This is a genomic window from Rhizobacter sp., assembly GCF_032229685.1.
In the GTDB taxonomy this organism is placed as follows: domain Bacteria; phylum Pseudomonadota; class Gammaproteobacteria; order Burkholderiales; family Burkholderiaceae_C; genus LMDS01.
Map to the genome: position 1 here is coordinate 56,808 of NZ_JAVTWP010000048.1, position 56,342 is coordinate 113,149.

Here is a 56,342-nt window from a genome sequence, read left to right on the forward strand (position 1 = left end):
CATGGGCGGCCTTTCGAAGTCAGCGGAGCACTATGAGAGAAATCGAGGGCGCCGTCAGAACGATCATCGCGATGCCGTCGATGAACATGCCGAGCACCAGCAGGATTAGGTTCGCCACCCGGCTTCGCGAAGAATGGCTTCGACCTCGTCCTGCGCCGTGCGGTTGCCGGCCACGACGACGAGCGCCCGCAGCTGGGCTGCCGCCAGTGCGCCGGCGCTGCGCACGATGGTCTTGCGCTCGCCGCCGTCGGTCCCGCCACAGCAGGATCATGTCGGGCGCGATACGCAGCAACTCGTCGGTGTCGCGCCGCGACAGCTCGTAGGCGAATGCTCGCAGCACCTTGGCGCCGGCGCCGAGCGCGGCGCGGCGTGCTGCTTCGGCCGTCAGGTCGGGCACCAGGCCGATCGCCACCATGCGCAGGCCGCCGGCAGCGCTGGACGACGCCAAGCGCCGCGAGATGTCGGCGCGCCGCACGCCGCACGCCGCTTCGAGCCGCGTCAGCGCGCGGTCCAGGCCGAGCATCACGCCCTCGCTCACCGTGGTCGGCGACTGGGCCACGCCCACCAGCGTCTCGGCCTCGCAATCGATCGCGACCACCTTGGTGTAGGTGCTGCCGAAGTCGACGGCCAGGGTGATGGGCATGGTGCGCGCTCTGGGAGGTGCCGACGCCGGGCCGATCAATCGAGCTTGACGCCCGCCTTGCGCACCACCACGCCGTAGCGTTCATGGTCAGTCTTCATCGTCTGCCCGAACTCGGCCGGCGTGCTGCCAACCACCTCGAAACCGATTTCGAGCAGGCGGGCGGCCATCGCGGGCTCGCGCACGATGGAGACGATCTCGCGGTTGAGCTTGTCGACGATCGCCTTGGGGGTGCCGGCCGGAGCCAGAAAACCGACCCAGACCGAGAAGTCGAGGTTCGGGACGCCTAGTTCGGCAAAGGTCGGCATGTCAGGCAGCGCCGCCGAGCGCTGCGCCGCGGCCAGCGCGATCGGCCGCAGGGCGCCCGAGCGCACGTGCGGTCGCGCCAGCGGCACGTCGGCGATCGACACCGGCACCTGGCCGGCCACGACATCGGCGAGCGCCGGCGCGCTGCCGCGGTAGGGAACATGGACCATGTCGATGCCGGTGGCGGCCTTGATCGACTCGCCGCCCAGGTGCCCGGCACCGCCGTTGCCCGAAGTAGCAAAGCTCAGCGCGCCCGGCTTGCTGCGCGCCAGCGCAAGGAACTCCGGAAGATTCTTGGCCGGCACCGAGGGATGCACGAACAGGCCCATCGCGATCGAGGCGGCGTGCACGACCGGAACGAAGTCCTTGATCGGGTCGTACGGCAGCTTGGCGTACACGAACTCGTTGATGACATGCCCCGAGTTCACCAGCAGCAATGTGTAGCCGTCGGCCGGCGCCCGCGCCACCAGCGCCGCGCCGATGCTGCCGGTGCTGCCCGGCTTGTTCTCGACCACGGTCGGCTGTCCCCAGCGTTCCTGCAGACGGCGGGCGATGTCACGGGTCAGCACATCGGTGCTGCCGCCCGCCGGGATCGGTGCGATGAAGCGGATCGGCTTGTTCGGGTAGTCGTTCGCAGACTGGGCCGTCGCCGCCAACGGCAGCAACGCCATCGCCAGTGCGGCCAGCGCCATATGGAGGGTCTTGGTCATGTCGTCTCCCGGTTTGGTTGCAGCATCAGCCTCTGAGTAGCTCTTGGGCGATGATCATCTTGCGCACCTCGGAGGTGCCGGCGCCGATCTCGAGGATCTTGATGCAGCGGAACAGGCGGTTGATCTCGGACTCCCAGATGTAGCCGCCGCCGCCGTGAACCTGCAGGGCCTTGTTCAGCACGCGGTTGCAGGCCTCGCCGGCGAACAGGATCGACGCGGCGGTGAGCTTGTGGGCCTCGCCGCGGCCGCCGCCGCCGATCTCGAGTTCGTTGACCTCGGCCAGGGTGCGCCAGACGAACGTTTTCATCGCCTCGGTTTCGGTGTACATCTCGGCCAGCAGCGCCTGCACCATCTGGAAGCTGCCGATCGGCTTGCCGAACTGCACGCGGGTCTTGGCGAACTCGACGCTCAGTTGCAACGCACGCTCGCAGATGCCGACACAGATCTGCCCCGCGATCGCGCGCTCGAGATCGAGCCCGCTCATCACGATCTTCACGCCTTCGTTCTCGGCGCCCACGAGGTTGGCGGCCGGCACACGGCAGTCCTCGAACACGAGCTCGCCGGTTTGGCTGCCGCGAAAGCCCATCTTGACGAGCTTTTGCGCGACCTTGAAACCCGGGAAGTTCTTCTCGACGATGAACGCCGAGATGCCCTTGGCGCCGCGCTCGGGCGCGGTCTTGGCATAGACCAGCAGCACATCGGCGACCGGGCCGTTGGTGATGTAGAGCTTGCCGCCGTTGAGCACGAAGTGGTCGCCGTCGCGGCGCGCGGTGGTGCGCATGCTGCCCAGCGCGTCGGAGCCGGCGCCGGGCTCGGTCAGGCCGAGCGCGCCGATCTGGGTGCCGTTGCACAGGCCCGGCAGGTACTGGCGGCGCTGCGCTTCGCTGGCATTGCGGAAGATGTTGTTGACGCACAGGTTGTCGTGCGCGGCCCAGGACAGGGCCATGGCCGGGTTCCAGCGCGCAAAGGCCTGGCAGACCAGCCCTGAGCTGAACAAGTCCATGCCGGCGCCGCCGTACTCGGGTGGCACGGTCGCACCCATGAAGCCGGCCGCGCCGATCTTGGCGAAGGCCTCGGGCGGCCACCACTCCTCGTCGTCCATGCGGCGCGACAGCGGCGCGAGTTCCTTGCGCGCGAAACGGTCGGCGGCTTCGAGCACGGCGCGGTCGTCGTCGGTGAGACCGAAGGACGCGCCGCGGCGCGCCGATGAAACGACGGTGGAACTCATGTGGTTTTTCCTGAAGTGACCGCCGGCAGCACGCCGCCCGCGGTGGGCCGCGCGGGGCGCGATGGCCAGCGCAGCGAGCCGACGATGCCCTTCTTGAAGAGCAGCACGCAGGCCACGAAGATCACGCCCATCACGACAGTGAACCAGGAGCCGAACGGCGCGAGCAGGTGGTCGAGCGAGACCACGAAGAGGGCGCCGACCACCGGGCCGAACAGCGTGCCCATGCCGCCGACCAGGGTCATCAGCACGACCTCGCCCGACATCGACCAGTGCACGTCGGTCAGCGACGCGAGCTGGAACACCACCGACTTGGTGGCGCCGGCCAGTCCGGCCAGCCCGGCCGAGAGGATGAACGCCACCAGCTTGTGGCGCTCGGCGTTGTAGCCGAGCGAGATGGCGCGCGTTTCGTTTTCGCGGATCGCCTTCAGCACATTGCCGAACGGCGAGTGCACGACGCGGTAGATGAAGACGAAGCCGGCCAGGAAGACCGCGAGCACCAGGTAGTACAGGTTCAGCGACTTGTTCAGGTCGATGGCACCGAACAGCATGCCGCGAGGGATGCCCTGCAGGCCGTCCTCGCCGCCGGTCGCCTTGATCTGCAGGCACAGGAAGAACACCATCTGCGCCAGCGCGAGCGTCACCATCGTGAAGTACAGGCCCTGGCGCCGGATCGCGAGGCCGCCGAAGGCGACGCCCAGCACCAGGCCGAACAGCGTGCCGGCTGCGATGCTCGCCTCGACCGGCCAGTGCAGCACCGTCATCACATAGCCGGTCACGTACCCGGCTCCCCCGAAAAAGGCGGCGTGGCCGAACGACAGCAGGCCGGCATAGCCGAGCAGCAGGTTCAGCGCGCACGCGAACAGCGCGAAACACAGCGCCTTCATCAGGAAGATCGGGTAGACGACCAAAGGCGCGACCAGCCCGATCGCCAGCAGCACGACCAGGCCTGTCTTGTCTCTGCTCCAGGCCATGTTCATTTCTCCTTGCCGAACAGACCGTGCGGGCGCAGCAGCAGCACCACCGCCATCGCGACGAAGATCACCACCGCCGACCCTTCGGGGTAGAACACCTTGGTCAGGCCTTCGACCAGGCCGAGGCCGATGCCGGTGACGATCGAGCCGATGATCGAGCCCAGCCCGCCGACCACGACAACCGCGAACACGACGATCAGCAGGTTCGACCCCATCGTCGGGTTGACCTGGAAGATCGGCGCCGCCAGCACCCCGGCCAGCCCCGCCAGCGCGGCGCCGAATCCGTAGGTCAGCGTCACGAGCAGGGGGACGTTGACGCCGAAGGCCCGCAGCAGGTTCGGGTTCTCTGTGCCGGCACGCAGGTAGGCGCCGAGCCGTGTGCGCTCGATCAGCGCCCAGGTGGCCAGGCACAGCGTGGCCGAAGCGAGCACGACCCAGGCGCGGTAGTTCGGCAGCACCATGAAGCCGAGGTTGGTGGCACCCAGCAGTTGCTCGGGAATCTCGTAGCGCTCGCCCGAGATGCCGAAGCCCTGCCGGAAGCCGCCTTCGATGATCAGCGCCAGCCCGAAGGTGAGCAGCAGGCCGTAGACGTGGTCCGATTTGTACAGGCGCCGCAGCAGCAACATTTCGAGCGCGATGCCGACGACGCCGACGACCAGCGGCGCTAGAAGCAGCGACCACCAGTAGCCGACGCCGAGGTAGTTGGCCGCGCTCCACGCGACGAACGCCCCCATCATGTACTGCGCGCCGTGCGTGAAGTTCACGATGTTGAGCAGGCCGAAGATGATCGCCAGCCCGAGGCTCAGGATGGCGTAGAAAGAGCCGTTGATGAGGCCGATCAGGATCTGCCCGAAGAGCCCCTGCGGCGTGACGCCCAACCATTCAAACACGGTGGTCTGCCTCTACTTCTTCAACAACGGGCACACGCTCTTGTCGGCGGGCAGGAAGGCCTGGTCGGCCGGGATCACCTGGCGCACGGTGTAGTAGTCCCAGGGGTACCTGGACTCGGCCGGCTTCTTCACCTGCATCAGGTACATGTCGTGCAGCATGCGGCCGTCGGCGCGAACCCGGCCGTTCGTGGCGAAGAAATCGTTGACCCGCTGTTCCCGCATCTTCGCCGTCACCGCGGCGGTTTCGTCCGTGCCCGCGGCCTGAATCGCCTTCAAATAGTGCATCACGCTCGAATAGACGCCCGCATGCACCATGTTCGGCATGCGCTTGTTTCGCTCGAAGAAGCGTTTGCTCCACGCCCTTGTCTCGGCGTTCGTGTCCCAGTAGAAGCCGGTCGTCAGGTACATGCCCTGCGTGACCTTCAGGCCCATCGCGTGGACCTCGTCGACGAAGATCAGCAGCGCCGCGAGCGACTGCTTCGGAACCACGCCGAACTCGGTGGCCTGCTTGACGGTGTTGTTCATGTCCGGTCCGGCGTTGGCCATGCCGATCACCTTCGCGCCCGAGGCCTGGGCCTGCAGCAGGTACGAGGACAGGTCGGTGCTGCCCAGCGGATGACGCACACTGCCCAGCACCTTGCCGCCGCCTTCCTTGATGACCGCCGTCGCGTCCTTCTCGAGCGATTGCCCGAAGGCGTAGTCGGCGGTGATGAAGTACCAGCTGTCCAGCCCCTGCTTGACCATCGCGCGGGCGGTGCCGTTGGCCAGCGAGTAGGTGTCGTAGGTCCAGTGGATGGTGTTCGGATTGCAGTCCTCGTTGGTCAGCCGCGTGGTCCCGCCGCCGGACACCAGCACCAGCTTGTTGGCGTCGCGCGCGATCTTCGAGACAGCCAGTGCCGTCGACGAGTTGACGAGGTCGACGATGACGTCGACGTTGTCGCGCTCGAACCACTCGCGCGCGCGGGCCGACGCGACATCGGCCTTGTTCTGGTGATCGGCCGCGACGACCTGGATCGGCTTGCCGAGCACCTTGCCGCCGAAGTCCTCGACCGCCATCTTCGCGGCGTCGACCGACTTGGTGCCGGCCAGATCGGAATACGGGCCGGTGAGATCGTTCATCACGCCGATCTTCACGACGCCGCCCGAGATCTTGTCCTGGGACAGCGCGGTCGTCGATGCCAGCGCAACGGTCAGCATGACTGAAATGCTTCGGAGGTGGTGCATGGGGGTATGTCCTGGTTCGGGAAGGGCGTGCGGGACAGGGTGTCTTCGCCGGATGACGCTACTTCTTCAGCAGCGGGCAGGCACTCTTGGCCGGGGGCAGGAAGGCCTGATCGCCCGGGATGACCTTCAGCACCTTGAGGTAGTCCCAGGGCACCTTCGATTCGGCCGGGGTCTTGACCTGCACGAGGTACATGTCGTGGACCATCCGGCCGTCCTCGCGGATGCGGCCGTTCTTGGCGAAGAAGTCGTTCACCGGCGTCGCCTTCATCTGCTTCATCACGTTGCCGGCATCGTCGGTGCCGGTCGCCTTGATCGCGAGCAGGTAGTGGTTGACAGCTGAATACACGCCGGCCTGGATCATCGTCGGCATGCGCTTGTGGCGTTCGAAGAAACGCTTGCTCCAGGCCCGGGTCTCGGGGTTCAGGTCCCAGTAGAAGCCGTCCGTGTAGACCATGCCCTGGGTTGTCTTCAGGCCCATCGCGTGGATGTCGGTCATCATCATGATCATCGCGGCGACGCGCTGCTTCGGGCTGATGCCGAATTCGTTCGCCTGCTTGATCGAGGTCACCAGGTCATTCGAAGCATTGTTCAGACCCACCACCTTCGCGCCGGAGGCTTGCGCCTGAAGCAGGAAGGCCGAGAAGTCGCTGCCGGGGAAGGGGTGGCGCACGGAACCCACGACCTTGCCGCCGGCGGCGCGAATCGCCTCGCTGGCGTCCTTTTCCATCGACGTGCCGAAGGCGTAGTCGGGCGTGATGAAGAACCAGCTGTTGGCGCCTTCCTGCGTCAGCGTGCGCGCGGTGCCGTTGGCCAACGCGTAGGTGTCGTAGGTCCAGTGGACGGTGCGGTCGGTGCAGTCCTCGTTCGTCAGCCGGTTCGTACCACCGCTCGACACCAGCAGGATCCTGTCCTTCTCCTTGACGATCTTGGCGACCGCCAGCGCCGCCGCCGACATCGGCAGGTCGACGATGACGTCGACCTTGTCCTGCTCCAGCCACTTGCGCGCGATGCTGGAGGCCACATCCGGCTTGTTGACCATGTCGGCGACGACGACCTCGATCGGCACGCCGTTCACCTTGCCGCCGAAGTCATCGACCGCCATCCTGGCGGCGAGCACCGCACCGGGCCCGGCGAGGTCGGAGTAGATGCCGCTGAGGTCGGTCATGACGCCGATCTTGATGACGCCGTCCGAGATCTTCGCGGTCTGCGCGACGCCTGGCGCTGCCAGGCAGGTGGCGACCACGAGTGCGCCGACGAGTTTCTTGAGCTTTGCGTTCATGCCTGTCTCCATTGCTTCAAACACCCAGGTGCCGCTCGATGAGCGCGGCCTTCGAATCCAGTTCGGCGCGCTCGACGGTCTCGACGATGCGCCCGTGCTCGACGATGTAGTAGCGGTCCGCGAGCTCCTCGACGAAGCGGAAGTTCTGCTCCACCAGCACGAGGGTCAGGCCGCGCGCCTTGAGGCGCTCGATCGCGTGCCCCAGTGCTTCGACGATGACCGGCGCCAGGCCCTCGGTGATCTCGTCGAGCAGCAGCAGTTGCGCGCCGGTGCGCAGGATGCGCGCCAGCGCCAGCATCTGCTGCTCGCCGCCGGACAGCCGCGTGCCTTGGCTCTTGCGCCGCTCGCGCAGGTTCGGAAACATCTCGTATATTTCGTCGAGCGACATGCCGCCGGGGCCGATCGTCGGCGGCAGCAGCAGGTTCTCTTCGGCCGTCAGGCTGCTGAAGATGCCGCGCTCTTCGGGGCAGTAGCCGATGCCCAGCCGCGCGATGCGTTCGGTCGGCAGGCGGATCGTCTCGTGCCCGTTGATCCTGATCGAGCCGCTGCGGCTGCCGACCAGCCCGAGCACCGCTTTCAGCGTGGTCGTGCGGCCGGCGCCGTTGCGGCCCAGCAGGCAGACGACCTGGCCGCGCTCGACCGTGAAGTCCATGCCGTGCAGGATGTGGGTCTCGCCGTAATGCGCATGCAGGTTGGTCACCTGCATCGCCGGCCCCGATGTGCTGGTGAGGGCCGTCATGCCTTGGTGCCCATGTAGGCGCTGCGAACCCGCGCGTCGCGCGACAGCTCGTCGTACGAGCCTTCCGCCAGCACGCTGCCGCGCTGCAGCACGGTGATCGTGTCCGACAGGTCGGCGACCATGCGCAGGTTGTGCTCCACCATCAGCACGGTGCGGTTGACGGCAACCTTGCGGATCAGCGCGATGACGCGCCCGACGTCTTCATGGCCCATGCCGGAGGTTGGCTCGTCCAGCAGCAGCAGTTCGGGGTCCATCGCCAGCGTCGTCGCCAGTTCGAGCGCGCGCTTGCGCCCGTACGACAGATCGGCGGCCACCGCACCGGCATGGCCGGCGAGGTCGACCTGTTCCAGCAGATCGACGGCCCTCGCGTTCAGGCTGCGCAGCGAACTCTCGGAACGCCAGAAGCGGTAGGAGTTGCCGAGCCTGTTCTGCAGCGCGACTCGCACGTTGTCGAGCACCGTCAGGTGCGGGAACACTGCGGAGATCTGGAAAGAGCGCACCAAGCCGCGCCGCGCGACGACGTCCGGGCGCAGCGTGGTGATGTCCTGGTCATTGAAGCGAATGCTGCCGCGTGTCGGGCTGAGAAAGCGCGTCAGCAGGTTGAACATCGTCGTCTTGCCAGCGCCGTTGGGGCCGATCAGCGCATGGATGCTTCCGCGGCGAACGCCGAGGTCGACGGCGTCGACCGCCAGGAAGCCCTTGAACTCCTTGCTGAGCTTGCGGGCTTCGAGGATCAGCGGAACGGCGGTGTCGGGCATCGGCGTTGCGGGTCGTGGGCGGCGGTCGTCGGTCGGACTCACTCGACCTGCACGCCGAGCGATTTGATCAGCGGGCCCCACAGGGCCAGGTCGGCGACGATGGCGCGCGCGACCTCGTCGGGCCCGCCGAAGTTGACGTCCAGGCCGAGTGCGCTGAGGCGATCGCCGGTGCCCGGCGTCGCCAAGGCTTTCTCGGTCTCGGCCACGAGGCGCTGCTGGATCGGCTTCGGCAGGCCGGCCGGTGCCATCAGGCCCATCCAGCCGCTGAACTCGTAGCCCGGCACGCTTTCGGCGATGGCCGGCAGGTCGGGAAACAGGCGATGCCGCTTGCGGCCGGTGGTTCCGAGGGCGCGCAGCTTGCCGGCGCGCAGGTGCGGTGTGGAGGTGTTGGGCGCGTCGAACATGAACTGCAGCCCACCGCCGAGAAGGTCGTTCATTGCCAGCGCGCTGCCGCGGTAAGGCACGTGGGTCATCGTCACGCTGGCCTTGATCGCCAGCAGTTCGCCCGACAGGTGGTTCGATGACCCGATGCCGGCCGAGCCGTAGCTCAACGATCCGGGCTTGGCTCGAGCCGCGGCCAGCAACTCGTCCAGCGTGCGGAACGGGCTGCTGGCATTGACCACGAGCAGGTTGACGTAGTCGCACAGGCGCGCGATCGGCGTCAGGTCGCGCACCGGGTCGTAGCCGACGTTCTTGTACAGGTGCGGGCTGATGCCGAGCGAGCCAGTGTGGGCGAAGCCGATCGCGTAGCCGTCGGCGGGCAGCTTGCTCAGGCGCGCGACGCCGAGCGTGCTGCCGGCGCCGGGGATGTTGTCGATCACCACGGGCTGGCCAAGCTGCTCCTGCAGGCGCGAACCCATCATGCGGCTGACGATGTCGGCCGGGCCACCGGCAGCGAACGGCACGATGAAGCGCACCGGCTTGCCCGGGTAGGGATCCTGAGCGGCGGTCTCGCGCGCGGCCAGCAGGGCAGGGCCGACGGTGGCGAGCGCCAACGCGAATTGGCGGCGCGAAACAGACATCTTTTATCTCCCTCTCATCCATGATTGACCGGGCGCGTTTCCCGGCCACGCGACGCGCCGATGCCGGTGGAGGCAGACGCGGTGGACGGAGTGCCGGTTCAGTACGAGCGCGGCAGGCCCATCACATGCTCGGCGATGTAGTTCAGAACCATCTCGCGGTTCAACGGCGCCGTGCGCAACAGCCGTACCAGGCCATACAGGTCGTAGATCCCGTATTCCTTCGTGAATCCGTTGCCGCCGTGCGTCTGAATGGCGGCATCGACGGCGTGAATGCCGGCCTCGGCACCGGCGTACTTGGCGATGTTGGCGAACTCGCCCGCCGGCTGGCCCCGATCGAACGCCCATGCCGCCTTCAGTGCCATCAACGAGGCCATCTCGATCTCGCTGCGTGCGATTGCCAGCGGATGCTGCACGCCCTGGTAGGCACCGATCGGTGTGTTGTTGAACAGCTTGCGCTCGTTGGCGTAGGCCACCGCCTTCTTCAGCGCGAAGCGGCCGATCCCGGTGCACATTCCCGACAGGATGATGCGCTCCGGGTTGAGCGTGTCGAACAGGATGCCGAAGCCCTTGTTCACCTCACCGAGCACATCGTCCTCCGTCAGCGGCACGTCGTCGAAGAACACCTGCCACTGCGTCTCGGGTACTGGGAACGCAACCGGGATCAGCGTCATGCTGATGCCCTTTTTCTTCATGTCGACCATGAAGATCGTGAAGCCGTCGGTCTTCTTCTTCACGTCCGAGCGCGGCGTGGTGCGTGTGATGACCATCGCGTAGTCGGCGCGGTTCGCGTCCGTGATGAAGACCTTCTGTCCGGTCAGACGGAAGCCGCCCTTGCCGTCCGGTTTCGCGGTGGTGGTGATCTCCATCGAGTTCGAACCGGCGTTGGGCTCGGTGATGGCGAAACAGAACTTGATGTCGCCGGCGCATCCGCCCGGCAGCAGGCGGCGCTTCATGGTCTCGCTGGCGTGCTTGGCCAGCAGGCCCATGGTCATGGTGGGGCCGACCACCAGGTTCAGCAGCGGGATGCCGTTGTTGGCGAGCCCCTCCATGAACAGCAGCATCTCGGTCATGCCTTGGCCGGCACCGCCGTAGGCCTCGGGCACCATGATGCCGAGGAAACCGTCGTCGGTGATCTGCTTGTACAGCTCGGCCGGCGGTTCGCTCTTTTCGGCGTAGGCTTTCCAGTACTTGTGGTCGAAGCGTTGCGACACGCGGTCGCCGTACTCGTAGATCATCCGCTGTTCTTGGGTGAGCTCGAAATCCATGCGCTACTCCTGTGAAGTGATGCGATGCCGTGGTGGGCTCAGACCTTGGCCGACGGGAAGTTCGCTGGGCGCTTCTCGCGCACCGCGGCCACGCCTTCCTTCACGTCGTCGCCAAAGAAGCACAGCATCTCCATGGCCAGCGAGCTCTCGAAGATCGGCCGCGCCATGTGCATCCACCCGTTGAGCGAGCGCTTCGTGAAGCGGATCGCCTGCTGGCTGCCCGAGGCGAGCTTGTTGGCCACTTCCATCGCCTTGTCCATCAGCTGCGCGCGGGGCACGCAAAGGCTCACCAGGCCGATGCGCTCGGCCTCCTTGCCGGAGACGAACTCGGCCGTCATCAGGTAGTACTTGGCCTTGGCCATGCCGCACAGCAGCGGCCAGCAGATCGCGGCATGGTCGCCGGCGGCCACGCCGAGCTTGACGTGGCCGTCGGTGATCTTCGCTTCCTCGGCAATGATGCTGATGTCTGCCATCATCGCCACCGCAAGACCCGCGCCGACGGCCACGCCATTGATTGCAGAGATCACCGGCTTCTCGCAGGCCATCACGTTGTAGACGATGTCGGAGGCCTCGTTCATCACGTTGCCGATGGCTGCGGGGTTGCCGACCATGTCGGTCACCCAGCTCAGATCGCCGCCGGCCGAGAACGCCTTGTCGCCGGCGCCGGTGATGACCACCACCTTGGTCTTCGCGTCGTCGTTGGCCACGCCCCACACCTTCGTCAGCTCCCAGTGCAGCCGCGCGTTGGTGGCGTTCATCACTTCCGGCCGGTTGATCGTGATCAGCAGGATGCCGTTGGGCTTGTGGTCGAATTGGAGGAACTGGAAGTCGGAGTAGTTCATGCTGGAGTCCTGTTGAAAATATGGAAGATAGGTCTGCGGCTCAGCGCAGTGTGGCCCGGCCGTTGTTGAGCACGACGACATCACGCTCGACGACACGCGCCCGGAACGACACGACGCTGCCGTCGAGCCAGACTTCGGTGCGGATCGTCTCGCCAGGATAGACCGGTGACGAGAAGCGCGTTTCGATCGAGGCGATGCGCGCGGGGTCACCCGCGCTGGCCGCTTGGGTGAGCGCCCAGCCGGCGATGCCGTAGGTGGCCAGGCCGTGCAGGATGGGGCGTTCGAAACCTGCGGCGCGGGCCAGGGCGGGCTCGGCATGCAGCGGGTTGTAGTCGCCCGACAGGCGATAGATCAGGGCCATGCCGGCCGGGGTCTTGCGATCGACGACGTGGTCAGGCGCGCGCGTCGGCAACTCGTGCACCGGCTTGGCCGGTCCGGTCGGCCCGCCGAAGCCACCGTCGGCGCGGCAGAAGGTGGTGGAGCCGAGCGTCGCGATCGGCTCGCCACTCGCGGCGTCGGTGATGCGGCGCTCGGTGTAGATGAGCGCGCCCTTGCCGGTGCCCTTGTCGACGATGCCGGTGACCCGGGTGCGGCCGATCACCTCGCCCTCGGGCGCCGGGTGGCGGTGAATCGTCAGGCTCTGCTCGCCATGCACCAGCCGCACCGCATCAACGCCGGTGGCCGGGTCCCTGAGCCACATGCCGGGGTAGCCGAGCACGACCGGCAGCGTCGGCAACGCGACCAGATCCTTCTCGTAGACGTAGCGCAGTTCGCCCTCGTCGGTCGGGTCGGCGCCCAGTCCCAAGCCGAGCGCATAGAGCATCGTGTCGCGCGGGGTGTAGCGATGGCGCACGTCCTCAAACGGCCAGGCCATCAGTTTGTCGTAGTCGATCGCCATGGCGCTCGGCCTCAGACCGGGTCCCAGGAGAACACGATGTTCGAGCTCTCGAGCGGGAAGAAGTTTTGCTTCATCGCCGGCAACACGCGCTCGGCGATGGTCTCGGGCGTCCAGCCTTCCGAGGTGTGCATGCCGCGCACCGGCCGCGGCTGGCTCATCAGGAAGATCTCGTTGCCGCGCACCGCGAAGATCTGTGCGGTGACCTCGGCCGCCGCGTCGCTGGCGAGGAAGGCGGCCATCGGCGCGATCTGCGCGGTGTCGAGCTTTTTCAGCTTGGCCACACGCGCCTGCTGGTCGGGCGTGTCGGTGGGGATCGCGCCGATCATGCGGCTCCAGGCGAACGGCGAGATGCAGTTGGAGCGCACGTTGTAGCGCTTCATGTCGCCGGCGATCGAGCGCGAAAGCGCGACGATGCCGAGCTTCGCCGCGCCGTAGTTGGCCTGGCCCAGGTTGCCGATCAGGCCCGAAGTCGAGGTCATGTGCACATAGGCGCCCGACTGCTGTGTCTTGAAATGCGGCGCTGCGGCGCGCGATACGTAGAAGCAGCCGTTCAGGTGCACGTCGATCACCGCCTTCCACTCCTCGACCGACATCATGAAGAACATGCGATCGCGCAGGATGCCGGCGTTGTTGACGACGATGTCGATGCGGCCGAAGGTGTCGGCGGCGCACTGGATGATGCGGTTCGCGGACGTCCACTCCGACACGCTGTCGGTGCTCAGCGCGGCCTCGCCGCCTGCCGCCTTGATCTCGTCGACCACCTGCTGGCCCGGGCTGGCGTCGTTGCCTTCGCCGCTGACCGAGGCGCCGATGTCGTTGACGACGATCTTCGCCCCCTGGGCGGCCATCTGCAGCGCGATGTCGCGGCCGATGCCGCGGCCCGACCCGGTGACGACCGCGACCTTGCCTTGCAGCATTGTTCCTTTGTGCATGCGTGAAAACTCCTTCGGTATGGAATGGGAAATGGCGCGCGCCGCGTCAGGCCGTCAGCTGCAGCACGTTGGTGGCCAGGATGTTGCGCTGGATCTCGTTGCTGCCACCGTAGATCGTGGCGGGGCGGGCGTTGTAGAACGTGGTCAGCACGTCGATGTGGTTGCCGTCGAGGTCGATGTCGCCGGGCGTGCCGCCGCTCGAGCCGGCCACGTCGACCAGCAGGTTGGCCAGGCGCGAGTAGGTCTCGGTGGCGAAGATCTTGAGCATCGACACATCGGGTCCGAGCGTCTCGCCGCGCTTGACCTGCTCGACGAAGCGCGTGTAGAGCGTGCCGAGATCGGCGACGTCGAGCGCGAGCTGGGTGTAGCGGTCGGTGAAAACCGCGTCATCGAACAGGCCCAGCAGTTCGGCCGCCTCGCGCACCCGGGCCAGTGCGTACTGGCTCTGCTTCGGGCTGCCGAGGAAGATGCGCTCGAAGCTGAGCAGCGCCTTGGCGATGGTCCAGCCCTTGTTGAGCTCGCCGACGCGCTGGCTGCGCGGTACGCGCACGTTCTCGAGGAACACTTCGCAGAAGTCTTCGTGGCCGGCGATGTTGCGGATCGGCCGCACCGTGATGCCCGGCGTTTTCATGTCGGCGAGCAGGAAGCTGATGCCTTCCTGCTTCTTCGCGGTCTTGTCGGTGCGCACAAGCAGGAAGATGTGCGTGGCGTCCTGCGCCAGCGTGGTCCAGGTCTTCTGGCCGTTGACGATGAAATCGTCGCCGTCCTCGACCGCTTCGGTGCGCAGGCTGGCCAGGTCGGAGCCGGAATTCGGTTCCGAGTAACCCTGGCACCAGATGTTCTCGCACGACAGGATGCGCGGCAGGTACTGCACGCGTTGCGCATCGCTGCCGTGCTGGATCAGCAGCGGGCCGACCATCGAGATGCCCATGTCGGGCGCGCGTGCGACACCGTGGCGCTCTTGCTCCTCGATGAAGGCGATCAGCTTCTCCGGCGCCAGGCCCATGCCGCCGTAGCGCGTCGGCCAGCTCGGGGCGAGCCAGCCGTGGTCCGCGAGCTTCAGCGTCCAGTCGCGGATCTCGGCCCAGCGCAGGCGCCGCTTCGGGTAGCGCAGTTCCTGCGGATACTCGCGCTCGAAGAAGTCGCGCACCTTCGCGCGGAAGGTCTCGGTGTTGAGCGCGTTCCAGTCCGTGCTCATGCCGTCGCCTCCGCTGTTGGGGCGAGCTGCCGGCTCATTGACGCGAACCGGCCCCGCTGCATCCTGGCATTGCCGAGCCAGGCCGACAACACCAGCGCCCGCTGCAGGTACAGGCCCAGGTCGCAGTCATCGGTGACGCCGATGGCACCGTGCAGTTGCACCGATTCCCGCCCGATCATCAACGCGGCTTCCGAGCAGCGCGACTTGACGCGCGCGGCCAGCAGCGCGCGCTCATCGCCGCCGCAGCCACGGTCAAGCTCCGCGATCGCCTGCGCGACCACGGCGTCGCTCAACTCCTGCTGGATCAGCATGTCCACCGCCCGGTGCTGCAGGCTCTGGAAGCTGCCGATCAGCTTGCCGAACTGCTTGCGTGTGCGCAGATACTCCAGCGTCATCGCGAGCATGCGGCGCGACACCGCGAGCAGCTCGACGCCGGTGAACACCAGCGCTTCGTCGTACGCACCGGCCAGGGCGGTCTCGGCCGACGCGCCGGCGGCCAGCAGGTGGCTGGCCGGCAGTTCGATGCTGTCGAAGGCCAGACGCGCCGCGTAAGTGCCGTCGGCGAGGCGCTCGCTGGTCTTGGTCAGGCCGCTGCTCTGCGCCGGCACCCAGACCAGCACCAGCCCCTCGGTGGACGACGCGCTGACGATGTAACCGGTGGCGGCGGCGCCGGGCCGCACATGGCGCTTGCCGCCGCGCAGCGTCAGGCTCTGGCCCTGACGAGCGCACACCGTCGCCGGTTCGGCCAGACCGCCCACCGCGTCGAAGCCGGCTGCGCCCGAGGTGTCCTCCTGCCACGCCACCGCGGGCAGCGCGCGGCCCTGCGCCAGCTCGGCCAGCAGCTGCTGCGCCGTCTCGTTGCGGGCACAGGCCTGCAGCACGCGGCCGGCGAAGACCAGCACCGGTGTCACCGGCTCGGGCGCCACCTGCCCGGCGAGCGCAGTCGTCACCTCGGCCATCTCGGCGAAGCCCTGGCCGTAGCCGCCCGCCGATTCGGGCACCAGCAGCCCGGTCCAGCCCTGTGACGCGAGGGCGTCCCAGAAACGCAAATCGAAGCCCGGCGGTTTGGCCCGCAGCGCACGGGCGCGCGACAGCGGCGACTCCTTGACAGTGAAGGCGAGGGCACTCGAGCGCAGCATGTCGAGCTGCTGCAAACGGTCAGGATCGGAGATGACGGCAGACATGGAGGAATGGGCAGGTTCGGTTGAGGAGTCAATAGGACTTGGGCAGGCCCAGCACCTTCTCGGCGATGAAGCACAGGATCAGCTGCGGGCTGATCGGCGCGACGCGCGGGATGAGCATCTCGCGCAGGTAGCGCTCGACCTGGTATTCCTTGGCGTAGCCGAAGCCGCCGAGCGTGGCCATCGCGCGCTGGCAGGCGTTGAAGCCAGCCTCAGCGGCCATGTACTTGGCGGCGTTCGCGTCGGCGGCGCAGTTCAGCTTCTGGTCGTACTTCCAGGCGCCGCGCATCGCCATCAGCCAGGCCGCCTCGAGCTCCATCCATGACTGCGCCAGCGGGTGCTGGATCGCCTGGTTCTGGCCGATCGGGCGGTCGAAGACGATGCGTTCGTTCGCGTATTTGACGGCGCGGTCGAGCGCCGCCTGGCCCAGGCCCACCGCCTCGCCGGCGATCAGGATGCGCTCGGGGTTCATGCCATGCAGGATGTACTCGAAGCCGCGGCCCTCCTCGCCGATGCGGTCTTCGACCGGCACGCGCAAGCCGTCGATGAAGAGCTGGTTCGAGTCGACCGCCTTGCGGCCCATCTTCTCGATCTCGCGCACCTCGACGAACTGGCGGTCGAGGTCGGTGTAGAACAGGCTCAGGCCCAGGGTCGGCTTGGTGCACTCCTCGGTCGGCGTGGTGCGGGCCAGGATCAGCATCTTCTTGGCCACTTGCGCGGTCGAAATCCAGACCTTCTGGCCAGACAGGATGTAGTGGTCGCCGCTGCGCTCGGCGCGGGTCTTGAGCTTGGTCGTGTTCAGCCCGGTGTTCGGCTCGGTGACCGCGAAGCAGGCTTTCTCCTGGCCGGCGATCAGCGGCGGCAGCATGCGGCGCTTCTGCGCGTCGCTGCCGAACACGACGACCGGCTGCAGTCCGAAGATGTTCATGTGCACCGCCGACGCACCCGACAACCCGGCGCCGGAGCGCGCGATCGCGGTCATCATCACGGTGGCTTCGGCGATGCCCATGCCGCTGCCGCCGTATTCCTGCGGCATGCAGATGCCGAGCCAGCCGCCTTCGGCCAGCGCGTTGTAGAGCTCGTGCGGAAAGCCGCCGTCGCGGTCGCGCTGCAGCCAGTAGTCGTCACCGAAGTTGGCGCAAACGCGGCCGATCGCCTCGCGGATGCTTTCGTGTTCTCGGTTCTCGCTGAAGTCCATCGTCTCAGTCCTCAAAAGGTCATCGCCAGACGCGTGCCCTGATCGATGGCGCGCAGCGCGTCGAGCTCGGCCGCCACTTCGGCGCCGCCGATGATCTCGGGTTCGATGCCGTGGCCGCGCAGTTCCGCGGCGAGCGTGTTCTCGGAGTCCTGGCCGGCGCAGATCACGACCGTGTCGACCTCGAGCAGGCGGGCCTCGCCGTTGACGCGCAGGTGCAGCCCGGCATCGTCGATGCGCTCGTAGCTGCAGCCCGACAGGGTCTGCAAGCCGCGCTGCTCGAGCCGGGCGCGCAGCGCCCAGCCGGTGGACAGGCCGAGCGTGCGGCCCGGCTTCTCGGGCTTGCGCTGCAACAGTGTGACCGTGCGAACGGTCGCAGGTGCCTGTTGCGGTTTCAGGCTGCCGGGAACGTCGAGCGCGGTGTCCACGCCCCACTCGGCGAAGAATTCGCCGACCACGTCCGCGCCCGCTTCGGCGCCGTTCGCCGCACCGTTCGGGACAACCTCGTGCAGCAGATACTCCGCGACATCGAAGCCGATGCCTCCTGCACCGATGACGGCAACGCGCCGGCCGGCCTGCTTGCGGCCAGAGAGCAGTTCGGCGTAGCCGACGACCTTGGGGTGGTCGATGCCCTGGATCTGCGGGTGGCGCGGGCGCACGCCGGTGGCCACGACGATGCGGTCGAATCCGGCCGCCGCCAGCTCGGCCGCGCCGGGCCGGGTGCCCAGGTGCAGCGCGATGCCTTGCTGCTCGACGCGGGCGCCGAAGTAGCGCACCAGTTCGTGGAATTCCTCCTTGCCCGGCACGGCACGGGCCAGGTTGAGCTGGCCGCCGATCGCGGGAGCGGCTTCGTACAGCGACACGCTGTGGCCGCGTTCAGAAGCGGTCACGGCGCAGGCCAGCCCGGCCGCGCCGGCGCCGATCACCGCGACGCGGCGCTTGCGCGTGCTGGCGGGCATCTCGGCGAACTCCAGCTCGCGGCCGGCGCGCGGGTTAACCAGGCACGAGGTCGGGCGATTGGTGAAGATGAAGTCCAGGCAAGCCTGGTTGCAGGCGATGCAGGTGTTGATGGTGTCGGGCCGGCCCGCGGCAGCCTTGAGCACGAAGTCGGAGTCGGCCAGGAAGGGCCGGGCCATCGACACCATGTCGGCGTCGCCGCCGGCGAGGATCTCCTCGGCCACCTCGGGCGTGTTGATGCGGTTGGAGACGATCACCGGGATCGACACCGCGCGCTTGATGCGTGCCGCGGCGAAACGGAAGGCCGCGCGCGGCACGACGTAGGCGATCGTCGGAACGCGGGCCTCGTGCCAGCCGAAGCCGGTGTTGATGACGTCGGCCCCGGCCGCCTCGACGGCCTGCGCCAGCGCGATGATCTCGTGCGCCGGGGCGCCGCCTTCGACCAGGTCGAGCGCCGAGATGCGGTACATCAGCAGCGCCTGCGGCCCAAGGCGCTCGCGCGTGCGGCGCACGATCTCGACCGCGAGGCGATGCCGGTTCTCTGCGCTGCCGCCGAACTCGTCGCGGCGATTGTTGGTGCGCGTCACGGCGAACTGGTTGATGAAGTAACCCTCGGAGGCCATCACCTCGACGCCGTCGAAGCCGGCGCGCATCGCCAGCTCGGCGCAGTGAACGTAGTCCTCGATGGCTTGCCAGACCTCGACGGTGCTCAGCGCGCGAGGGACGCGGCGATTGATCGGCGAGGGGATGTTGGACGCACCCACCAGCTGCGCCGTCTTGCCGTAGCGGCCGGTGTGCAAGACCTGCAGAATGATCTTGCCGCCCGCGGCGTGCACCGCCTGTGGAATCGGTCGCAACTCATCGGCCTGCGCGGGCGTGATCAGCTGCGGGCCGTGATCGTCCAGCAAGGCCTCCAGGTTCATGGCGTAGCCGCCGGTGACGATCAGACCGGCGCCGCCGCGCGCGCGCTCCGCGTAGAACGCGGCCAAGCGCTCGACACCGCGTTCGAGCCCATCGAGGCCGGTGTGCATGGATCCCATCAGGGTGCGGTTGCGCACCGTGTGGGCGCCGAGTTCGAGGGGCGAGAGCAGGGTCGGAAAAGGGGGGGCGATACTCATGATGGACAGGGAGCCTGTATCTAACTAACGTATGTTCGATGGTATAGTCGTTTGATGGTTTCGTGGTGTTCGACGGGACAAGGGTTTCCCCGCCCACGTGGGCGCGGGCCGGCTTGCCGCTCCGAACGCTGTCCCAATCTTGCCGCCTGCTGGAGCACACGATGAACGAGCAAACCGCTGAGGCGACCCGAGCCGATGACCTGACGCCCTATTTGGTGCCGGGACGCTTCGCCGACAGCGACCATCCCGCGGTGCAGGCGTTTGCCCGTTCGCATGCCGACGCGTCGATGTCGCCGCGCGACATCGGCGTCAAGCTGTACTACGCAGTACGCGACGGCTTCCGCTACGACCCGTACCACTTCGACATGTCCGAAGTCGGGCTCAAGGCAAGCCAGGTGGTTGAAAGCGGGCGCGGCTTCTGCGTCCCGAAGGCCACCTTGCTGGCGGCGGCCGCGCGCGTGCTGGGCCTGCCGTCGCGCCTGGGATTCGCCGATGTGCGCAATCACCTGACCAGCCCGCGTCTTCGCGAGATGATGAATTGCGACGTGTTCGCCTACCACGGCTACACCGAATTGCTCATCGATGGCCGCTGGTTGAAGGCCACGCCGGCCTTCAACCTGAGCCTGTGCGAGAAGGCCGGGGTCAAGCCGCTGGAATTCGACGGCCGTGCCGATTCGATCTTCCACGAGTTCGACACCCGCGGCCGGCGCCACATGGAGTACATCCAGGACCGGGGTTCCTATCCCGACGTGCCGCGCGAGGAGATGCTGGAAGCCTTCCAGCGCATCTATCCCAACTACCAGAGCTGGATGCAGAACGCCGCAACGGCCGACTTCGAGCGCGACGTCAAGCCGGGCGTCGCGACGTGACGGCAATGGCGGTCGCTTCCGAACGGCGTGAATTCGCGGGTTTCGACGGTGGTGCGTGGGTCGCGGATATCGCCGGCCCCGCGGACGCGCCCACGGTCCTGCTGCTGCACGGCGGCGGCCAGACCCGCCATGCTTGGGGCGGCACCGCGAAGGCGCTGGCGCGGGCCGGCTGGCGCTCGATCGCGCTCGACCTGCCCGGACACGGCGACACGGCGTGGTCGGTCGACGGCGACTACCGCATCGAAACCCTGTCGCGCGACATGGCCCGCTTCTGCCGCGACCTCGGCAGCCCACGGCTGGCCCTGGTCGGTGCATCGCTGGGCGGCATGATCGGCATGGCGATGGTTGCGCGCAGCGACGCACCGCCGATCGCGGCGCTGGCGCTGGTCGACATCGCGCCACGCATCGAGGCCAAGGGCGTGGACCGCATCGTGGACTTCATGCGCGCGCACCCGGAAGGTTTCGCCACACTCGACGACGCTGCCCGTCACATCGCGGCCTACCGCGGCCGGGCCGTCGTCGGGCATCACCGCGGGCTGCAGAAGAACCTGCGCTTGAACGCCGCTGGACGCTGGGCCTGGCACTGGGACCAGCGCCTGATGAACGACGAGAACCACAACCACCGCAACGATCCGGCATTCTTCGAGCGCGCCCTGGAGCAATACGGCGGGCCGCTGCTGCTGGTGCGCGGGGGGCGCAGCGACGTGATCAGCGAGGCTGGCGCCGCCGCGTTCCGCCAGACCTTCTCGCACGCGCGCTTCGTCAACCTGCCGGGGGCCGGGCACATGGTGGCCGGTGACGCCAACGACGCCTTCACCGCCAGCGTGATCGACTTTCTCGGCGACGTGATGCCTTCTTCCACCCCGGCCGCAGGGCCGGTCACCGGAGCACCCGAACCGTGAGCCTCAGATCCTTCACCCTGCATGACCAGATCGAGCGCAATGCCTGGCTGTACGGCAGCCGCACGGCCTTCGTCAGCGGCGCGCAGCGGGTCACGCACGCGCAATACGCGGTTCGAGTCGCCCGCTTGGCCGCCGGCCTGGCCGGCCTGGGCGTCGGCATCGGCGACCGGGTCGCGATCCTGGCCCACAATGGTCAGGAGTACGTCGATCTGTTCGGCGCGGCGGCGCGGCTGGGCGCGATCGTCGTGCCGGTCAACTGGCGGCTCTCGGCCGACGAGGTCGCGTATGTGCTGCAAGACACCACGCCGCGCGTCCTGATCGCCGCGCCGGAGCTGCACGCGCTCGCGCCCGAGTCGGTGCGCACGACCGCGCTGGCGTACAGCCTCGGGCCGGCTTCGGATGCGTCCTGGCGCGCCGTCGCCGACTTGTATGTCGATGCGCCGATGGCCGCGGCCGCCATCGACGACAGCGCCGGCCTGGCCATCGTCCACACCGCCGCTGTCGGCGGGCGCCCGCGCGGCGCGTTGCTGTCGCACCGCGGCCTGCTCACCGCCGCGGCCAAGTCGCAGCAGGCCTGGAACCTGACGCCCGACGACGTGCAGCTCGGTGCGCTGCCGCTGTTCCACTTGGCCGGCATCGGCTACACGCTGGCGCTGCAGGTGGCCGGCGGCTCGACGATCGTGCTGCCGCGCTTCGACCCGAAGGCGTTGGTCGCACTGATCGACGAACAGGGTGGCAGCGTGATGGGTTCGTTTCCGCCGATGCTGGGCGCGTTGCTCGACGCGGCGGCCGAGGCCGGCTCAAAGCTCGCGCGCCTGCGCGTGGTCACCGGGATCGACGCGCCGGAAACCCTGGCCCGCTTCGCGGCGGCCTGTCCGCATGCCAACTTCTGGGTCGCCTACGGCCAGACCGAGACCTCGGGTTCGGTATCCACCGCGCGCTACGCCGAGCGGCCTGGCAGCGCCGGCCGACCCGTCGCCCAGCACACGGTGGCGATCGTCGACGACCTGGACCAGCCGGTGCCCGCGGGCGGCACCGGCGAGATCGTGGTGCGTGGGCCGATGGTCTTCAGCGGCTACTGGGGCTGCGACGAAGACAACGCCTTCACCTTCCGCGGCGGCTGGCACCACACCGGCGACATGGGCCGCTTCGACGCCGATGGCTACCTCTGGTACGCCGGCCGCTCGCCGGCCAAGGAACTGATCAAGCCGGGCGGCGAGAACGTTTATCCCGCCGAGGTTGAGCGCGCGCTACTCGAACACCCCGCGCTGGCCGAGGCGATCGTGTTCGGCGTGCCCGACGCGCAGTGGGGCGAGGCGGTCAAGGCGGTGTGCGTGCTGAAGCCGGGCCAGAGCTTGGCGGCCGAGGCCCTGATCGAATTCGTCGGCCAGCGCATCGCCCGCTACAAGAAGCCCAAGCATGTGGTCTTCGTGGCCGCCTTGCCGCGCAATCCGGCCGGCAGTCTCGATCGCGCGGCCGTGAAGGCCGCGCACGCCGGCACCTGACGATGTCAGCCCGGTGTGCTCAGGCCGCCGTTGACGCTGAGCGTCTGGCCGGTGATCGCGTCGGACTCCGGCCCGGCGAAGAATGCCGCAGCCTGCGCGATGTCCTTGCAACGCACCGGGAACAGCATGCGCTTGCGCAGGTTCTCGATCATGCCCTGGCCGTGCGCGCCGGCCAGCGCCGGCGAGCCGCCACCCCAGCGCGGTTCGGCGTCCCAGATGTAGCTCATCGCCACCGCATTGATGCGGATGCCGTCGCGGCCCAGTTCGCGCGCCAGCACGCGGCACATCTGCATCATGCCGCCGGTGGCGCCGCCGATGAACGATTCGCCCACTGTCGCCACGCGCCCGGCGTCGGTGCCGATCGCGACGATCTTGCCGTGGCGCTGCGTGCGCATCGCCGCCGCAGCGGCCTGGATCGCGTAGGCGCGCGTCAGCCAGTGCGAGCGGATGTAGGCGTCGAAATCGGCGCCCTCCATCTCGGCGAACAGCTTGAAGGCGAGCGAATCGCTGCTGGCCCCGGCGCCGCTGGCCACCAGCACGTCGAGCCGGCCATGGCGCTCGACGATGCGCGCGACCATCGCCTGCACGGCGCTGCGGTCGGTGAGGTCGGCGGCCTCGAATTCAGCCCGGCCGCCGGCGGCGGTGATCTCTTCGACCACGGCGCCGCCGCTGTCGGCATTGCGGCCGTTGACGACCACGCGAGCACCACGCCGCGCCAGTTCGTGCGCCACGGCACGCCCGATGAAGGCGGTGGCGCCGGTCACAAGGGCAATCCGGTCTTGAAGTGAATCGGTTTGAGGCATATCGTTCGGCCTAACGCTTGTTCGGGAATCTTGTATTGTGATGGAGTTCGACTGCAATGAGTAAACCTGAGGCGGTGATCGTCGGCGTCGCCGACGTGCCGTTGAAAGACGGCAAGGTGCTGACCCCGATGTCGGTGCTGCAGATGCAGGCGCTGGCGGCGCGCGACGCGCTGGCCGATGCCGGCATTCCGATGCGCGAGGTCGATGGCCTGCTGACCGCCGGCCTCTGGGGCAACCCCGGGCCGGGCCTGCTGCCGAGCGTGACCTTGTCCGAATACCTGGGCTTGGTGCCGCGCTACACCGACAGCACCAACATCGGCGGCTCGGCCTTCGAGGCCCACGTCGCGCATGCCGCCACCGCGATCGAGGCCGGGCGTTGCGAGGTCGCGCTGATCACCTACGGCAGCCTGCAGCGCAGCGAGGTCAGCCGCAACCTGGCCGGGCGGCCGTCGGTGCTGACGATGCAGTACGAGACGCCCTGGGGCGCGCCGACGCCGATCGGCGGTTATGCGATGGCGGCGATGCGCCACATGCACGAGTTCGGCACGACCCCGGAACACCTGGCCGAGATCGCGGTGGCGACGCGCAAGTGGGCCGCGCTGAACCCGGCCGCCACGATGCGCGGGCCGCTGTCGATCGACGATGTGCTCAAGAGCCCGATGATCGCGGACCCGCTGCACCTGCTCGACGCCTGCCTCGTCACCGACGGCGGCGGCGCGATCGTGATGACCACCGCCGCGCACGCCAAGGCGCTGGGCCGCAAGGCAGTGCATTTGCGCGGCTACGGCGAATCGCACAGCCACTGGACCACGGCTGCAATGCCCGATCTGGCGCGCCTGACCGCCGCCGAAGTGGCCGGGCGCGAGGCCTTCGCGAGGGCCGGCATCGGCCACGACGCGATCGACGTGGTCGAGGTCTACGACTCTTTCACCATCACCGTGCTGATGACGCTCGAAGCGCTCGGCTTCTGCAAGCGTGGCGAGGGCGGCGCGTTCGTCTCGGGCCAGCGCACCGCACCCAGCGGCGCGTTCCCGCTCAACACCAACGGCGGCGGGCTGTCGTATGCGCACCCGGGCATGTACGGCATCTTCCTGCTGATCGAAGCGGTGCGCCAGCTGCGCGGCGAATGCGGCGAGCGCCAGATCAAGGACGCCGTCACCGCGCTGGTGCACGGCACCGGCGGGATGCTGTCCAGCGGCGCCACCTGCATTCTTTCGACCCGCTGATCTTTTCAAGCGACGACCACCATGTACGAAAAGCCCCTGCCCACCGTCGACCCGGAAAGCGCGCCCTACTGGTCGGCGCTGAAGGAAAACCGGCTGATCCTGAAGCATTGCCGCGACTGCGGCCGCCACCATTTCTACCCGCGCGCGCTGTGCCCGCATTGCCACTCAGACGCGCTGGAATGGTCCGACGCGCGCGGCACCGGCAGCATCTACAGCTTCACGGTCGCGCGCCGGCCGGCCGGCCCGGCGTTCAAGGCCGACGCACCCTACGTGGTGGCGGTCATCGACCTTGACGAAGGGGCGCGCATGATGACCAACATCGTCACCGACAACGTCGACGCGGTGCGCATCGGCCAGCGCGTGGCGGTGCAGTTCGATGCGGTGACCGACGAGGTCACACTGCCCAAGTTCAGGCTCGCCTGACGCTGCGGCTGCATGACCATGGACTTCGAGATCGACCCCGACACCACCGCGATCGCCGAGGCGGTTCTGCGTTTCATCGAATGCGAAGTGGTACCGCTGGAAGAGCGTCACCGCGACGTGCTCGGCAGCGAACGCACCCTGTTCCAGGCCGACGGCCGTTACGTGCCCGAGGCGCTGGCGCTGCGCCGCCGGGTGCGAATGCGCTCTGCCGAGCTCGGCTACTACAGCCTGTTCGGCGACGAGAAACTCGGCGGCGCCGGCCTGGGCGCGCAGGTGATGGTCCATGTGCAGGAGGCGATCAACCACCGCTTTGGCCCCGGCCGCCCGCTGATCCAGACGGTGGTGCTGCCGTCACCATTCACGAACGGCCTGTCGCCGGTGCTGCGGCATCTGGACGCGCAGGTCTTCGAGCGTTACCGCGAAGGCATAGTCAGCGGCGACAAGACCTTGTGCTTCGCGCTCAGCGAGCCGGACGCAGGCTCCGACGTGCTTGCGATGAAAACGCGTGCGCTGCGCGACGGCGATCACTGGGTGCTCAACGGCACCAAGCAGTGGATCACCAACTCGCCCTACGCCGACCATGCGATGGTGTTCGCGCTGACCGATCCCGAAGCGGCGGTGCAGCGCAAAGGCGGCGTCACAGGTTTCTTCGTCGACACCCGCACGGCCGGTTTTTCGGTGCCACGCCTGATCAACACCGTGGGGCATCTCGGCGGCGACACCGGGGTGGTAGTGCTCGACGGCGTGCGCGTGCCCGATGACCACCGCCTGGGCGCGGTCGGCCGTGGCCTGGCGGTGGCGATGGACGGCGTGAATGCCGGCCGCATGGGTATGGCCGCCACCTGCCTCGGGCTGGCGCGCTGGGCGCTCGACCAGGCGGTCGAGTACGCCAAGGTGCGCAAGACCTCGGGCGTGCCGATCGCGGAGCACCAGGCTGTGCAGTTCATGCTCGCCGACAGCGCGATGGACATCTACGCCGCCAAGTCGATGATCCAGAACTGTGCCTGGCGCATCGACCAGGGACAGTCCGCGACCGCGCAGGTCAGCATGGTCAAGGCCTTCTCGACCGAGATGCTGGGCCGCGTGATGGACCGCAGCATCCAGGTGCACGGTGCGATGGGGCTGACGAACGAGTTGCGCATCGAAGAGGGTTACCGATTCGCGCGCGTGATGCGCATCCCCGACGGCACCGCCGAGATCCAGCGCCGCACCATTGCGCGCCAGCTCCTTGCGGGGCGCGGCGAGCTGTAGCCGACCGGATCGCCGTGAAACGCTGATGGCCACCGAAGAGGCATCGTGGGTCGATTGGTTCGCGGGAACCGCCTCGCTCTTGTCAGACCCGGCGATCCTGATCGAGCTCGCGTCGCGGCGTGTCCTGCACGTCAACCAGGCATTCGTCGAGCGGCTCGGCTTCGCCGCCGCGCTTGTCGTCGGCCGCACCCCCTGCGATGCCGGATGGCTGGCCGCCGATTCCGGACTGAACTCACTGCTCGAGTCGGTCGCCACGGGGCCGGAAGCCCACGAGGCCATGTTGCGACTGCGTCGCAACGACGGTGCGCGGCTGGAACTGGCCGTGCGCGCGGCGGGTATCGGTGACCCGTGCCACCGCCAGGCCCAGCTGGTCGTGCGGGCACAGGCCAGCGAAGCCAGCGAGGCCAGCTCGCGAGCGGAACGCGAGGCCATTCTCCTGGGGATCCCCGTCGGCATCGCGCTGACACGCGACCGGCACTTCGTGCACGTCAACCCGGCCTTCGAGCGCATTTTCGGTTGGGCTCCCGGCGCGCTGGTGGGCCTGCCGGGGCGGGCGGTGTGGCCGAGCGACGCCGCGTACGAGGAGATCGGCCGCGCGCTCGGGCCCCGCCTGGCGCGCGGCGAGCTTGCCGAACACGAACTGCTCCAGATGGTGGGGCCCGACGGCGGCCGCCGGGCGGTGCGCCTCGCCGCACAGGCGCTGGAGCCGGCGCGTGGCACGGCAGGTGGAACACTGTGGATCTGCGAAGACATCAGCGAGCGCGTCAAGCTGGCCGCAGGCATCAATGAAGCGCGCGCCAGGGCCGAGTCCGCCAGCCACGCCAAGAGCCAGTTCCTGGCCAACATGAGCCACGAACTGCGCACGCCGCTGAATGCCTTGCTCGGACTGGCGCGCCTGCTGCAGCAGGAAACCGGCGACGAGCGGCGCCGGCGCGAATACGTCGATCTCATCGCCGAAAGCGCGCGCAGCCTCTCCGCGATCGTGTCCGACATTCTCGACCTGTCGAAGATCGAGGCCGGTCACATGGTGCTGGAGGACGGGCCACTCGACCTTCATGCACTCGTGCATTCGGTGCATGCCTCCTTCGGCGTGCTGGCGCGTGCGCGCGATCTGGCCTTCAACGTCGACATCGAGCCCGACGTGCCGCCGGTCGTGCAGGGTGATCGGCTGCGCCTGCGCCAGATCCTCGCCAACTTCGTCAACAACGCGCTCAAATTCACGTCGGAGGGCTCGGTCGAGATTCGTGTTTCCCGTCCGGATGCCGGGGCGATTCGTCTGGCGGTGCATGACACCGGGCCAGGCTTCGACGAAGACACGCGCGGGCGCCTGTTTCAACCATTCACGCAGGCCGACGACTCCACCACCCGACGCTTCGGAGGCACCGGGCTCGGCCTGTCGATCTGCCGCGAACTGGCGGCGCTGATGGGGGGCACCGTGGGTGCTGAAAGCCGGGTCGGTCGGGGCAGCGTGTTCTGGGCTGAGCTGCCGCTGCCTGCGTCGCAGTCGGCACCCGTGAACTCCGACTTCGTCGGGCTCGATGTCGGCGCACTGCGCGGCCTGAACGTGCTCGTGGTCGAAGACAACCTGGTGAACATGTTGATCTGCGTCGCGCTGCTGGAACAGCGGGGTGCGTGTGTCTCTCAGGCGGGCGACGGCGAGCAGGCCCTGCAGGTCGTGCGCGCCCGTGCGGCGCAAGGCCCGCCGATCGACGTCGTCCTGATGGATCTGCAGATGCCGGTCATGGGAGGCCTCGAGGCCACACGCCGCCTGCGCGCCGAGTTCGACGCCGTCGCCATGCCGATCATCGGTCTGTCCGCCGCTGCCTTCACCACGGAGCGCGCCGAGGCACTGGACGCCGGCATGAACGACTTCGTGGTCAAGCCCATCGAGCCCCTGAAGCTGGAGCGCGCCATCCTGCGTGTCGCCGGGAGCCGACGTGCCTGACTCCCGCCGGCAGGCGAGCGAGAGCTTGACAAAGGTCCCATCTTGAAACCGGAAAACACAATCGCATGACCCCTCACGACTCGTCTGCCACCCAGCCCGCCAGTCAGCGATCGGGCCCGCTCGCGGGTGTGCGGGTCATCGATCTGTCGGCCGTGCTGATGGGCCCGTATGCGACGCAGATACTGGCCGATCACGGCGCCGACGTGATCAAGGTCGAGTCACCGGGCGGTGGCGACTCGACGCGCCAGATCGGTCCGGCACGCCACCGCGGCATGGGCCCGCTGTTCCTGAACCTGAACCGCAGCAAGCGCAGCGTGGTGCTCGACCTCAAGCACCCCGAGGGCCTGGAGGCGATGCAGCGGCTGCTGTCCGGCGCCGATGTGTTCATGCACAACCTGCGGCCGGCATCGATCGACGCTTTGGGTCTGGGCTACGAGGCTGTCGAAGCCATCCGGCCCGGCATCATCTGGTGCGGCATGTACGGTTATGGCGAGAGTGGCCCCTATGCGGGGCGGCCCGCCTACGACGATCTGATCCAGGGCGCGGTGGGGATCGCCGACTTGCAGGCGCGCGCCGGGCAAGGAGAGCCGCGCTACGTGCCGCTTGTCATCGCCGACCGCATGGCCGGGTTGCACGCCGTGCACAGCATCTCGATGGCGCTGTTCGCGCGTGAGAAGACCGGTCGCGGCTGCCGCATCGACGTGCCGATGTTCGAGACCCTGGCGAGCGTCGTGCTCGGCGATCACCTGTACGGGCAGACCTTCGAGCCTCCCGAAGGCGAGACCGGTTATGTGCGCCTGCTCTCGCCCGGGCGCCGCCCCTACGCGACGCGCGACGGCTACATCTGTGCGCTGGTCTACAACGACGGCCAATGGCGGCGATTCCTGGCAGCGATCGGGCGCGACGATCTGCTGCAGGACGCGCGCTTCGCCGACCTCGCCAGCCGCACGCACCACATCGACCACGTCTACGCCTTTCTGGGCGACACGCTGGCCGGACGCGGCAGCGCCGAGTGGCTCGCCCTGTTCGACGCCATCGACGTGCCGGCCACGCCGCTGAACAGCGTGGACAGCCTGCTCGATGACCCGCACATCCGGGCGGTGGGCCTGGTGCCCAGCGTCGAGCATCCGAGCGAAGGCACGCTGCGCATGCCGCGCGTGCCGGTCGACTGGAGCGACCACCGGCCCGGCGCCATCGAGCCGGCGCCGCGCCTGGGTGAACATACCGAGTCGGTGCTGCAGGAATGCGGCTATGGTGCGCAGCGGATCGCCGCGCTGTTGAAAAGCGGCGCCGCATGGGCGAGCGCACCGGAGGCCAAGCCATGAGTCAATCAACGATGGGCGTCAAGCGCCTGGCCGGCGCGGTCGGCGCCGAGATTTCGGGGCTCGATTTGCGTGAGCCGCTGACCGCGGAGCAGAGCGCCGCGCTGCGGCGCATCTGGCTCGAGCACGGCGTGGTGTTCCTGCGCGACCAGCACCTCACACCCGAGCAGTTCCTGGCCTTTGCGCAGGCCATCGGCACGCCGGTGGAGTACCCGTTCGTCAACGGGATTGCGGGCTACCCGTACATCATCGAAGTCAAGAAGCTCGAACACGAGCGGGTGAATTTCGGTGGCGTCTGGCACACGGACACCGCCTACCTCGAGCGACCGCCGATGGCCACGCTGCTGCTCGCGCGCGAGGTGCCACCGCAGGGCGGCGACACCCTGTTCGCCAACCAGGTGGCGGCCTACGATGCGCTCTCCAACGGCATGAAGAGGCTGTTGGGCGGCCTGCGCTGCGTCAACAGTTCAGACAAGGCCGACACCTCGCGCACGCGCGAGGATCGAATCGCCGAAGGGGGGCGCGCCGAGCGACGCTCGTACGAAGCGGAACACCCGGCCGTGCGCGTTCATCCCGAGACGGGGCAGCGTGCGCTGTACATGAATGCGGGCCACACCGTGCGCTTCGCCGGCATGACGGAAGACGAAAGCGCACCCCTGTTGCACTTCCTGCATGAGCACCAGAAGAAGGAGGAGTTCACCTGCCGCTTCCGCTGGCAGGTGGGCTCGATCGCGCTGTGGGACAACCGCTGCACCCACCACTACCCCGTCAACGACTACCACGGGTATCGCCGCGTGATGCACCGGATCACGTTGGCAGGGGACGTACCGAAAGGTCCGTCGTCGAGCGCGCCGATCTGACCCGCCGCCAGTGGTGCGGCGTCAGCCCTTGGACGCGATCGCGTGGTCGGGCGCAAGTCGGCGTCCCACCTCCGGTGACCGGAGAGGCCTTGTTCGCGCGTCCCCCTCGAGTGACACGCAAAGACCGCGGGATTTGCACCTGAATTGAGGCACACGCCGGCGGCGTGACCGACCCGCCGCCCGCGGCACTGCGGCCGCAATTTCGTTCTATACGTTGACGAGAACGTTCAATACGTCCGCCCTCCATGGTCGCACCATGGCGCTGCGCTTCTCAAACGGCGCCCTACAAAAAGAAGGAGACAAGGACGATGCGGACTTCACCCGTTGGGCAGAGCCGTGCGCCGGCTGACGATGGCCGTTCCCGCGACCGACTGCCGCATGCGTGCGCCAGCTTTCCAGGCCGACGCCGATGACGGATCCGGTGCCCTGACGTCAAACCCGATGCGGCGCGGATGCCCATCTCTTGCATTGCAAATTGCCGGCTCTCGCCCGGCTTGGGCGTTCCGTCCGGCGCCTCGGTGTCGATGGCCAAGTTTCAACATGTTCATTTTCAATATACGGAGACCTCACCATGGCGACTTCAACTGAATCCGATGCCCTGCGCGCCCTGTACCAGAGCTGGACCGACCGCATGACGGCCAATCCTGCACTGACCATCGCCGACCTGCGCAGCCTGTTCGACGAGTGGCACCGCCCACGCGCGAACCCGAAGGGGTGACCTACAAGTCCGAGGCGCTGGCCGGGGTCGAGGGCCTGTGGGCGTTGCCCCTCGATGCCGACACTTCGAAGGTCGTCCTCTACACGCACGGCGGCGGCTTCGCCGTCGGCTCGGCATCGAGCCACCGCAAGCTCGCCGGCCACCTCGCCAAGCACCTCGGCGTGACCGCCTTCGTGATCGACTACCGGCGCGCGCCCGAGCACCCCTTCCCGGCCCAGATCGAGGACGCGACTGCGGTCTATCGCCAACTGCTGGCGCGCGGCTTCAAGGCGCAAGACATCGTCACCAGCGGCGACTCCGCCGGTGGCAACCTCGCCATCTCGACCGTGCTCAAGCTGCGCGCCGAGGGCGTGGCCCTGCCTGGGGCTGTGATCGCCTTTTCGCCGTGGTTGGACATGGAGCATGTCGGCGCGACCCTGGCCAGCAACGACGCCAGCGACGCGCTGGTGAAGAAGCCCGTCCTCGAGGCCATGTCGGGCATGTTTCTGGGGGAAAAGGGCTCGCGTACCGACCCGCTGGCGAACCCGCTGAAGGCCGATTTCAAAGGCTTCCCGCGCCTGTACGTCACAGCCGGCTCGGCGGAGACGTTGCTGGACAACGCCACCGACCTGGCGCGAATCGCGAAGGCCGCCGGCGTGGACGTGATGCTCTCGGTGGTGGACGGCATGCAGCATGTGTACCCGTTCCTCGCTGGCAGGGCGCCCGAGGCCGATGACGAACTGCGCCGCGTGGCGAAGTGGTTCAAGCGACTGTGACCCTTGCCATCCCGAATCCAAAGGGCATCCGAGGACTCAGGACGAGCATCGGTATTCGCCCGCTTCATTTAGCCGAGACAGTCAGCCCGCAACGGATAGTCATAAGACACGGAACCAGATCATGAGAGACACGAATCACTACGATGCCATCATTGTCGGCGCCGGCTTCGGCGGCCTGTACGCGCTGAAGAAGCTGCGCGACGATGTGCGGCTGAAGGTCCGCCTGTTCGACAAGGCCAGCGGCGTCGGGGGCACCTGGCACTGGAATCGCTATCCGGGCGCGCTGTCGGACACCGAGACCTTCGTCTACTGCTATTCGTGGGACCGGGAATTGCTGCAGGAGTGGGACATCAAGACCCGCTACGTGAAGCAACCCCAGGTGCTGGAGTATCTGCAGCATGTGGCCGATCGCTACAAGCTGCACCCCGATATCCAGCTCAATACAGGCATCAAGAAGGCGCACTTTGACGAGTCCGCGAACCTGTGGGAAATCGAGACCGACACCGGCGAAAGCTACACCGCCAAGTTCATCGTGACGGCCCTGGGCCTGCTCTCGGCGACCAACGTCCCCGACTTCAAAGGCCTGCAGTCCTTCAAGGGCGATTGGTACCACACGGGCAATTGGCCTCAAGGCGTGAGCCTGGAGGGCAAGCGTGTCGGCGTCATCGGCAACGGGTCGACGGGCGTGCAGTTCATCACCGCCGCTGCACCGCAGGTCAAGCAGCTCACGGTGTTCCAGCGTTCGCCGCAGTACAGCGTTCCGGTCGCCAACGGCCCGGTCACGGCTGAGTATGTTGCCGACGTCAAGAAGAACTACGACCAGATCTGGAGCCAGGTGAAGAACTCCGTCGTCGCCTTCGGCTTCCAGGAGAGCGCAGTGCCGGCGATGAGCGTGAGCCCGGCCGAACGGCAGGCGGTTTTCCAGAAGGCGTGGGAAAACGGCGGGGGCTTCCGCTTCATGTTCGAGACTTTCTGCGACATTGCCACCGACGAGCAGGCCAACAGGGAGGCGCAGGAGTTCATTCGCGGCAAGATCCGCGAGATCGTCAAGGATCCGGAGACTGCTCGCAAACTGACGCCGCAGGATCTCTATGCCAAGCGTCCGCTGTGCGACAACGGCTACTACGCGACGTTCAACCGGCCGAATGTGAATCTGGTCGACGTGAAGGCCAACCCGATCGCCGAGATCACTCCCAAGGGCGTGAAAACGGCCGATGGCGTCAAGCATGAACTGGACGTGCTGGTCTTTGCGACCGGCTTCGACGCGGTCGATGGGAACTACACCAGGATCGACATCCGCGGCCGCAAGGGTCTCTCCATCAAGGACCACTGGAAGGCCGGGCCGAGCAGCTACCTCGGCGTCACGAACGCGAACTTCCCCAACATGTTCATGGTGCTGGGCCCCAACGGCCCGTTCACCAACCTGCCGCCGTCGATCGAGACCCAGGTCGAGTGGATCAGCGATCTGATCAAGGACGTCAACGCGAAGGGTTTCAAGACGGTGGAGCCCACCGTCGAGGCCGAAACCGGCTGGGGCAAGACGTGCAACGAGATCGCCAACATGACGCTGTTTCCGAAAGCCGAATCGTGGATCTTCGGTGCAAACATCCCGGGCAAGCCGCGTACGGTGATGTTCTACATGGCCGGCATCGGCGCCTACCGGCAGCAGCTGGCGGAGGTCCGCAGCCAGGGCTACAAAGGCTTCCAGCTGCAATGAGCATTCTTCAATCGACCAAGGAGACATCATGAAACGTGTACAAGACAAAGTCATTCTGGTGACCGGCGGCGCCATGGGCATGGGGCAGTCGCACTGCGAACTGCTGGCGGCGCAAGGTGCCTGGGTATTCGTCGCCGACATGGACGTGGCGCGCGGGCAAGCCGTCGCTGGCGGAATCCGCGAGCGGGGCGATAAGGCCGACTTCCTCGTGCTGGACGTGACCAAGGAGTCGGACTGGAACGATGCCGTCGCTGCGATCGTGAAGAAGGCCGGGCGAATCGACGTGCTGGTCAACAACGCGGGCATCCTGATCCTCAAACCGGTACAGGACACTACCAATGACGAGTGGGATCGCGTCTTCAACGTCAACGTGCGCGGCGTCTTCCTCGGCACGCGCGCCGTTGTCCCGGCAATGCAGAAGAGCGGCGCGGGCAACATCATCAACATTTCGTCGATCTACGGATTGGTCGGCGCGCCGAGCGCCGCCGCCTACGAGGCGTCAAAGGGGGCGGTGCGGCTGTTGACCAAAGCAAGCGCCGTGGACCTTGCGCCGTTCAACATCCGCGTCAACTCGGTGCACCCCGGCGTCATCGATACGGCGATGACCAAGGATCTGCTCGCAACGCCCGAGGTGCGTGCCGCCATTCTCGGGCCGACGCTGCTCAAGCGCCCGGCCAAGCCGGTGGAAGTCTCGCAGGCGGTGCTTTTCCTGGCCTCCGACGAATCTTCCTTTGTGGACGGCGCCGAATTGGTGGTCGACGGTGGCTACACGACAACCTGAACCTGGCCTGCGAAGAGGTCTGCGAGAAGATCCTTGATCCTCCGATCTGCCAGCGCGGTACCGTCGCGGCGCCGCGCTGGAGCGCCGAAAGAATACTGAAATGGCATTGCTGAACTACGGAAACTCACTTCGCTTCGACTTCGGCGCGGTGAGGCACTTGCCCGACGCCCTTGCCAGGCTGGGCATCAAGCGCCCACTGATCGCCACCGATGCGGGCCTGCGCGCGGCCGGCTTGGTCGATTCCGCCATTGCAGGCCTCGCCGAGCAGCCCGCGGCCATCTACGACGGCACGCCGGGCAACCCGACCGAAGAGGCAGTGGGCGAAGCTTTGGCCTTGTATCAAAGCGCTGGCTGCGATGGCGTCGTCTGTATCGGTGGCGGCTCCCCAATGGACCTCGGCAAGGCCGTGGCGCTGCTCGCGTCCAGTGGCGGACCGCTCGCGCAGTACGACCCCTTGACCGGCGGAAACAAGCGGGTCAAGGGGGTCGCGCCCCTGGTCGCCATCCCGACCACGGCGGGCACCGGCAGCGAGGCCTCGATGGGTTTCGTCATCAGCATGAGCAACGGCCGCAAGCTCACGTTTGCCAACCCGCTGTTCTTCCCAAAGTTGGCCCTTTGCGATCCGGAGCTGACCCTCGGTCTACCGCCGCTCACGACCGCGGCAACTGGCATGGATGCGATCACGCACTGCATCGAGGCCATCCTCGCTTCCGGCGATAACCCGCCCGCAGACGGTATCGGGCTCGATGGTCTTTGGCGCGGCTGGCGCCACTTGCAGCGGGCAGTGGAGGTGGGCTCCGACCGCCAGGCGCGCTGGGAAATCATGATGGCTTCGACCGAAGGCGCACTCGCGTTCGTCAAGGGCTTGGGCGCCGTGCACTCGATGAGCCACGCGGCCGGGCGCATCAAGGCGCTGCGGCTCCATCACGGCACCCTGAACGCGGTGATCCTGCCGACCGTGCTGCGTTTCAACGAAGCCGCCTGCGCGCTGCCGTACGCGCGGATTCGCCAGGCCATGGGCCTGCCGGAAAATGCGGATCTGGCGTGCGAGATCGAGCGCATGAACGCCGCGATCGGCCTGCCCAAGGGCCTGATGGCGATGGGGGTCGGGGCGGACTTGATCGACGACATGGTTCCGCACGCGGTGGCCGACCTTTGCACGCGCACCAATCCGCGGCCGGTTGGCGCGGCGGACTACGCGATGCTGTTTCGCGAGGCCCTGTGATCGAGGCTGGCGAACAGGCGAAACCGTCGGACGCGCAATGCACGGGGGGAGCACAAATGAAACTGAACAGCCGCTGGCGGGTCGAGCGTGCCGAAGGCTGTTGCCCGGGCAATACCGCCGTCAGCCACATGCCCGACGGCAGCCAGCATGCCTAGGCAGACAGGGTGTCCGTCAGGGTTCCCCGGGTTGCGCGCCCCGCTTGGGTGGAACTAGAGTTCGTAAGTAAGGTTCGGTACCGACGCTGTCGTCCATGCATGCATCGCTGGATGCGCCGAGACCACCTCGGAATCTTGGGGGTTGAATGGCGCACGAGTTGATCACACCGGACCAAGTGCCGCGATGGATTCCGGGTGAACTTACCTTGGACAGCGCGGCGTCGGATTGGGACGGGGTTTCACTCAAAGGCTATCACTATGACAGCCTGGACGTCGCCATCCCCGCGATGCGGGACTACATGCTCGTCCGATACAAGGGCAGCCCGGCGCAGATGAGTCGGCGTGATGGCGGGCCGTGGCGCACCGCGACGGTGGAGCGGGGCGTCGTGTCCATCCTGACGCGCGCGGAACAGTCCGAATGGAAGTGGGACCAGCCGATCGACGTGTCGCACATCTACCTGTCCCAAGATGCGATCGCCCGCGTGGCCCGTGAGGTCTTGGAGCGCGACATCGAGGACGTCGAGATGGAAGACCGCCTCAGGGTGGAAGATCCCGTCCTTCCGGCGCTGATGACCGCCTTCGAGCACGAACTGAACAGTGGCTGCCTGGGCGGCCGCCTCTACGTCGGCGCATTGAAGACCCAGCTATGCATCCACCTGTTGCGCCGGCATGCCAATGTCGTTCTCCGAGAAAATCGCTGCGGAGGTCGGCTCTCGCTCGCGCAGCGGCGCTTGCTGGAGGAGTACGTCGAGGACAGCATCGAGACGAACATCTCGCTCGAGGATCTGACCGCGGTCACACACCTCAGCACGTCCAGCCTGATCCGCGTGTTTCACACCGAGTTCGGTTGCCCGCCGCATGCCTATGTGCTTCGCCGACGCCTCGAACGCGCCAAGCGGCTTCTGGCTACCTCGCGCGACATGCCGCTGAAAGTCGTGGCCGCAAGCAGTGGCTTTTCGGATCAGAGCCACATGACACGTTTGTTCAAGCGGATTTTCAATCTGACGCCGGTTGAATACAGGCGTTCGGTCATCGGTCACTGATTTGGCCTGCTGTCGGCCACCCTGGCGAGATCGGGTGTCCCGGCGGGGCGGCACTAGACCAAACCTGTGGAGTCAGCCCTTGAACACCGTCGCGTGGTCTTGCGCGAACTGGCGGAAGCTGCGCGGGGCCTGCCCGGTCACCGACTTGACCGTGTCGGCGACATAGGCCAGGTGGCCGGCCGGGCCGAGAGCGTAGAGTTCGTTCATCATGTCGGCCAGCTTTTCCGGCATCCTGGCGTCCAGCATTCCCTGCTTGGCCGCTGCGAGCGGGACGTTCACATGGTTGACCGCCTTGCCGAGTGCATCCGAGAGGATGCGCGCCATCTCGGCGCAAGTCAGCGCCTTGCCCCCGGTGATCGGGTAGGCCACGTTCTCGTGTCCCGCCTCGGTCAGCGCCTTGGCGCCGACGCGAGACCCGCCTGACGCGAGACGCGCTGCAACGCATCCAGCACCACCTCGCGCGCCTTGTGCTGCGGATCGTGGCCGACGCCGGGCAGGGCGCTGACTTCGAGCGCCATCGTGCCGTGCTCGACCAGGGCGCGGGCGCTGGGACGCCAGCCGTAGTCGTCGGCCTGACCGAACACCGCGCTCACCGGGCAGCGCACCGCGCCGATCTGTTCGGCCATCGACCAGTGCACCGCATCATCGCTGGACCAGGGTCCGTGCCAGGCCCAGAACATCGAATCGGTCTTGTCGCCATGGTGGCGCATCAGGCGTTCGCGCAGGCCGCCGTGTTCGAAGGCCTGGCGCGCGCCGGCCATCGCCCGCACCATGTGCAGGTCGAGTGCGATCGTCGGCGAGCAGGCGCAAACCGCGCGCACGATCTCGGGGTGTGCCGCCGCGGCCAGCACCGCCATCGCGCCGCCGTCGCTGTGCCCGAACAGCACCGCGCTGCCGATGCCGAAGTGGCGTAACAGGTCGCCGAACACCGGACCGGCTTCTTCATGCCGATAGGCCCGCACGCGGCCCGCGGTGAGCGCGTCCGAACCCCCGTAGCCCCAGCGGTCGTACGACAGCACCGGCATGCCCGTGGCGGCCGCGATCGCCTCCGGCAGGTCCTTCCAGGTGCTGGTGCAATCGAGCCCGCCGTGCAGCATCACGACCACGGGACGCGCGCTGTCGATCCGGCCCCAGGTCCTCGCGCTGAGGCGGTGACCACCGGCGGTGAACTGATGCTCCTGCACGGGTGGAGGCTGCATCAGTACGACTTCGGCAGCCCGAGCACGTGCTCGCCGATGTAGTTCAGCAGCATCTCGTTGTTGATCGGCGCGATCTCGAGCAGCCGGATCATCGGCCACAGCGTGACGACGTCGTAGTCGCGGTCGAAGCCGTAGCCGCCGTGGGTCTGCAGCGCCGCCTCGACCGCGGCGACCGCGGCGCGCGAGGCCAGCAGCTTGGCCATGTTGGCGTGCGCCCCGGCGTCCTCGCCGTTGTCGAAGCGGTCGGCGGCGTCGTAGGTCATCAACCGCGCGGCTTCGAGTTCGGCCTTGGCCAGCGCCATGCGGTGCTGCAGCGCCTGGTAGCTGCCGATCGGTTTGCCGAAGGGCTTGCGGTCCTTCGAATAAGCCACGCCCTTGGCCAGTGCGTAGTCGCCCAGGCCGAGCGCAGCGCCCGCGGCCAGCAGACGCTCGGAGTTCAGGCCCTCGAACATCAGCTTGGCGCCTTTGCCGGGCTCGCCGATCAGCCCGTCGGCGGCGACCTTGACGTTGTCGAAGAACACCATGTACTGGCGCTCTGCGGTCTCGACCTGAATGTTGAGCTGCTTCAGCGTGATGCCCGGCGCTTTCATGTCGACGACGAACAGCGAGATTCCCTCGGTGCGGTGCTTCACTTCACCGGCCTTGGTGGTGCGCGCCACCACCAGCATGATGTCGGCGTCGCGCGCGCCCGAGATGAAGACCTTCTGGCCGTTCAGCGTCCAGCCGCCGTCGGCGTCCGGCGTGGCCAGGGTCGTCATCGCGAAGCTGTTGGTGCCGGCGTTCGGCTCGGTGATCGCGAAGCACATCTTCAGCTCGCCGGTGCAGGTCGGCGTCACGTACTTGGCGATCTGCTCGCGCGTGCCGTGGCGCACGATCGGCACCCGGCCGAGGCCGGTGACGACGAGGAACAGCGTCGGCACGCCGGCCAGCGCCAGCGCTTCGTTGAGCGCGGTGATCTCGAGCACGCCGCCGCCCGAGCCGCCGTATTCCTCGGGGATCGACAAGCCCAGCAGGCCGAACTTGCCCAGGGCCTGCCACAGCTCCTCAGGGAAGCGGTCTTCCTTGATGCACTGCAGGATGTAGCTGCGCGGGTACTGCGCAGTGACACCGCGCGTGGCTTCCTGGATGTCGCGCACCCGGGCCTGGATCATGGACGACGCGGTCTTGCGGCCGGCTGGCATGCTAACGGTGTTCATTCGGAATCCTTTCGAGGTCGTTCTGCAGCTCGTGTGAAGCGTGCGGGGTCAGAGGGCCAGGTCGGCGGGCACCGGCACCGGGTGGTCGAGCAGCATCTGCGCATAGGCCTTGCCTTGCGAGTCCATGCGCACCGAGGCGATGCCGCCGCCGCCCAGGGCCTCGTGCAGCATGAAGTTCAGCGACTGCGTGCCCGGCAGGTCGTAGCGTTCGACCTTGCCGTGCACAAGGTGCGCGAACCAGTGGGCCACCGCCTCTTCGGTGATCGCGGCGCGGATGTAGGGCAGGAATTCGGGACGGCGCGCGATGATGCCGATGTTGGCCGCATCACCCTTGTCGCCGCTGCGGCCCCAGGCCAGTTGCACCAGCGGCACGGTGCGCGTGCCGCGTGCGAAGGCGTCGGGCGGCGGCAGCGGGCCGCCCACGGCCGGCAGCGCCTCGAGGTCGAACGGCTTGCCGGCGAGTTGCGGCGCGGTGACCTTTTGCGCTCCCATGTCGATGCTGACACCGAGCTGCGACTTCGGTACCAGGCACGAGAACAGCCGCACCACCGGCTGCACCTTGGGCCGGCCGCCGGTGAAGCCGGTGATCGCCGGCGACGACATCAGCGCCATCGGCGCGACCTCGCGCGAGAACAGCTCCAGCGCGTCTTTCAGCGGATGGCGCACGCCGACCTTGAGCATCACCTCGCGCGATGCGCTGCGCGCCCGTGCGCCGTAGGTGTCCTCGGCGCCGATCGCCTCGACGCTGACCTCGGTGAAGTCGGGCCAGCCGCGTTCGCGGTAGTGGCGCCGCATGCGCGCCAGCATCGCGGCGCCGGTGCGCCGCGCCTTCGCGCCGGCGTCGATGCCGCCGATCATGAACAGGCTCATCGCGCGAAAGCCGTCGGCGTAGGTCAGGCTGGCCTTGGCCTGGTCGGTGGGCGCTCGGCCGCGTGCACCCTTGACCTCGACCCGGTCGGGGCCGGCCTGCGTCAGCGTCACGGCGGTGAAGTCGCAGACCACGTCGGGCAGGATGTAGGCGCGCGGGTCGCCGATCTCGTAGAGCATCTGCTCGCCCACCGTCGAGGGGCAGATCAGCCCGCCGGTGCCGGCCGGTTTGGTGATGACGAAGCTGCCGTCGGTACGGCACTCGGCGATCGGGAAGCCCATGTCGTCCCAGCCCGGAACGCTGGCCCAGTCGGTGTAATTGCCGCCGGTGGCCTGGGTGCCGCATTCGATCAGGTGGCCGGCCAGGCTGCCCTGCGCCAGCTGATCCAGGTCGTCGGCCTTCCAGTTGAACCGCGCGATCAGTGGCGCCAGCGTGACGGCGCTGTCGACGCAGCGGCCGGTGACGACGATGTCGGCGCCGGCGGCCAGCGCCGCGGCAATCGGGAACGCGCCCAGGTAGGCGTTGGCGCTCATCACCTTGGCCGGAAAGGCCGCACCGGAGAACATCTCCTGCACGCCGGCGGCGCGCATGGCCTCGACCTGCGGCATCAGGTCGTCGCCGAGCACGGCGGCGATCTTCAGCTCCACGCCCTCGGCCTGCGCGGCGGCCACCAGCGCGTCGCGGCACGCGGAAGGGTTGACGCCGCCGGCGTTGGCGATGACCTGGATGCCGCGCGCCTTGATCTGCTTCATCAGCGGCTTCATCGTCGCGACGAAGTCGGGCGCGTAGCCCTGCGTCGGGTCCTTGGCCTTGGCGCGGATCAGCAGCGACATCGTGATCTCGGCCAGGTAGTCGAAGACCAGCACGTCGATGTCGCCGCGTTCGACGAGTTGGGCCGCAGCGAACTCGGTGTCGCCCCAGAAGCCGGAAGCGCAGCCGATGCGGAGGGTGTCTTTGCTCATGGGTCTTGTCTCCTGGAAAGGGAAGCGGTCTCGCGGCCCGGCCTAGGCATCGCCGCGCGGCCAGAAGATGCGCCAGATGCCCTTGGCCGTGGCGCAGACGCGGCCCTGTGCGTCGAACAACTGGCCCTCGGCGAAGGCCACGCTGCGGCTGGCGCGCACGACCTTGCCGCGGGCCTCGAAGTGATCACCGCTGGCGGCTTCGACGTAGCTGATGTCGAGGTTGATCGTCGACTGGCGCAAGCGCTGCGGGTCGATGCCGCGCATCTCGGGCCGCGCGAGCAGCGACGAGGCGATCGCGCAACCGAGCGCGCCGTCGAACATGTAGGCGATCACGCCGCCGTTGAGCACGCTGTCGGAGCCGCCGCCGCCGCGCTGCGTGGCCATCACCTGCGGCAACCGCACGACGGCCTCGCCGACGCCCGCCACGTCGACCTCCAGGCCCTGTGCGCGCATGAAGGTGTTGTTGCCCCAGCGTTTCCAGAACGCATCGACGACATGCTGGGGCAGGGGGGTGTCGGTCACGGCTCGAACTCCGATTCAAGAGGCCAGATCGAGCGCACGGATGCGCTCCACGTGCGCCAGCAGCGAACGCTTCGCCATCGGCCACAGATTCTTCGGCGTGTCGGCATAGGCCAGCGCCACCCAGTCCTCGGACTCGCCCTCGGGCTTCGCGCGCATCGCGGCGATCACCTTGGCTTCGCGCCCCAGCCGGTGGGCCTTGAGCCGGGCGATGGTGTCAGCGGCCGAGCCCATCACGTGGCCGTGCGCGGGCAGGATGAAGCGGATGGCGTCGCCGCCGCACGCCGCGCTCAGCGCGTCGAGCGAATCAAGGTAGGCCGCCATGTTGCCGTCCGGCGGGTCGATGATCGTGGTGCTGCCGTTGAGGACGTGGTCGCCCGAGAACAGCAGGCCGTCTTCCTCGACGACCAGGCACACGTGGTTGGCGGCGTGGCCCGGCGTGTGGATCGCGCGCAGGGTCACCGGGTGCTCCGGGTCGGCAAGATGCACGCGCTCGCCGTCGCCGAGTTCGCGATCGGGCACGAACAGCGAATGATCCCGAGCGGTCGGTACCGACGCCATGCCGAGAATGGGCGGACGCCGGCCGGTGCGGTCGGCGCAGAGCTGCGCCAGCGGCTTTGCGCCTGGCGAATGGTCGGGGTGCGAGTGCGTGCAGAGGAGGGCCCGGATGTTCCCCTCGGTTGCCGCGAACAGGCGCGCCACGTGCGCGTCGTCGCGCGGACCGGGGTCGATCACGACGAACCCTCCGGCGGCGCTGCCGATGATGTAGCTGTTCGTGCCGGGCCCTGTCATCACGCCGCCGTTCGGCGCCGTCAGCCGCCACAGGTGGCGCAGCAGTTGCACCGGGCGTTCGTGCTGCCAGTCGAGCGCGTGTTCGAGCTGGCCGTCGGGGCAGACCATCTCGAGCTCGCCGAAGGGCAGGTCGTGCTCCATGTAACGTTGCGGCTGGCCCTTGACGAAGGCGCCGCGTGGGCACGACTCCCACAGCGGCTGGCCGCTCGCGCAGGCCTGCAGCGCGGCGTCGACGTCGCGGAACGGCGCCAGCCAGCGCAGCGTGCGCAGGGTCGGGAAGATCAGCGGCAGTGTGCCGTCCTGGTGACGTTGCAGTGCGTCCTCGGCAGGCAACCAGACCGGTTCGAACTGTTCGGCGTCGTCGGCCACCGCGGTCTGGCCTGCGGGGACGCGCGCGATCAGGAAGGCGGTGTCGAAGCGCCGCGGGCCGACGTCGCGATCGGTGGTCCAACGCGCCAGCGTGCGCACGTCGGCCGCGGCCAGCTTCAGCCGGTGCGCGCGCAACTGCGGGTACAGGGCCTGGTCGCGCCGCATCGACGCCATGTCCCGATCGGTCAACGGGCCGCCGTCGTCGCGCACGGCGTGCAGAATTCCCAGTTCCTCGAAGCTTTCACGCAGCGCGGCCAATGCCGGCGTCAGCCGCTCGGCCGGGTCGCCCGCAGCGCCGTGGACCAGGTCGAGGGCACCCGCGTCCTCGGCGTCGATGCGTCCGCCGGGGAACACGAACACGCCGGGCAGGAAGCTGGCGGTCGGCGAGCGCCGCGTCAGCAACACCTCGGGGCCCGCGACGCTGTCACGCAACCACAGCAGCGTGGCCGCCGGCCGCGGTGTCGCCGGGGTGCGGGCGGCATGCAGCTGCAAGGTGGGACGGACCATCGGTCGGCCTCCTCTGTCAGGCACTGGCGCTGTTGGTGCGCAGCAGCTCGTCGAGCGTGCGCTCCAGATGGCGCAGCGAATTGCATTCGCGCGCGATGTGGCAGTAGGGCGCGTAGCGCTTCATCTCCGAATCGCCCAGACCCCAGAACGACACCGGCTCGGGGTTCAGCCAGATCACGCGCCGCGCGCGCCCGTACAGCGTCTTCATGACCTCGGCGTGCGCCTCGCCGCGGTTGTTGCGCGCGTCACCCAGGATCAGCACCGTGGTGCGGCGGTCGATGCGGTGCATCAGCTGCTCGTCGATGTCCTCCAACACCTGGCCGTAGTCGGTACCGCTGCCGCCCACCGCCTGCATCACCTTGTCGACCGCCTGCTCGACCGGCAGCGCCTCGAAGGTCGCGCTGACGTCGACCAGGTGGTTCGTGAAGGCGAAGGACTGCACGTCGGACACCAGCTCGTCCAGGCTGTACAGGAACAGCAGCAGGAAGCGCGCGTACTGGCGCACCGAGCCGCTCACGTCGCAGATCGCCACCACGCGCGGGCGCTCCACTTTCGTGCTGCGCCAGAAGGTCTCGAACATCACGCCGCCATAGGCCGCGTTGGCGCGCATCGTGCGGCGGAAGTCGAGCTGGCCGCGCTGTTCGCGGCGCTTGCGGCGTGCGTGACGCTCGGCCAGGCGGCGCGCGATCTTGCGCACGATCTCGTGCATGCGGGCGAAGTCGCGGCGGTCGATGTTCGACAGCTTCTGGGTCTGCAGAAAGTCGTCGTGCAGTTCGCGGGTGGGCGCGGTGCCGTACATCGAGAGCTTGCGCTCGACGAAGTTGCGCACCTCGTTGAACAGGTGCTTGCGGGCGCGCTCCAGCGCGGCCAGCCGCTCTGGGGCCAGCGTCTGCCGGCGCGCGTCGCTGATCTCGCGGTCGAGCAGCTCCAGCCCCATCGCCTGCTGGATCTTCTGGGTGTAGTAGCCCTTCTGCGTGAAGAACCAGATGTCGGTCAGGCCGACCTCGCGCGCAGCCTGCTGCATGCGGCGCGACAGCGCCGCCGAGTCGCCCGACTGCAGCAGCTGCGACAAGGCCTGGCCCGCGCTGCCCTGGCAGCCGCCGGGTCCGCCGCTGCCCCCGCCGCCCTCGGCATTCGAGGGCGGATCGGCCTGCGGCGGCGGAGCCGGTTCGGCACCGGCCGGCGCCCGGCCCAGCTGGCGCGTGCCGAAGGAGTCGAAGCGGAAGAAGCGGTCGAAGGTCTGGTCGAACACCGCGCGGTCGGGCAGCGTCTTGGCCAGCGTCGCACCGAGCGCGCTCTTCAGCAGGTCGCGTTCGCGCCAGCCGACCAGGGCGGTGGCGCGCGCGGCATCGATCTGCGCGTTCAGGCTGATCTCGAGGTCGCTGCCGCGCAGCGCCTTGAAGAAGTCTTCAAGAGTGGCTTGCAAGAGGAAACTCCGCGTCCTTGCGCGCCTGGGCCAGCAGCGCCGGGAGCTGCTCGGTGGCCGACGCGATGTCTTGCTCGAACTTGAGGAACACGTTGAGGGTGTCGCGCACCAGGTCGAGGTTCAGGTGCTCGGCATTGAGCAGCAGCAGGGTCTTGGCCCAATCGATCGTCTCGCTGACCGAGGGTTGCTTCTTCAGGTCGATGGCGCGCACCGCCTGGACGAAGGCCACCAGTTCGCGGTTCAGTGTCTGCGACAGGCCGGGCACGCGGCGTTCCAAGATCTGCCGTTCGACCACCGCCTCCGGAAACGGGATGTGCAGGTGCAGGCAGCGGCGCTTCAGTGCGTCGCTCATCTCGCGCGTGTTGTTGCTGGTCAGGAAGACCAGCGGCTTGACCTTGGCCACGATCGTGCCGAGCTCGGGCACCGAGACCTGGAAATCCGACAGCACCTCGAGCAGGAAGGCCTCGAACTCGGGGTCGGACTTGTCGATCTCGTCGATCAGCAGCACGCAGCCGCGTTCCTGGTGCAGCGCCTGGTAGAGCGGCCGCGGCTCGAGGAAGTGCTCTGAGAAGAACAGATCGTCGTGCGAATGCAGCTTCTCGATCGATGCCGCCAAGCCGACCGCGCCCTGCATCATCTCGGCCAGCTTGTCCTTGAGGAGCTGCGTGTAGAGCAGTTGCTTGCCGTACTTCCATTCGTACAGCGCCTTCGACTCGTCGAGGCCTTCGTAGCACTGCAGTCGGATCAGCGGCACTTCGAGGATGCTGGCCATGCTCTTCGCGAGCTCGGTCTTGCCGACCCCGGCCGGCCCTTCGACCAGCACCGGCTTCTCGAGGTTGAACGCGAGGTAGACCGCGGTAGCGAGCTGCCGGTTGGCGATGTAGTCGACGTGCGAGAGTCGCGACAGCACGACATCAACGGTATCGAAATGGGAGTCATGCAGGGACTTCATCGGGTTCCTTCTTGTTGAGCAGGCCGGTGCCTGCCGTCAGTTGGCGCGCTTCGCCGACGCCTCGAGCGATGCCGAGAACGGTGTGGATGTCGCGTCTGAGTTCGAGCAGATTGCGGCCGTGATCGTCGAACGGCGCGGCAAACGATTCGCAGGCGTTCTGCCAGCGTTCCAGCGCCAGGCGAACGCCGACATTCAGGTCGGCCAGGCGATCGTCCGCACCCTGCTTGTCGAGGTGCGAGGCGGATGCGGCGGCCAGTTGCGCCAGCGCCGCGAGCTCGAGTTGCAGCGCACCGAGGGTGCGCAGGGTCGCGGGCGTCGGTGCGGCGCCGCGTTGCCACGACGCCAGCGCGTCCAGCTCGGCCTGCATCGCGCCGCACACGACACCTGCCAACAGGGCGTCTTCGAGCGCGCGCAGCGGCCGGGCGATCAGATCGAAGGCGCGGCCATCGGTGCGCAGGCGGCCGGCGCGGGCCACGTGGCAGGCGTCGAACGCAAGCCCACAATGGCCGAGCGGCGGCAGCGCGGCCGGGCGACCGTTGGACAACCTGTTCAGGCCGGTCGCATCGGTATCGACAACGAAGGCATCGAAGATTTTGCGGCCGCCCGCCTCGCCGGTGACGGCCAGCACGACGACGGCATCGGCGGCCGGGCCGTTGCTGACGAAGGCCTTTTCGCCGTCGAGCTGCCAATGGTCATCGTGACGGCTGGCGAAACAGCTCAAGTACTTGGGGTGCGCGCCGACCTTCGGTTCCGAGATGGCGAGCGCCACGATCTTGGCGCCGCGCGCCATCATCCGCACGAGTGCCCGCTGGGCTTCGTTGCGGGCGTGCGGACCGATCACGAAGCGCCCCAGCATTTCGTTCATCAGCCACGCGAGTGCCAACCCCACGCTCGCCGTCTCGCGTGCGATCAATCCAGCCAGTGCCGCGATGGCCGTCCAGTCGGCGCGAGCCGCGCGGCCGTCGGCATCGAACCCCACCCCGAGCAGACCGCGCGATGCCAGGTGCTGCCACCAGGCGCGCGGGAAGTCGCCGTCGCGGTCGACGGGAGGTGCGCAGAGCAAGGCGATTCGCATCGATTCGAGCAAGTCTTCATCACAAGCGTCGATGTCGGGGGGATGGATGTTCATGGCATGCGGCCTGCGTTGTGGAACCCGAGCTGGCGCGCGGCGAGGTCGCGCATCACTTCCTCGGCGCCGCCGCCGATCGCGTTGACCTTGACCTCGCGGTAGATGCGCTCGACCGTGACGCCGCGGATGAAGCCTGCGCCACCGTGCATCTGCACCGCTTCGCTCGCGCAATGCGCCATGGTCTGGGTGGCCTGGTTCTTCAGCAGGCAGATCTCGCCCACCGGCGTGTCGCCCTGTTCGACGCGCCAGGCCAGCAACTCCAGCAGGGCCTGCGTCGCCTCGATGCGCATCGCCATGTCGGCCAGCTTGTGGCGCGTGACCTGCTGGTCGATCAGCCGCCCGCCGAACATCTCACGCTCGCGCGCCCAGGCCAGCGCCTCGTCGAGGCACACGCGTGCGAAGCCATTCGCGCCGGCGGCCAAGAAAATGCGCTCCCGGTTGAAGTTAAGCATGATCGCCTTGAAGCCCTGGTTCTCGGTGCCCACCAGATTGCCTACCGGCACGCGGCAGTTGTCGAAGTACAAGGTGGCGGTGTCGGAGCACAGCCAGCCCATCTTCTCGAGCCGCGTCTGCGTGAAGCCGGGCGTGCCCTTTTCGACCAGCAGCAGCGACACGCCGCCCGCGCCCGCGCCGCCGGTGCGCACCGCCACGGTGTAGAAGTCGGCGCGCATGCCCGAGGTGATGAAGGTCTTGGAGCCGTTGAGCACGTAGTGATCGCCATCGCGCCGCGCCGTCGTCTTCAGGTTCGCGACGTCCGAGCCGCCCGACGGTTCGGTGATGCCCAGGGCGCTGATCTTCTCGCCGCGCAGCACCGCGGGCAACACCTTGCGCTTGATCGCCTCGGACCCCACGTTGACGATCGGCGGGCAGCCGATGGTGTGCGACAAGAGGCTCGCCAGCACGCCGCCGGCGCCGCAGCGCGCCAGCTCCTGTGCCGCGATGATGGTCATGAACAGGTCGCCGTCGTTGCCGCCATGGGCTTCGGGAAAGCCCAGGCCGAGCAGGCCGATCTCGGCCGCTTTGCGGTACAGATCGAGCGGGAAGCTCGCCGCTGCTTCCCACGCCTCGACGTTCGGCGTGATTTCGCGCGCGACGAAGCGCCGCATCGCGTCGCGGAAGGCCGCGTGCTCGGCGGTGTAGAAGGGGCTGCTGGCAGGGGTGGCGTTCACGGTGTTGCTCATGGGGTCGATGCCGCGCGCTCAGGGCGCCGCAACCTCGTCGATCAGGGTGACGATGACGGCCCGGTTCGCGACCTGATCGCCGGGCCGCACGCCGACCCGTTCGACCACGCCGTCGCGACGCGCGACCAGCTGGTGTTCCATCTTCATCGCTTCCAGCACCGCCAGGCGCTGGCCCTTCGTGACCGCGTCGCCGGGCTGCACCAGCACCGCCAGCACGCGCCCGTTCATCGGCGCGGTGACGCTCGACTCGGCCGCCTGTTCGCTGCCGCGCGGTGGCGCATGGGTGATGTCGTCGAAGGCGTTCACATGGCCGTCCAGCGCCAGGTGCAGCGTCGCGCCGCTGAAGGTGCGCGTGCCTTGACACTGCAGACCGTCGATCGACAGCGGCACGGCCGCGCCGTCGGCCGTGCCGATCGCGATGTCGTGCGCCGTGTCACCGTCGAGTTCGACGCGGAATCGCCCGTTGCCCAGCGCCGTGACGTGGGTGGGGTGTCGGCGCTCGCCCTCGGTCAGCTCGAGCGGCCAGCGCGGCGTGCCGTTGGAGCGCCAGTTGGACTGCGCGCCGCGATACGCCGTGGCGTCGAACCACAGCGCCGCTGCCACGGCCACGGCTCGGTTGGCGGCCGTCGGGCGCTGCAACACCTCGGGGCCGAAGTGTCGGTCGATGAAGCCGGTGGTGGCCGCACCCGTTGCGAATTCGTCGTGCGCGGCCGCCGCCTCCAGAAAGCCCAGGTTGGTCGGCAGACCCAGCACGCGGGTGTTGCGCAGCGCGCCCAGCAGGCGCCGCCGGGCCTCGTCGCGGGTCGCGCCGAAGGCGATGATCTTCGCGATCATCGGGTCGTAGAACGGGCTGACGGTCTGGCCGCTGACCAGCCCGTGGTCGACGCGGATGCCGGTGCCGGTCGGCGGCTGCCACAGCGCCACGTCGCCGCTTTGCGGAAGGAAGCCGGCCCACGGGTCTTCGGCGTAGAGGCGCACCTCGATGGCATGGCCCTGCAGCCGCACCTGGTCCTGCGTCAGCGGCAGCGCCTCGCCGCGTGCCACCGCCAGTTGCCAAGCCACCAGGTCCTGCCCGGTGATGCATTCGGTGACCGGGTGCTCGACCTGCAGCCGGGTGTTCATCTCGAGGAAGTAGAAGCTGCCGTCGCGGTCGAGCAGGAACTCGACCGTGCCGGCGCCGACGTAGTCGACCGCACGCGCGGCGGCCACGGCCGCGGCGCCCATGCGTTCGCGCAGCGCCGCGCCGACGGCGGGTGAGGGCGCTTCCTCGAACACCTTCTGATGCCGGCGCTGGATCGAGCAGTCGCGCTCGCCGAGGTGGATCACATGGCCGAGCCGGTCGGCAAAGACCTGCACCTCGACGTGGCGCGGCTCGACCACCGCGCGTTCCAGGATCAGCTCGTCGGAGCCGAACGCGCTGGCGGCCTCGGAACGCGCGCTGACCAGCGCCGCCGGCAAATCGGCCATGTTGGTGACCAGCCGCATGCCGCGGCCGCCGCCGCCGGCCGCCGCCTTGACCATGATCGGCACGCCGATCTCGTGCGCCTGTGTCAGCAAGGTCTTGTCGGACTGGTCGGCGCCCTGGTAGCCCGGCACACACGGCACGCCGGCCGCGAGCATCAGGCGCTTGGCCGCGGCCTTGTTGCCCATCTGCTCGATGGCATGCGGGTCGGGGCCGATGAAGACCAGCCCGGCGGCCTGCACGGCGCGCGCGAACTCGGCGTTCTCGGACAGGAAGCCATAGCCGGGATGCACCGCGCCGGCGCCGCTGGCGGCGGCCGCGCGCAGCACCGCCTCGATGCTCAGGTAGCTGTCGCGCACCGGCGGCGGGCCGATGCACAGTGCCTCGTCGGCCTGGCGCACGTGCAGCGCGTCGGCGTCGGCCTCGCTGTAGACCGCCACCGTGCGATACCCCTCGGCCCGCGCGGTGCGGATCACGCGGCAGGCGATCTCGCCGCGGTTGGCGATCAGGATCTTGGTGAACGCGGTCCGGGTCATGCCGAGCTCACATCCGCGCCACGCCGAAGCTGTTCGGCCGCGGGTTGCGCGCACGCCCCTCGCGACACACCGCCAGCGTCATGGCCAGCACCTGGCGTGTGTCGCGCGGGTCGATGATGCCGTCGTCCCACAGCCGCGCGGTGGCGAACAGCGATTGCGACTCCATGTCGAAGCGCTGCAGGATCTCGGCCTTCATCGCGTCCAGCATGGCCGGCTCGGGCGTCTTGCCGGCGCGCGCCATCTTCTCCTCGGTGACGATGCGCATCACCGTCGACGCCTGCTCGCCGCCCATCACCGCGACGCGGGCGTTGGGCCAGGCGAAGACGAACTGCGGGTCGTAGGCGCGGCCGCACATGCCGTAGTTGCCGGCGCCGAACGAGGCCCCGATCATCAGCGTGATGCGCGGCACCGTGCTGTTGGTGACGGCCTGGATCATCTTGGCGCCGTGCTTGATCATGCCGACCTGCTCGACCTCCTTGCCGACCATGAAGCCGGTGGTGTTCTGCAAATACACCAGCGGCGTCCCCGACTGGTTGCACAGCTGCATGAACTGGGTGGCCTTGTTCGCACCCTGCGGGTCGATCGGCCCGTTGTTGCCGATGAAGCCGCAGGGCTGGCCCTCGATCGCGCCGTGCCCGCACACGGTGGCGGCACCGAATTCTGGCTTGAAGTCGAGGAAGTCGGAATCGTCGATCAGCCGCGCCAGCAGTTCGCGCACGTCATAGGGCTGGCGGTAGTCGGGCGGCACCAACCCGGCGATTTCTTCGGCGGGGTATCGCGGCGGCTTCCAGGCGCGGCATGCCTGCGCCGGCAGCTGGTCGTTCCAGGGCATGCGCGCCAGCACGTCGCGGGCGATGCGGATGCCGTCGGCATCGTCCTCGGCCAGGTATTCGGCGACGCCGGAGATGCGGGTGTGCATCTCGGCCCCGCCCAGTTCTTCGTCGGTGGCGATCTCGCCGGTGGCCGCCTTCAGCAGCGGCGGGCCGGCGAGAAAAGCCTTGGCCCGCCCGCGCACCATGACCACGTAGTCCGACATGCCTGGCAGGTACGCGCCGCCGGCGGTGGAATGGCCGTGCATCACCGTCACCTGCGGGATCCCGGCCGCCGACAGCCGCGCCTGGTTGGCGAAGCCGCGACCGCCTTCGATGAACACTTCGCCGACGTGCATCAGGTTGGCGCCGCCCGATTCGACCAGCCGCACCACCGGCAGCTTGTTCTCGAGTGCGATCGCCTCGGCGCGCAGGCTCTTGCGCATGCCCATCGGCGTGATCGTGCCGCCCTTGATCGCGCTGTCGGAGGCGAACACCATGCAGCGCACGCCCGAGACGATGCCGATGCCGGTGACGATGCCGCCGCCGAGCACGTTCTTCTCGCCATCGTCGTCGTGCATGCGGTAGCCGGCCAGCGTGGACAACTCGAGCCAGGGCGAGCCGCGGTCGAGCAGGCGCGCCACGCGCTCGCGCGGCAGCAGCTGCTTGCGGGCGCGGAACTTCGCCTCCATCCCGTTCGAGGTGTCCCGGACACGGGTTTCGAGGCCGCGGAACTTCGCGATCATCGCGAGCATCTGTTCGCGATGCTGCATGACTCGCTCCGAGCCGGGGTCGATCAGGGTCTGCAGAACTGGCATGCGTCTCGGGTGGGTTCGATCCGGATCAGAGGCTCGGCCGGCGACGACGCTGGACGCGCCGCCATCGCTCGAAACGAAGGCTGCTGGCCGCAGGAGCGAATCAAGCGACGGCGCTCTCGAACAAACCTAACGACCGTTAGAAAGCAAGATGGTACAGGAAAACCGGCCGGCGGTCCGGCTGCCGCGCCGGTTGGACACCGCTCAGCGCGTGATGCGCAGTTCCTTCAGCAACCCGTCGGGATCGACGATCGTGCGCAGCACCGCCAATTCCTGTGGCGTGGGCGGCTCGGTTTCGACCACCGTGGCCGGCACCCTGACCTCGAAGCCGGTCGCCGCCTGCACCTCGGCCACGGTGACGCCGGGGTGCAGCGAGAGGATGCGCATGAAACCGCTGTCGGGGGCGAAGTCGAACACGCCCAGCGGCGAGAACACGCGCTTGGGTGGCATGCACAGCGTCTGCACGTACTTGGCGCGGTCGGCGGTGTGGCCGGGCGAGCTGATGAAATCGACCTCGTCGACGAAGATCTTGCGGTTGTGGTGCATCGTGAAGAAGTACAGCACGCCGAACGACACGCCGAAGCACAGCCCCACCGTGCCCACGCCGCGCACCTTGGGCGCGGCGTAGTCGCCGACGCAGACCATGTTGCTGCTGCCACGCTTGTCGATCTGGATGCCGCCGATCACGGCGACGATCTGCTCGTTGCCGCGGTTGTGGCGCCACATCTCGATGTCGACGATGTCCTCCATGTCCATCACGTACTCGGCGCCGCGGATCACGCGGTGGTCCGAGGTCGAGGTCTGCAGCTTCGAGCTGGAATTGATGGCGCCGCCGCCGCCGGCCAGCCACCACAGGTTGGGGGCGTAGAGGATGCGCGCGAGCTTGATGCCGGCCGCGGGCAGCTGCGAATAGGCGCCGACCGCGGCCCAGTCGCCGTCGTGCCCCTTCATCTGGCGCGCGATGGCCACCGCCATCAGTTCGCCGACCGAATAGTCCTGTGCTGTCTTGATGTTCGACATGGCGGCTCCTCAGATCGATTCACGCAGGTTCAGCAGGCGCTCGATGCCGAACTTCTCGAGGTACGCGAAGTGGTCGGCGGGGCCGAACACATAGTCGCGCAGGTAGGCATCGATGTCGCCGTCGCGGTAGGCGATCAGCGCCGGCTCGTCGTGGTTGTAGACGCCATGGCACGACAGCGGGTGCGAGCCGTACGGCACCTTGACCACCATGTCGATGTAGTGGCCCGGAATGCTGGTGCGCTTGGGGTCGGCCTGGATGCTCTCCAGCGTGACGATCTCTTCGGTGGTGACGATGGTGCGGCGCGAGGCCTTGGCGATCAGCGCGTCGCCGACCACCGAGCCCAGGTGCACGACGTTGCCGTAAGGGTCGCACTTGGCGGCATGGATGATCGCCACGTCGGGCGCGATCGCCGGCGAGACGATGATCTCGCGCCCGGTGTAGGGGTCGGTGGTGCGCTGGTAGGTGGGTTCGCGCTTCGGGTTGTCGCGCGCTTCGTGGCCGGGCGGGTAGGGCACGAAGGGCAGGCCCAGCGCGCCGGCCTTCAGGCCCAGCACGTAGTAGATCTCGTCGCCGTCGATGACCTTGATGCGCTTTTCCTCCACCGCCTTGCGGTAGCGCGGCGCCATGCCCAGGTGTTCCAGGCCGACGTAGCACACGGTCAGCGTGTCGACGCAGCCGGCACCCACCAGCAGGTCGGCCGGCATGCCGGCGCTGACGTTGGCGATCAGCTTCAGGCCCTTGGTGCCGCGGCGCACGATCTCGCGGATCAGCGCCATCGGCCCGTTGTGCGAGTGGATGCCGCCGAAGGCCAGCGTGCTGCCGTCGGTGATCAGCGCGGCGGCCTGTGCGAGCGTGCCGAGCTTGGGGGTGCGCTGCGGGGTGTCGATGACTTCCATGGTCTTGGTCTTTCGTCGGTCGGAGTTCAGTTGAAGCTGACGCGCGCGGGCAGCTCGCGCTGCAGGATGTCTCGCGCTTGGTCGATCATTCGCGTCACGATCTCGTGCGCCGGCAGCACGCTGGCTATGCGCGCCACGCCCTGGCCGCAAAAGATGCCCGATTCGAGGTGGCGCCCGACGCTTGCCGCGCCCAGCGCCATCGGCGTGGTCAGCAGCGCCTGATCGGGCATCGGCAGCGCCGCCAGGCCCGAGGCGTCCCAGGCGGTGTCCCATTCGCTGCGCAGGTGGCGGCAGGTCTTGCCGGTGTACCACTTGCTGCGCACCGTGGCGCCGTCGCCGGCGTCGACGATGCGCTGCTTGTACCAGTCGGGCGCGCTGCATTCGCGGCTGGCGATGAAGCGCGAGCCGACCCAGACGCCGACCGCGCCCAGCGCCAGCGCCGCGGCCAGGCCGCGGCCGTCGACGATGCCGCCGCCGGCCACCACCGGCACCGGCGCCACGCGCTCGACCACATGCGGCACCAGCACCATGCCGTCGACATCGCCGCTGTGGCCGCCGGCGGCGGTGCCGGTGCAGATGACGGCGTCGATGCCGCCGCGCGCGACGCTGACCGCGTCCTTCACCTTGCCCACCAGGCTCATCACCTTGATGCCGAGCGCATGCGCTTCGGCGACCATGAACGCGGGGTTGCCCAGCGCCGAGACGAACAGCGCCGGCCGCGCCAGCAGGATCGCCTTGACCTGTTCGCGGCTGAAGGTCTCGCCGAGCTTGAACGAGGCGACCGAGCTCATGCCCGGCGTGGCGCGCGCGGCGTCGTCGTCGAAGGGGATGCCGCGCTCCTGCAGGAAGCGCTCGCGCAAGGCCAGGTGCTGCGGCGGGAAGTGGGCCTTGGCAGCGGCGGCGCGGAAGTCGTGGCCGTAGGTTTCCACCCGCGCCGGCAGGCCGATGTCCATGCCGAAGGGCTTGCCGGTAAGCTTGCGGGTCTCGGCGGCCATCGCGATGATCTGCTCCGGGTCCTTGTCGGCGCAGGCCAGCACGCCGATGCCGCCGGCTTCCGAGACCGCGGCGACCAGCTTGGGGTCGGAAATGTCGGGTGCCATCGCGGCGAGCATGATGGGCAGCTCGATGCCCAGCAGGTCGCACAGCGGCGTGCGGAAGCGGGTTGCGGCCATGGCGGTTCTCCTGTGGCCTCGGTGGTTGCGGCGGCCGCCTTCAGCGGCGCGGGTACAGCCCGAGGTTCTTGCTGATGATCTTCAGCATGATCTCGTCGGCACCGCCGCCGATCGAGCACAGCCGGCCGTCGCGGTAGAAGCGCGACACCGGCGTCTCGTTGACGAAGCCCATGCCGCCATAGAACTGCAGGCAGCTGTCGGCCACCTCGCGTTGCAGCCGCCCGACCTTGAGCTTGGCCATCGAGGCCAGCGTGGTCACGTCCTGGCCGCCGATGTAGAGCTCGGCGGCGCGGTAGACCAGCGCGCGCAGGGCCTCGATCTCGGTCTGCAGTTCGGCGAGCCTGAAGTGCAGGTACTGGTTGTCGAGCAGCGGTGCGCCGAAGGCCCGGCGCGCGCCGGTGTAGGCCGCGCAGTCGCGGATCGTGCGCTCCATCAGCATCAGCGAGGCCGCGCCGGCCCACAGGCGCTCTTCCTGGAACTGCTGCATCTGGTATTCGAAGCCGCGGCCCTCGTCGCCGATGCGAAAGCGCTGCGGGATGCGCACCTCGTCGAAATACAGCGGCGCCGTGTCGGAGCTGCGCATGCCCAGCTTGTCGAGGCGCTTGCCGCGTGTCACGCCGGGCGTGTCCAGCGGCACGCACAGCAGGCTCTTGTTGCGATGCGCCGGGCCGTCGCCCAGGTTCACCAGCAGACAGACCCAGTCGGCCTGGGTGGCGTTGGTGATCCACATCTTCGAGCCGTTGACGATGTAGTCGCCGCCGTCGCGCCGCGCCGTGGTGGTGATGGCCGCGACGTCGCTGCCGGCGTGTGGCTCGGAGACGCCGATCGCCGCCACCCAGTCGCCGGCGATCGACGGCACGAGGAACTCGCGCCGCAGCGCGTCGGAGCCGAAGCGCGCCAGCGCCGGCGTGGCCATGTCGGTCTGCACGCCGATCGACAGTGGCACGCCCATGCTGTGGGCATGGCCGAGGGCTTCGGCCATCATCAGCTCGTAGCTGTAGTCCAGGCCCTGGCCGCCGTACTCGGTGGGTTTGTGAATGCCCAGCAGGCCGAGCGCTCCGAGCTTCTTGAAAACCTCGTGCGCCGGGTAGATGCCCGCGGCCTCCCACTCGTCGACGTGCGGGTTGATCTCGGTTTCGACAAAGCGCAGCACCGTGCGGCGCAGCTGTTCGTGCTCGGCGGTGACAAGCATGGCGCGCCCGTTACGCCTGTGGCGGCGAGTCGGCACCGGAGCAGGGCTCGGCGCGCAGCCTGCGCGCGTGGCCTGGCAGCTGGGCCAGAATCAGGACGGCGCAGCCACCGATGAGCCAGGCGCTGATCGGCCGGTGCATGAACGCCATCAGCTCACCGCACGCCGATGCAAATGAAAAACAGCGCGCCCGTTTACAGGAACTGGCAGCCATCCGAAAGTGTCCTCTACGCGGGTCAGACCATCACCCGACCCGAACGGCGAGTCGAGTGACCTTCCTAACGATTGTTAGATAGATGGTAGAGTATAGGCAATGACAGGGCTGCGCGACAACGGGCGTCGAGAGTTGATCCTGCGGACGGCGGCCAGCCTGATCCGGGAGCGCGGGTTCGAGCGCACCTCGGTGCGCCACATCGCCGAGGCGGCGGGCATCACCTCGGGCTCGCTTTTCTATTACTTCGAGAGCAAGGAAGAACTGCTGGTGGCGAT

At 68.0% G+C, this 56,342-nt stretch carries 52 protein-coding genes (2 of these 52 cut by a window edge); 16 read left to right on the top strand and 36 right to left on the bottom strand.

Going from position 1 to position 56,342, the window contains the following annotated elements:
- The 19 genes from AC30PD_RS23835 to AC30PD_RS23925 form a co-directional block, all read right to left on the bottom strand.
- Nucleotides 1–3: the 5' portion of an MmgE/PrpD family protein gene (locus tag AC30PD_RS23835; protein ID WP_448169591.1), read on the bottom strand. It extends 1,410 nt beyond the left edge of the window; the window shows 3 of its 1,413 coding nt (coding positions 1–3); the start codon lies at nucleotides 1–3; its stop codon lies beyond the left edge, outside the window.
- Nucleotides 4–19: 16 nt separating this feature from the next.
- A complete protein-coding gene (locus AC30PD_RS23840) occupies nucleotides 20–682 on the bottom strand; it encodes a glutamate mutase L (RefSeq protein ID WP_489538188.1) in 663 nt (220 codons plus the stop codon).
- Entirely contained in the window at nucleotides 679–1,656 is a 978-nt protein-coding gene (locus tag AC30PD_RS23845) for a Bug family tripartite tricarboxylate transporter substrate binding protein (RefSeq protein ID WP_489538189.1), read from the bottom strand. The genes AC30PD_RS23840 and AC30PD_RS23845 overlap by 4 nt, the downstream gene beginning before the upstream one ends.
- A 25-nt stretch (nucleotides 1,657–1,681) precedes the next feature.
- Nucleotides 1,682–2,884 carry an acyl-CoA dehydrogenase family protein gene (locus AC30PD_RS23850; RefSeq protein WP_489538190.1) on the bottom strand — a complete coding sequence of 401 codons (1,203 nt, stop codon included), beginning with the start codon at nucleotides 2,882–2,884 and terminating at the stop codon, nucleotides 1,682–1,684.
- Nucleotides 2,881–3,861, bottom strand: a complete 981-nt coding sequence (locus tag AC30PD_RS23855; protein WP_489538191.1) for a branched-chain amino acid ABC transporter permease — start codon at nucleotides 3,859–3,861, stop codon at nucleotides 2,881–2,883. The genes AC30PD_RS23850 and AC30PD_RS23855 overlap by 4 nt, the downstream gene beginning before the upstream one ends.
- Complete coding sequence (locus tag AC30PD_RS23860) at nucleotides 3,858–4,745, bottom strand: branched-chain amino acid ABC transporter permease (RefSeq protein WP_448169586.1); 888 nt, start codon at nucleotides 4,743–4,745, stop codon at nucleotides 3,858–3,860. The genes AC30PD_RS23855 and AC30PD_RS23860 overlap by 4 nt, the downstream gene beginning before the upstream one ends.
- Nucleotides 4,746–4,757: 12 nt before the next feature.
- Nucleotides 4,758–5,942 (bottom strand): ABC transporter substrate-binding protein, encoded by a 1,185-nt coding sequence (locus AC30PD_RS23865; RefSeq protein ID WP_489538192.1) that lies wholly within the window; start codon nucleotides 5,940–5,942, stop codon nucleotides 4,758–4,760.
- Nucleotides 5,943–6,027: 85 nt separating this feature from the next.
- Nucleotides 6,028–7,248 (bottom strand): ABC transporter substrate-binding protein, encoded by a 1,221-nt coding sequence (locus AC30PD_RS23870; protein WP_448169585.1) that lies wholly within the window; start codon nucleotides 7,246–7,248, stop codon nucleotides 6,028–6,030.
- A gap of 16 nt (nucleotides 7,249–7,264) precedes the next feature.
- Entirely contained in the window at nucleotides 7,265–7,987 is a 723-nt protein-coding gene (locus tag AC30PD_RS23875) for an ABC transporter ATP-binding protein (RefSeq protein WP_448169584.1), read from the bottom strand.
- On the bottom strand, nucleotides 7,984–8,745 hold the full coding sequence (locus AC30PD_RS23880; protein WP_448169583.1) for an ABC transporter ATP-binding protein: 762 nt from the start codon (nucleotides 8,743–8,745) through the stop codon (nucleotides 7,984–7,986). Before AC30PD_RS23880 ends, AC30PD_RS23875 begins: the two co-directional genes overlap by 4 nt.
- Before the next feature lie 38 nt (nucleotides 8,746–8,783).
- The gene (locus tag AC30PD_RS23885; RefSeq protein ID WP_448169582.1) at nucleotides 8,784–9,767 is read right to left on the bottom strand and encodes a Bug family tripartite tricarboxylate transporter substrate binding protein; all 984 of its coding nucleotides are present in this window, start codon (nucleotides 9,765–9,767) and stop codon (nucleotides 8,784–8,786) included.
- A gap of 98 nt (nucleotides 9,768–9,865) precedes the next feature.
- Nucleotides 9,866–11,032: an acyl-CoA dehydrogenase family protein gene (locus AC30PD_RS23890; protein WP_489538193.1), complete on the bottom strand. Its 1,167-nt coding sequence runs from the start codon at nucleotides 11,030–11,032 to the stop codon at nucleotides 9,866–9,868.
- A 38-nt stretch (nucleotides 11,033–11,070) separates the two neighbouring features.
- A complete protein-coding gene (locus tag AC30PD_RS23895; protein ID WP_448169580.1) occupies nucleotides 11,071–11,874 on the bottom strand; it encodes an enoyl-CoA hydratase/isomerase family protein in 804 nt (267 codons plus the stop codon).
- 40 nt (nucleotides 11,875–11,914) lie between these two features.
- The gene (locus AC30PD_RS23900; RefSeq protein WP_448169579.1) at nucleotides 11,915–12,772 is read right to left on the bottom strand and encodes a MaoC/PaaZ C-terminal domain-containing protein; all 858 of its coding nucleotides are present in this window, start codon (nucleotides 12,770–12,772) and stop codon (nucleotides 11,915–11,917) included.
- Nucleotides 12,773–12,783: 11 nt separating this feature from the next.
- Nucleotides 12,784–13,704, bottom strand: coding sequence for an SDR family oxidoreductase (locus AC30PD_RS23905; protein WP_489538194.1), 921 nt, complete (start codon nucleotides 13,702–13,704; stop codon nucleotides 12,784–12,786).
- A 46-nt stretch (nucleotides 13,705–13,750) separates the two neighbouring features.
- Nucleotides 13,751–14,902 (bottom strand): acyl-CoA dehydrogenase family protein, encoded by a 1,152-nt coding sequence (locus AC30PD_RS23910; RefSeq protein ID WP_489538195.1) that lies wholly within the window; start codon nucleotides 14,900–14,902, stop codon nucleotides 13,751–13,753.
- Complete coding sequence (locus AC30PD_RS23915) at nucleotides 14,899–16,086, bottom strand: acyl-CoA dehydrogenase family protein (protein ID WP_489538196.1); 1,188 nt, start codon at nucleotides 16,084–16,086, stop codon at nucleotides 14,899–14,901. Before AC30PD_RS23915 ends, AC30PD_RS23910 begins: the two co-directional genes overlap by 4 nt.
- A gap of 28 nt (nucleotides 16,087–16,114) precedes the next feature.
- Entirely contained in the window at nucleotides 16,115–17,281 is a 1,167-nt protein-coding gene (locus tag AC30PD_RS23920; protein ID WP_489538197.1) for an acyl-CoA dehydrogenase family protein, read from the bottom strand.
- 11 nt (nucleotides 17,282–17,292) lie between these two features.
- The gene (locus tag AC30PD_RS23925) at nucleotides 17,293–19,353 is read right to left on the bottom strand and encodes an oxidoreductase (protein ID WP_489538198.1); all 2,061 of its coding nucleotides are present in this window, start codon (nucleotides 19,351–19,353) and stop codon (nucleotides 17,293–17,295) included.
- Between the two features lie 161 nt (nucleotides 19,354–19,514).
- Here AC30PD_RS23925 and AC30PD_RS23930 point away from each other — a divergent pair, with 161 nt between their 5' ends.
- Genes AC30PD_RS23930 through AC30PD_RS23940 form a run of 3 tightly spaced genes read left to right on the top strand, consistent with a single transcriptional unit; the run spans nucleotide 19,515 to nucleotide 22,629 of the window.
- Nucleotides 19,515–20,222 (top strand): transglutaminase-like domain-containing protein, encoded by a 708-nt coding sequence (locus tag AC30PD_RS23930; RefSeq protein ID WP_448169573.1) that lies wholly within the window; start codon nucleotides 19,515–19,517, stop codon nucleotides 20,220–20,222.
- A 5-nt stretch (nucleotides 20,223–20,227) separates the two neighbouring features.
- Nucleotides 20,228–21,124: an alpha/beta fold hydrolase gene (locus tag AC30PD_RS23935; protein WP_489538199.1), complete on the top strand. Its 897-nt coding sequence runs from the start codon at nucleotides 20,228–20,230 to the stop codon at nucleotides 21,122–21,124.
- On the top strand, nucleotides 21,121–22,629 hold the full coding sequence (locus AC30PD_RS23940) for an AMP-binding protein (protein ID WP_489538200.1): 1,509 nt from the start codon (nucleotides 21,121–21,123) through the stop codon (nucleotides 22,627–22,629). The genes AC30PD_RS23935 and AC30PD_RS23940 overlap by 4 nt, the downstream gene beginning before the upstream one ends.
- 5 nt (nucleotides 22,630–22,634) lie before the next feature.
- Here the strand turns inward: AC30PD_RS23940 and AC30PD_RS23945 are convergent, their stop codons facing one another.
- Entirely contained in the window at nucleotides 22,635–23,393 is a 759-nt protein-coding gene (locus tag AC30PD_RS23945) for an SDR family NAD(P)-dependent oxidoreductase (RefSeq protein WP_489538201.1), read from the bottom strand.
- A 95-nt stretch (nucleotides 23,394–23,488) separates the two neighbouring features.
- Between AC30PD_RS23945 and AC30PD_RS23950 the strand changes: the two genes are divergently transcribed.
- The 12 genes from AC30PD_RS23950 to AC30PD_RS24005 all read left to right on the top strand — a co-directional run bounded on the left by AC30PD_RS23950 (nucleotide 23,489) and on the right by AC30PD_RS24005 (nucleotide 36,853).
- Nucleotides 23,489–24,658 carry an acetyl-CoA acetyltransferase gene (locus tag AC30PD_RS23950; RefSeq protein ID WP_489538202.1) on the top strand — a complete coding sequence of 390 codons (1,170 nt, stop codon included), beginning with the start codon at nucleotides 23,489–23,491 and terminating at the stop codon, nucleotides 24,656–24,658.
- A gap of 21 nt (nucleotides 24,659–24,679) precedes the next feature.
- Entirely contained in the window at nucleotides 24,680–25,081 is a 402-nt protein-coding gene (locus tag AC30PD_RS23955; RefSeq protein WP_448169568.1) for a Zn-ribbon domain-containing OB-fold protein, read from the top strand.
- 12 nt (nucleotides 25,082–25,093) lie between these two features.
- A complete protein-coding gene (locus AC30PD_RS23960; protein WP_489538203.1) occupies nucleotides 25,094–26,332 on the top strand; it encodes an acyl-CoA dehydrogenase family protein in 1,239 nt (412 codons plus the stop codon).
- Nucleotides 26,333–26,357: 25 nt separating this feature from the next.
- Nucleotides 26,358–28,277 carry a hybrid sensor histidine kinase/response regulator gene (locus tag AC30PD_RS23965; protein ID WP_489538204.1) on the top strand — a complete coding sequence of 640 codons (1,920 nt, stop codon included), beginning with the start codon at nucleotides 26,358–26,360 and terminating at the stop codon, nucleotides 28,275–28,277.
- A gap of 65 nt (nucleotides 28,278–28,342) precedes the next feature.
- Nucleotides 28,343–29,602, top strand: coding sequence for a CaiB/BaiF CoA transferase family protein (locus AC30PD_RS23970; protein WP_489538205.1), 1,260 nt, complete (start codon nucleotides 28,343–28,345; stop codon nucleotides 29,600–29,602).
- Nucleotides 29,572–30,459 (top strand): TauD/TfdA dioxygenase family protein, encoded by an 888-nt coding sequence (locus AC30PD_RS23975; protein ID WP_489538206.1) that lies wholly within the window; start codon nucleotides 29,572–29,574, stop codon nucleotides 30,457–30,459. The genes AC30PD_RS23970 and AC30PD_RS23975 overlap by 31 nt, the downstream gene beginning before the upstream one ends.
- Before the next feature lie 571 nt (nucleotides 30,460–31,030).
- The gene (locus tag AC30PD_RS23980; RefSeq protein ID WP_489538207.1) at nucleotides 31,031–31,177 is read left to right on the top strand and encodes a hypothetical protein; all 147 of its coding nucleotides are present in this window, start codon (nucleotides 31,031–31,033) and stop codon (nucleotides 31,175–31,177) included.
- Complete coding sequence (locus tag AC30PD_RS23985) at nucleotides 31,174–31,932, top strand: alpha/beta hydrolase (protein ID WP_489538208.1); 759 nt, start codon at nucleotides 31,174–31,176, stop codon at nucleotides 31,930–31,932. The genes AC30PD_RS23980 and AC30PD_RS23985 overlap by 4 nt, the downstream gene beginning before the upstream one ends.
- Before the next feature lie 121 nt (nucleotides 31,933–32,053).
- Entirely contained in the window at nucleotides 32,054–33,649 is a 1,596-nt protein-coding gene (locus tag AC30PD_RS23990) for a flavin-containing monooxygenase (RefSeq protein ID WP_489538209.1), read from the top strand.
- A 28-nt stretch (nucleotides 33,650–33,677) separates the two neighbouring features.
- The gene (locus AC30PD_RS23995; protein WP_489538210.1) at nucleotides 33,678–34,430 is read left to right on the top strand and encodes a glucose 1-dehydrogenase; all 753 of its coding nucleotides are present in this window, start codon (nucleotides 33,678–33,680) and stop codon (nucleotides 34,428–34,430) included.
- A 100-nt stretch (nucleotides 34,431–34,530) separates the two neighbouring features.
- Nucleotides 34,531–35,655: an iron-containing alcohol dehydrogenase gene (locus AC30PD_RS24000; RefSeq protein ID WP_489538211.1), complete on the top strand. Its 1,125-nt coding sequence runs from the start codon at nucleotides 34,531–34,533 to the stop codon at nucleotides 35,653–35,655.
- A gap of 313 nt (nucleotides 35,656–35,968) precedes the next feature.
- Nucleotides 35,969–36,853, top strand: coding sequence for a helix-turn-helix domain-containing protein (locus tag AC30PD_RS24005; RefSeq protein ID WP_489538212.1), 885 nt, complete (start codon nucleotides 35,969–35,971; stop codon nucleotides 36,851–36,853).
- Nucleotides 36,854–36,925: 72 nt separating this feature from the next.
- On the opposite strand, the gene AC30PD_RS24010 is transcribed toward AC30PD_RS24005, so the two are convergent.
- From AC30PD_RS24010 to AC30PD_RS24085, 16 genes are all read right to left on the bottom strand, one after another.
- Nucleotides 36,926–37,222, bottom strand: coding sequence for a hypothetical protein (locus tag AC30PD_RS24010; RefSeq protein ID WP_489538213.1), 297 nt, complete (start codon nucleotides 37,220–37,222; stop codon nucleotides 36,926–36,928).
- A 20-nt stretch (nucleotides 37,223–37,242) separates the two neighbouring features.
- Nucleotides 37,243–38,052, bottom strand: coding sequence for an alpha/beta fold hydrolase (locus AC30PD_RS24015; RefSeq protein ID WP_489538214.1), 810 nt, complete (start codon nucleotides 38,050–38,052; stop codon nucleotides 37,243–37,245).
- Nucleotides 38,052–39,248 (bottom strand): acyl-CoA dehydrogenase family protein, encoded by a 1,197-nt coding sequence (locus AC30PD_RS24020; protein WP_489538215.1) that lies wholly within the window; start codon nucleotides 39,246–39,248, stop codon nucleotides 38,052–38,054. The genes AC30PD_RS24015 and AC30PD_RS24020 overlap by 1 nt, the downstream gene beginning before the upstream one ends.
- Nucleotides 39,249–39,296: 48 nt before the next feature.
- The gene (locus AC30PD_RS24025) at nucleotides 39,297–41,078 is read right to left on the bottom strand and encodes an acyclic terpene utilization AtuA family protein (RefSeq protein WP_489538216.1); all 1,782 of its coding nucleotides are present in this window, start codon (nucleotides 41,076–41,078) and stop codon (nucleotides 39,297–39,299) included.
- Between the two features lie 42 nt (nucleotides 41,079–41,120).
- Nucleotides 41,121–41,600, bottom strand: coding sequence for a PaaI family thioesterase (locus AC30PD_RS24030; protein ID WP_489538217.1), 480 nt, complete (start codon nucleotides 41,598–41,600; stop codon nucleotides 41,121–41,123).
- 15 nt (nucleotides 41,601–41,615) lie between these two features.
- On the bottom strand, nucleotides 41,616–43,265 hold the full coding sequence (locus tag AC30PD_RS24035) for an MBL fold metallo-hydrolase (RefSeq protein WP_489538218.1): 1,650 nt from the start codon (nucleotides 43,263–43,265) through the stop codon (nucleotides 41,616–41,618).
- 16 nt (nucleotides 43,266–43,281) lie between these two features.
- Nucleotides 43,282–44,691 carry a VWA domain-containing protein gene (locus AC30PD_RS24040; protein WP_489538219.1) on the bottom strand — a complete coding sequence of 470 codons (1,410 nt, stop codon included), beginning with the start codon at nucleotides 44,689–44,691 and terminating at the stop codon, nucleotides 43,282–43,284.
- Complete coding sequence (locus tag AC30PD_RS24045) at nucleotides 44,675–45,643, bottom strand: AAA family ATPase (protein ID WP_489538220.1); 969 nt, start codon at nucleotides 45,641–45,643, stop codon at nucleotides 44,675–44,677. Before AC30PD_RS24045 ends, AC30PD_RS24040 begins: the two co-directional genes overlap by 17 nt.
- On the bottom strand, nucleotides 45,627–46,772 hold the full coding sequence (locus AC30PD_RS24050; protein WP_489538221.1) for an acyl-CoA dehydrogenase family protein: 1,146 nt from the start codon (nucleotides 46,770–46,772) through the stop codon (nucleotides 45,627–45,629). Before AC30PD_RS24050 ends, AC30PD_RS24045 begins: the two co-directional genes overlap by 17 nt.
- The gene (locus tag AC30PD_RS24055; RefSeq protein ID WP_489538261.1) at nucleotides 46,769–47,941 is read right to left on the bottom strand and encodes an acyl-CoA dehydrogenase family protein; all 1,173 of its coding nucleotides are present in this window, start codon (nucleotides 47,939–47,941) and stop codon (nucleotides 46,769–46,771) included. Before AC30PD_RS24055 ends, AC30PD_RS24050 begins: the two co-directional genes overlap by 4 nt.
- Nucleotides 47,942–47,971: 30 nt before the next feature.
- Nucleotides 47,972–49,951, bottom strand: coding sequence for an acetyl-CoA carboxylase biotin carboxylase subunit (locus tag AC30PD_RS24060; protein ID WP_489538222.1), 1,980 nt, complete (start codon nucleotides 49,949–49,951; stop codon nucleotides 47,972–47,974).
- Between the two features lie 7 nt (nucleotides 49,952–49,958).
- Entirely contained in the window at nucleotides 49,959–51,578 is a 1,620-nt protein-coding gene (locus AC30PD_RS24065) for an acyl-CoA carboxylase subunit beta (protein WP_489538223.1), read from the bottom strand.
- Between the two features lie 201 nt (nucleotides 51,579–51,779).
- A complete protein-coding gene (locus tag AC30PD_RS24070) occupies nucleotides 51,780–52,595 on the bottom strand; it encodes a CoA-transferase subunit beta (protein ID WP_489538224.1) in 816 nt (271 codons plus the stop codon).
- 9 nt (nucleotides 52,596–52,604) lie between these two features.
- Nucleotides 52,605–53,492 (bottom strand): CoA transferase subunit A, encoded by an 888-nt coding sequence (locus tag AC30PD_RS24075; protein WP_489538225.1) that lies wholly within the window; start codon nucleotides 53,490–53,492, stop codon nucleotides 52,605–52,607.
- Between the two features lie 26 nt (nucleotides 53,493–53,518).
- Nucleotides 53,519–54,664: an NAD(P)H-dependent flavin oxidoreductase gene (locus AC30PD_RS24080; protein ID WP_489538226.1), complete on the bottom strand. Its 1,146-nt coding sequence runs from the start codon at nucleotides 54,662–54,664 to the stop codon at nucleotides 53,519–53,521.
- 40 nt (nucleotides 54,665–54,704) lie between these two features.
- A complete protein-coding gene (locus tag AC30PD_RS24085) occupies nucleotides 54,705–55,856 on the bottom strand; it encodes an acyl-CoA dehydrogenase family protein (protein ID WP_489538227.1) in 1,152 nt (383 codons plus the stop codon).
- A 310-nt stretch (nucleotides 55,857–56,166) separates the two neighbouring features.
- Between AC30PD_RS24085 and AC30PD_RS24090 the strand changes: the two genes are divergently transcribed.
- On the top strand, nucleotides 56,167–56,342 hold the beginning of the coding sequence (locus tag AC30PD_RS24090) for a TetR/AcrR family transcriptional regulator (protein ID WP_448174265.1). 448 nt of this gene lie beyond the right edge of the window; the window shows 176 of its 624 coding nt (coding positions 1–176); it begins with the start codon at nucleotides 56,167–56,169; its stop codon lies off the right edge, out of view.

What these genes read in the sequence shown, in the direction of transcription:
- AC30PD_RS23845 (WP_489538189.1), bottom strand. Translation starts at nt 1,656, where the DNA reads ATGACCAAGACCCTCCATATGGCGCTGGCCGCACTGGCGATGGCGTTG.
- AC30PD_RS23850 (WP_489538190.1), bottom strand. Translation starts at nt 2,884, where the DNA reads ATGAGTTCCACCGTCGTTTCATCGGCGCGCCGCGGCGCGTCCTTCGGT.
- AC30PD_RS23855 (WP_489538191.1), bottom strand. Translation starts at nt 3,861, where the DNA reads ATGAACATGGCCTGGAGCAGAGACAAGACAGGCCTGGTCGTGCTGCTG.
- AC30PD_RS23865 (WP_489538192.1), bottom strand. Translation starts at nt 5,942, where the DNA reads ATGCTGACCGTTGCGCTGGCATCGACGACCGCGCTGTCCCAGGACAAG.
- AC30PD_RS23870 (WP_448169585.1), bottom strand. Translation starts at nt 7,248, where the DNA reads ATGAACGCAAAGCTCAAGAAACTCGTCGGCGCACTCGTGGTCGCCACC.
- AC30PD_RS23875 (WP_448169584.1), bottom strand. Translation starts at nt 7,987, where the DNA reads ATGACGGCCCTCACCAGCACATCGGGGCCGGCGATGCAGGTGACCAAC.
- AC30PD_RS23880 (WP_448169583.1), bottom strand. Translation starts at nt 8,745, where the DNA reads ATGCCCGACACCGCCGTTCCGCTGATCCTCGAAGCCCGCAAGCTCAGC.
- AC30PD_RS23885 (WP_448169582.1), bottom strand. Translation starts at nt 9,767, where the DNA reads ATGTCTGTTTCGCGCCGCCAATTCGCGTTGGCGCTCGCCACCGTCGGC.
- AC30PD_RS23890 (WP_489538193.1), bottom strand. Translation starts at nt 11,032, where the DNA reads ATGGATTTCGAGCTCACCCAAGAACAGCGGATGATCTACGAGTACGGC.
- AC30PD_RS23895 (WP_448169580.1), bottom strand. Translation starts at nt 11,874, where the DNA reads ATGAACTACTCCGACTTCCAGTTCCTCCAATTCGACCACAAGCCCAAC.
- AC30PD_RS23900 (WP_448169579.1), bottom strand. Translation starts at nt 12,772, where the DNA reads ATGGCGATCGACTACGACAAACTGATGGCCTGGCCGTTTGAGGACGTG.
- AC30PD_RS23905 (WP_489538194.1), bottom strand. Translation starts at nt 13,704, where the DNA reads ATGCACAAAGGAACAATGCTGCAAGGCAAGGTCGCGGTCGTCACCGGG.
- AC30PD_RS23910 (WP_489538195.1), bottom strand. Translation starts at nt 14,902, where the DNA reads ATGAGCACGGACTGGAACGCGCTCAACACCGAGACCTTCCGCGCGAAG.
- AC30PD_RS23915 (WP_489538196.1), bottom strand. Translation starts at nt 16,086, where the DNA reads ATGTCTGCCGTCATCTCCGATCCTGACCGTTTGCAGCAGCTCGACATG.
- AC30PD_RS23920 (WP_489538197.1), bottom strand. Translation starts at nt 17,281, where the DNA reads ATGGACTTCAGCGAGAACCGAGAACACGAAAGCATCCGCGAGGCGATC.
- AC30PD_RS23925 (WP_489538198.1), bottom strand. Translation starts at nt 19,353, where the DNA reads ATGAGTATCGCCCCCCCTTTTCCGACCCTGCTCTCGCCCCTCGAACTC.
- AC30PD_RS23930 (WP_448169573.1), top strand. Translation starts at nt 19,515, where the DNA reads ATGAACGAGCAAACCGCTGAGGCGACCCGAGCCGATGACCTGACGCCC.
- AC30PD_RS23935 (WP_489538199.1), top strand. Translation starts at nt 20,228, where the DNA reads ATGGCGGTCGCTTCCGAACGGCGTGAATTCGCGGGTTTCGACGGTGGT.
- AC30PD_RS23950 (WP_489538202.1), top strand. Translation starts at nt 23,489, where the DNA reads ATGAGTAAACCTGAGGCGGTGATCGTCGGCGTCGCCGACGTGCCGTTG.
- AC30PD_RS23955 (WP_448169568.1), top strand. Translation starts at nt 24,680, where the DNA reads ATGTACGAAAAGCCCCTGCCCACCGTCGACCCGGAAAGCGCGCCCTAC.
- AC30PD_RS23960 (WP_489538203.1), top strand. Translation starts at nt 25,094, where the DNA reads ATGACCATGGACTTCGAGATCGACCCCGACACCACCGCGATCGCCGAG.
- AC30PD_RS23965 (WP_489538204.1), top strand. Translation starts at nt 26,358, where the DNA reads ATGGCCACCGAAGAGGCATCGTGGGTCGATTGGTTCGCGGGAACCGCC.
- AC30PD_RS23970 (WP_489538205.1), top strand. Translation starts at nt 28,343, where the DNA reads ATGACCCCTCACGACTCGTCTGCCACCCAGCCCGCCAGTCAGCGATCG.
- AC30PD_RS23975 (WP_489538206.1), top strand. Translation starts at nt 29,572, where the DNA reads ATGGGCGAGCGCACCGGAGGCCAAGCCATGAGTCAATCAACGATGGGC.
- AC30PD_RS23980 (WP_489538207.1), top strand. Translation starts at nt 31,031, where the DNA reads ATGGCGACTTCAACTGAATCCGATGCCCTGCGCGCCCTGTACCAGAGC.
- AC30PD_RS23990 (WP_489538209.1), top strand. Translation starts at nt 32,054, where the DNA reads ATGAGAGACACGAATCACTACGATGCCATCATTGTCGGCGCCGGCTTC.
- AC30PD_RS23995 (WP_489538210.1), top strand. Translation starts at nt 33,678, where the DNA reads ATGAAACGTGTACAAGACAAAGTCATTCTGGTGACCGGCGGCGCCATG.
- AC30PD_RS24000 (WP_489538211.1), top strand. Translation starts at nt 34,531, where the DNA reads ATGGCATTGCTGAACTACGGAAACTCACTTCGCTTCGACTTCGGCGCG.
- AC30PD_RS24015 (WP_489538214.1), bottom strand. Translation starts at nt 38,052, where the DNA reads ATGCAGCCTCCACCCGTGCAGGAGCATCAGTTCACCGCCGGTGGTCAC.
- AC30PD_RS24020 (WP_489538215.1), bottom strand. Translation starts at nt 39,248, where the DNA reads ATGAACACCGTTAGCATGCCAGCCGGCCGCAAGACCGCGTCGTCCATG.
- AC30PD_RS24025 (WP_489538216.1), bottom strand. Translation starts at nt 41,078, where the DNA reads ATGAGCAAAGACACCCTCCGCATCGGCTGCGCTTCCGGCTTCTGGGGC.
- AC30PD_RS24035 (WP_489538218.1), bottom strand. Translation starts at nt 43,265, where the DNA reads ATGGTCCGTCCCACCTTGCAGCTGCATGCCGCCCGCACCCCGGCGACA.
- AC30PD_RS24045 (WP_489538220.1), bottom strand. Translation starts at nt 45,643, where the DNA reads ATGAAGTCCCTGCATGACTCCCATTTCGATACCGTTGATGTCGTGCTG.
- AC30PD_RS24050 (WP_489538221.1), bottom strand. Translation starts at nt 46,772, where the DNA reads ATGAACATCCATCCCCCCGACATCGACGCTTGTGATGAAGACTTGCTC.
- AC30PD_RS24060 (WP_489538222.1), bottom strand. Translation starts at nt 49,951, where the DNA reads ATGACCCGGACCGCGTTCACCAAGATCCTGATCGCCAACCGCGGCGAG.
- AC30PD_RS24065 (WP_489538223.1), bottom strand. Translation starts at nt 51,578, where the DNA reads ATGCCAGTTCTGCAGACCCTGATCGACCCCGGCTCGGAGCGAGTCATG.
- AC30PD_RS24070 (WP_489538224.1), bottom strand. Translation starts at nt 52,595, where the DNA reads ATGTCGAACATCAAGACAGCACAGGACTATTCGGTCGGCGAACTGATG.
- AC30PD_RS24075 (WP_489538225.1), bottom strand. Translation starts at nt 53,492, where the DNA reads ATGGAAGTCATCGACACCCCGCAGCGCACCCCCAAGCTCGGCACGCTC.
- AC30PD_RS24080 (WP_489538226.1), bottom strand. Translation starts at nt 54,664, where the DNA reads ATGGCCGCAACCCGCTTCCGCACGCCGCTGTGCGACCTGCTGGGCATC.
- AC30PD_RS24085 (WP_489538227.1), bottom strand. Translation starts at nt 55,856, where the DNA reads ATGCTTGTCACCGCCGAGCACGAACAGCTGCGCCGCACGGTGCTGCGC.